52 protein-coding genes, 2 tRNA genes and 7 pseudogenes (1 of these 61 only partly in view) are annotated in these 55,497 nt (G+C 68.2%); 31 read left to right on the top strand and 30 right to left on the bottom strand.

The features are described 5' to 3' along the window. The 8 genes in view from MKK68_RS19695 to MKK68_RS19660 are tightly spaced (at most 47 nt apart) and all read right to left on the bottom strand, a layout consistent with a single transcriptional unit that may run on beyond the window. A protein-coding gene (locus MKK68_RS19695; protein ID WP_244032486.1) for a PAS domain-containing sensor histidine kinase crosses the window boundary here: on the bottom strand, positions 1–1,220 show its 5' portion. It extends 541 nt beyond the left edge of the window; 1,220 of the gene's 1,761 nt are visible here — the first part of the coding sequence; it begins with the start codon at positions 1,218–1,220; the stop codon falls past the left edge of the window. Between the two features lie 19 nt (positions 1,221–1,239). Beyond that, complete coding sequence (locus tag MKK68_RS19690; protein WP_279605426.1) at positions 1,240–1,575, bottom strand: circadian clock KaiB family protein; 336 nt, start codon at positions 1,573–1,575, stop codon at positions 1,240–1,242. Next, a complete protein-coding gene (locus tag MKK68_RS19685; RefSeq protein WP_243937050.1) occupies positions 1,572–1,895 on the bottom strand; it encodes a circadian clock KaiB family protein in 324 nt (107 codons plus the stop codon). Before MKK68_RS19685 ends, MKK68_RS19690 begins: the two co-directional genes overlap by 4 nt. Continuing rightward, positions 1,892–3,580, bottom strand: a complete 1,689-nt coding sequence (kaiC, locus tag MKK68_RS19680) for a circadian clock protein KaiC (RefSeq protein WP_244032484.1) — start codon at positions 3,578–3,580, stop codon at positions 1,892–1,894. Before kaiC ends, MKK68_RS19685 begins: the two co-directional genes overlap by 4 nt. Continuing rightward, positions 3,580–4,191: an alcohol dehydrogenase catalytic domain-containing protein gene (locus MKK68_RS29785; protein WP_313899237.1), complete on the bottom strand. Its 612-nt coding sequence runs from the start codon at positions 4,189–4,191 to the stop codon at positions 3,580–3,582. The genes kaiC and MKK68_RS29785 overlap by 1 nt, the downstream gene beginning before the upstream one ends. Positions 4,192–4,238: 47 nt before the next feature. Continuing rightward, positions 4,239–4,655, bottom strand: coding sequence for an ester cyclase (locus tag MKK68_RS19670; RefSeq protein WP_244032483.1), 417 nt, complete (start codon positions 4,653–4,655; stop codon positions 4,239–4,241). Positions 4,656–4,680: 25 nt separating this feature from the next. Next, positions 4,681–4,977 (bottom strand): hypothetical protein, encoded by a 297-nt coding sequence (locus tag MKK68_RS19665; RefSeq protein ID WP_244032482.1) that lies wholly within the window; start codon positions 4,975–4,977, stop codon positions 4,681–4,683. Positions 4,978–4,991: 14 nt separating this feature from the next. After that, a complete protein-coding gene (locus tag MKK68_RS19660) occupies positions 4,992–6,068 on the bottom strand; it encodes a catalase family protein (protein ID WP_244032481.1) in 1,077 nt (358 codons plus the stop codon). Between the two features lie 166 nt (positions 6,069–6,234). On the opposite strand from MKK68_RS19660, the gene MKK68_RS19655 reads away from it, so the two are divergent. The 4 genes from MKK68_RS19655 to MKK68_RS19640 all read left to right on the top strand — a co-directional run bounded on the left by MKK68_RS19655 (position 6,235) and on the right by MKK68_RS19640 (position 9,807). Continuing rightward, on the top strand, positions 6,235–6,804 hold the full coding sequence (locus MKK68_RS19655; protein WP_244032480.1) for a type 1 glutamine amidotransferase domain-containing protein: 570 nt from the start codon (positions 6,235–6,237) through the stop codon (positions 6,802–6,804). Positions 6,805–6,880: 76 nt separating this feature from the next. Continuing rightward, positions 6,881–7,963 carry a catalase family protein gene (locus MKK68_RS19650; RefSeq protein WP_244032479.1) on the top strand — a complete coding sequence of 361 codons (1,083 nt, stop codon included), beginning with the start codon at positions 6,881–6,883 and terminating at the stop codon, positions 7,961–7,963. Positions 7,964–8,014: 51 nt separating this feature from the next. After that, complete coding sequence (locus tag MKK68_RS19645) at positions 8,015–8,920, top strand: alpha/beta fold hydrolase (protein ID WP_244032478.1); 906 nt, start codon at positions 8,015–8,017, stop codon at positions 8,918–8,920. Further along, a complete protein-coding gene (locus tag MKK68_RS19640; protein ID WP_244032544.1) occupies positions 8,920–9,807 on the top strand; it encodes an alpha/beta fold hydrolase in 888 nt (295 codons plus the stop codon). The genes MKK68_RS19645 and MKK68_RS19640 overlap by 1 nt, the downstream gene beginning before the upstream one ends. A 21-nt stretch (positions 9,808–9,828) precedes the next feature. Here MKK68_RS19640 and MKK68_RS19635 read toward each other — a convergent pair whose 3' ends face one another. After that, a complete protein-coding gene (locus tag MKK68_RS19635) occupies positions 9,829–10,629 on the bottom strand; it encodes an SDR family NAD(P)-dependent oxidoreductase (RefSeq protein ID WP_244032477.1) in 801 nt (266 codons plus the stop codon). Between the two features lie 106 nt (positions 10,630–10,735). On the opposite strand from MKK68_RS19635, the gene MKK68_RS19630 reads away from it, so the two are divergent. The 3 genes from MKK68_RS19630 (at position 10,736) to MKK68_RS19620 (ending at position 14,708) form a co-directional block, all read left to right on the top strand. Then, positions 10,736–10,873: an SDR family oxidoreductase gene (locus tag MKK68_RS19630; RefSeq protein WP_244032475.1), complete on the top strand. Its 138-nt coding sequence runs from the start codon at positions 10,736–10,738 to the stop codon at positions 10,871–10,873. A gap of 85 nt (positions 10,874–10,958) precedes the next feature. Further along, positions 10,959–11,681 (top strand): EthD domain-containing protein, encoded by a 723-nt coding sequence (locus MKK68_RS19625; RefSeq protein ID WP_244032473.1) that lies wholly within the window; start codon positions 10,959–10,961, stop codon positions 11,679–11,681. Positions 11,682–12,476: 795 nt separating this feature from the next. Continuing rightward, positions 12,477–14,708, top strand: coding sequence for a CHASE3 domain-containing protein (locus tag MKK68_RS19620; RefSeq protein ID WP_244032471.1), 2,232 nt, complete (start codon positions 12,477–12,479; stop codon positions 14,706–14,708). Between the two features lie 273 nt (positions 14,709–14,981). On the opposite strand, the pseudogene MKK68_RS19615 reads toward MKK68_RS19620, so the two are convergent. Both MKK68_RS19615 and MKK68_RS19610 read right to left on the bottom strand, forming a co-directional pair. Then, positions 14,982–15,325, bottom strand: a pseudogene (locus MKK68_RS19615) (DUF3140 domain-containing protein). 245 nt (positions 15,326–15,570) lie between these two features. Then, on the bottom strand, positions 15,571–16,689 hold the full coding sequence (locus MKK68_RS19610; RefSeq protein WP_313899236.1) for an HWE histidine kinase domain-containing protein: 1,119 nt from the start codon (positions 16,687–16,689) through the stop codon (positions 15,571–15,573). A 393-nt stretch (positions 16,690–17,082) separates the two neighbouring features. Between MKK68_RS19610 and MKK68_RS19605 the strand changes: the two genes are divergently transcribed. Then, on the top strand, positions 17,083–17,451 hold the full coding sequence (locus MKK68_RS19605) for a hypothetical protein (protein ID WP_244032469.1): 369 nt from the start codon (positions 17,083–17,085) through the stop codon (positions 17,449–17,451). After that, positions 17,451–17,711 (top strand): hypothetical protein, encoded by a 261-nt coding sequence (locus MKK68_RS19600; RefSeq protein WP_244032467.1) that lies wholly within the window; start codon positions 17,451–17,453, stop codon positions 17,709–17,711. The genes MKK68_RS19605 and MKK68_RS19600 overlap by 1 nt, the downstream gene beginning before the upstream one ends. 193 nt (positions 17,712–17,904) lie before the next feature. Here MKK68_RS19600 and MKK68_RS19595 read toward each other — a convergent pair whose 3' ends face one another. The 7 genes from MKK68_RS19595 to MKK68_RS19570 form a co-directional block, all read right to left on the bottom strand. Then, entirely contained in the window at positions 17,905–18,252 is a 348-nt protein-coding gene (locus MKK68_RS19595; RefSeq protein WP_244032465.1) for a hypothetical protein, read from the bottom strand. Next, positions 18,252–18,473, bottom strand: coding sequence for a hypothetical protein (locus MKK68_RS19590; protein WP_244032463.1), 222 nt, complete (start codon positions 18,471–18,473; stop codon positions 18,252–18,254). The genes MKK68_RS19595 and MKK68_RS19590 overlap by 1 nt, the downstream gene beginning before the upstream one ends. 12 nt (positions 18,474–18,485) lie before the next feature. Further along, positions 18,486–20,084: an AAA family ATPase gene (locus MKK68_RS19585; protein WP_244032461.1), complete on the bottom strand. Its 1,599-nt coding sequence runs from the start codon at positions 20,082–20,084 to the stop codon at positions 18,486–18,488. Between the two features lie 63 nt (positions 20,085–20,147). Beyond that, the gene (locus MKK68_RS19580; RefSeq protein WP_244032460.1) at positions 20,148–20,747 is read right to left on the bottom strand and encodes a hypothetical protein; all 600 of its coding nucleotides are present in this window, start codon (positions 20,745–20,747) and stop codon (positions 20,148–20,150) included. A gap of 12 nt (positions 20,748–20,759) precedes the next feature. After that, entirely contained in the window at positions 20,760–20,885 is a 126-nt protein-coding gene (locus MKK68_RS29550; protein ID WP_279605424.1) for a hypothetical protein, read from the bottom strand. A gap of 2 nt (positions 20,886–20,887) precedes the next feature. Then, positions 20,888–21,175, bottom strand: coding sequence for a hypothetical protein (locus tag MKK68_RS19575; RefSeq protein WP_244032459.1), 288 nt, complete (start codon positions 21,173–21,175; stop codon positions 20,888–20,890). An 80-nt stretch (positions 21,176–21,255) separates the two neighbouring features. Continuing rightward, the gene (locus MKK68_RS19570) at positions 21,256–21,888 is read right to left on the bottom strand and encodes a hypothetical protein (protein ID WP_244032458.1); all 633 of its coding nucleotides are present in this window, start codon (positions 21,886–21,888) and stop codon (positions 21,256–21,258) included. Between the two features lie 823 nt (positions 21,889–22,711). Here MKK68_RS19570 and MKK68_RS19565 point away from each other — a divergent pair. The 7 genes from MKK68_RS19565 (at position 22,712) to MKK68_RS19535 (ending at position 26,122) form a co-directional block, all read left to right on the top strand. Next, the gene (locus MKK68_RS19565; protein ID WP_244032457.1) at positions 22,712–23,110 is read left to right on the top strand and encodes a hypothetical protein; all 399 of its coding nucleotides are present in this window, start codon (positions 22,712–22,714) and stop codon (positions 23,108–23,110) included. A gap of 3 nt (positions 23,111–23,113) precedes the next feature. Beyond that, the gene (locus tag MKK68_RS19560) at positions 23,114–23,698 is read left to right on the top strand and encodes a hypothetical protein (protein ID WP_244032456.1); all 585 of its coding nucleotides are present in this window, start codon (positions 23,114–23,116) and stop codon (positions 23,696–23,698) included. A gap of 9 nt (positions 23,699–23,707) precedes the next feature. Beyond that, on the top strand, positions 23,708–23,989 hold the full coding sequence (locus MKK68_RS19555) for a hypothetical protein (protein WP_244032455.1): 282 nt from the start codon (positions 23,708–23,710) through the stop codon (positions 23,987–23,989). 126 nt (positions 23,990–24,115) lie between these two features. Further along, positions 24,116–24,592, top strand: a complete 477-nt coding sequence (locus MKK68_RS19550) for a hypothetical protein (protein ID WP_244032453.1) — start codon at positions 24,116–24,118, stop codon at positions 24,590–24,592. A 1-nt stretch (position 24,593) separates the two neighbouring features. Continuing rightward, the gene (locus tag MKK68_RS19545) at positions 24,594–24,797 is read left to right on the top strand and encodes a hypothetical protein (RefSeq protein WP_244032452.1); all 204 of its coding nucleotides are present in this window, start codon (positions 24,594–24,596) and stop codon (positions 24,795–24,797) included. After that, positions 24,794–25,237 carry a hypothetical protein gene (locus MKK68_RS19540; protein WP_244032449.1) on the top strand — a complete coding sequence of 148 codons (444 nt, stop codon included), beginning with the start codon at positions 24,794–24,796 and terminating at the stop codon, positions 25,235–25,237. The genes MKK68_RS19545 and MKK68_RS19540 overlap by 4 nt, the downstream gene beginning before the upstream one ends. A gap of 384 nt (positions 25,238–25,621) precedes the next feature. Beyond that, complete coding sequence (locus MKK68_RS19535; RefSeq protein WP_244032448.1) at positions 25,622–26,122, top strand: HNH endonuclease signature motif containing protein; 501 nt, start codon at positions 25,622–25,624, stop codon at positions 26,120–26,122. A 70-nt stretch (positions 26,123–26,192) separates the two neighbouring features. On the opposite strand, the gene MKK68_RS19530 is transcribed toward MKK68_RS19535, so the two are convergent. Both MKK68_RS19530 and MKK68_RS19525 read right to left on the bottom strand, forming a co-directional pair. Then, positions 26,193–26,263 (bottom strand) — tRNA-Arg (locus tag MKK68_RS19530). Between the two features lie 154 nt (positions 26,264–26,417). Continuing rightward, positions 26,418–26,843 carry a flagellar assembly protein FliX gene (locus MKK68_RS19525; RefSeq protein WP_244032446.1) on the bottom strand — a complete coding sequence of 142 codons (426 nt, stop codon included), beginning with the start codon at positions 26,841–26,843 and terminating at the stop codon, positions 26,418–26,420. 238 nt (positions 26,844–27,081) lie between these two features. Between MKK68_RS19525 and MKK68_RS19520 the strand changes: the two genes are divergently transcribed. From MKK68_RS19520 to MKK68_RS19510, 3 genes are read left to right on the top strand one after another with little or no spacing between them, the layout of a single operon-like run. Then, positions 27,082–28,212, top strand: coding sequence for a flagellar basal body P-ring protein FlgI (locus MKK68_RS19520; protein ID WP_147725074.1), 1,131 nt, complete (start codon positions 27,082–27,084; stop codon positions 28,210–28,212). Positions 28,213–28,247: 35 nt separating this feature from the next. Next, positions 28,248–28,628, top strand: a complete 381-nt coding sequence (locus MKK68_RS19515; protein WP_147725072.1) for a rod-binding protein — start codon at positions 28,248–28,250, stop codon at positions 28,626–28,628. Further along, positions 28,618–29,091, top strand: coding sequence for a hypothetical protein (locus tag MKK68_RS19510; RefSeq protein WP_147725071.1), 474 nt, complete (start codon positions 28,618–28,620; stop codon positions 29,089–29,091). The genes MKK68_RS19515 and MKK68_RS19510 overlap by 11 nt, the downstream gene beginning before the upstream one ends. A 5-nt stretch (positions 29,092–29,096) precedes the next feature. On the opposite strand, the gene MKK68_RS19505 is transcribed toward MKK68_RS19510, so the two are convergent. From MKK68_RS19505 to MKK68_RS19490, 4 genes are all read right to left on the bottom strand, one after another. After that, positions 29,097–29,459 (bottom strand): porin, encoded by a 363-nt coding sequence (locus MKK68_RS19505; RefSeq protein WP_147725068.1) that lies wholly within the window; start codon positions 29,457–29,459, stop codon positions 29,097–29,099. A gap of 161 nt (positions 29,460–29,620) precedes the next feature. Then, positions 29,621–31,438: a hypothetical protein gene (locus tag MKK68_RS19500; protein ID WP_244032444.1), complete on the bottom strand. Its 1,818-nt coding sequence runs from the start codon at positions 31,436–31,438 to the stop codon at positions 29,621–29,623. A 10-nt stretch (positions 31,439–31,448) separates the two neighbouring features. After that, complete coding sequence (gene flgK, locus MKK68_RS19495) at positions 31,449–33,296, bottom strand: flagellar hook-associated protein FlgK (RefSeq protein ID WP_244032442.1); 1,848 nt, start codon at positions 33,294–33,296, stop codon at positions 31,449–31,451. 45 nt (positions 33,297–33,341) lie between these two features. Next, entirely contained in the window at positions 33,342–34,775 is a 1,434-nt protein-coding gene (locus MKK68_RS19490) for a flagellar hook protein FlgE (protein WP_244032441.1), read from the bottom strand. A gap of 240 nt (positions 34,776–35,015) precedes the next feature. Between MKK68_RS19490 and MKK68_RS19485 the strand changes: the two genes are divergently transcribed. After that, on the top strand, positions 35,016–35,483 hold the full coding sequence (locus MKK68_RS19485) for a BLUF domain-containing protein (RefSeq protein ID WP_147725060.1): 468 nt from the start codon (positions 35,016–35,018) through the stop codon (positions 35,481–35,483). 121 nt (positions 35,484–35,604) lie between these two features. Further along, positions 35,605–36,057 (top strand): response regulator, encoded by a 453-nt coding sequence (locus MKK68_RS19480; RefSeq protein ID WP_147725058.1) that lies wholly within the window; start codon positions 35,605–35,607, stop codon positions 36,055–36,057. 31 nt (positions 36,058–36,088) lie between these two features. Here MKK68_RS19480 and MKK68_RS19475 read toward each other — a convergent pair whose 3' ends face one another. Further along, entirely contained in the window at positions 36,089–37,705 is a 1,617-nt protein-coding gene (locus MKK68_RS19475) for a peptide chain release factor 3 (protein ID WP_409567278.1), read from the bottom strand. A gap of 157 nt (positions 37,706–37,862) precedes the next feature. Further along, positions 37,863–38,603 (bottom strand): SDR family oxidoreductase, encoded by a 741-nt coding sequence (locus tag MKK68_RS19470; protein ID WP_147859597.1) that lies wholly within the window; start codon positions 38,601–38,603, stop codon positions 37,863–37,865. 75 nt (positions 38,604–38,678) lie between these two features. Here MKK68_RS19470 and MKK68_RS19465 point away from each other — a divergent pair. Both MKK68_RS19465 and MKK68_RS19460 read left to right on the top strand, forming a co-directional pair. Next, positions 38,679–38,753, top strand: a tRNA-Gln gene (locus MKK68_RS19465). A gap of 99 nt (positions 38,754–38,852) precedes the next feature. After that, the gene (locus tag MKK68_RS19460; protein WP_244032439.1) at positions 38,853–40,172 is read left to right on the top strand and encodes a DUF6538 domain-containing protein; all 1,320 of its coding nucleotides are present in this window, start codon (positions 38,853–38,855) and stop codon (positions 40,170–40,172) included. Between the two features lie 319 nt (positions 40,173–40,491). Here the strand turns inward: MKK68_RS19460 and MKK68_RS19455 are convergent. Next, positions 40,492–41,751, bottom strand: a pseudogene (locus tag MKK68_RS19455) (IS1380 family transposase); the annotation flags it as partial. Positions 41,752–42,442: 691 nt separating this feature from the next. Between MKK68_RS19455 and MKK68_RS19450 the strand changes: the two are divergent. From MKK68_RS19450 to MKK68_RS19440, 3 genes and pseudogenes are all read left to right on the top strand, one after another. Beyond that, positions 42,443–42,970 (top strand): class I SAM-dependent methyltransferase, encoded by a 528-nt coding sequence (locus MKK68_RS19450; RefSeq protein WP_244032438.1) that lies wholly within the window; start codon positions 42,443–42,445, stop codon positions 42,968–42,970. 691 nt (positions 42,971–43,661) lie between these two features. Continuing rightward, positions 43,662–44,424 (top strand): annotated as a pseudogene (locus MKK68_RS19445) (IS5 family transposase). 206 nt (positions 44,425–44,630) lie between these two features. Continuing rightward, a pseudogene (locus MKK68_RS19440) lies at positions 44,631–44,962 on the top strand (transposase); the annotation flags it as partial. A gap of 254 nt (positions 44,963–45,216) precedes the next feature. On the opposite strand, the pseudogene MKK68_RS19435 reads toward MKK68_RS19440, so the two are convergent. Next, positions 45,217–45,393 (bottom strand): annotated as a pseudogene (locus tag MKK68_RS19435) (IS110 family transposase); the annotation flags it as partial. On the opposite strand from MKK68_RS19435, the pseudogene MKK68_RS19430 reads away from it, so the two are divergent. The 5 genes and pseudogenes from MKK68_RS19430 to MKK68_RS19410 all read left to right on the top strand — a co-directional run. Continuing rightward, positions 45,381–46,001 (top strand): annotated as a pseudogene (locus MKK68_RS19430) (transposase); the annotation flags it as partial. The pseudogenes MKK68_RS19435 and MKK68_RS19430 overlap by 13 nt on opposite strands. Before the next feature lie 154 nt (positions 46,002–46,155). Beyond that, a pseudogene (locus tag MKK68_RS19425) lies at positions 46,156–47,260 on the top strand (IS5 family transposase). A gap of 622 nt (positions 47,261–47,882) precedes the next feature. After that, positions 47,883–48,956 (top strand): efflux RND transporter periplasmic adaptor subunit, encoded by a 1,074-nt coding sequence (locus MKK68_RS19420; RefSeq protein WP_409567276.1) that lies wholly within the window; start codon positions 47,883–47,885, stop codon positions 48,954–48,956. Next, positions 48,953–52,078 (top strand): efflux RND transporter permease subunit, encoded by a 3,126-nt coding sequence (locus MKK68_RS19415; protein ID WP_244032437.1) that lies wholly within the window; start codon positions 48,953–48,955, stop codon positions 52,076–52,078. Before MKK68_RS19420 ends, MKK68_RS19415 begins: the two co-directional genes overlap by 4 nt. Positions 52,079–52,345: 267 nt before the next feature. Next, complete coding sequence (locus tag MKK68_RS19410) at positions 52,346–52,888, top strand: TetR family transcriptional regulator (RefSeq protein WP_147726425.1); 543 nt, start codon at positions 52,346–52,348, stop codon at positions 52,886–52,888. A 10-nt stretch (positions 52,889–52,898) separates the two neighbouring features. On the opposite strand, the gene MKK68_RS19405 is transcribed toward MKK68_RS19410, so the two are convergent. Beyond that, positions 52,899–54,434: a malonate--CoA ligase gene (locus MKK68_RS19405; RefSeq protein ID WP_147726424.1), complete on the bottom strand. Its 1,536-nt coding sequence runs from the start codon at positions 54,432–54,434 to the stop codon at positions 52,899–52,901. A 46-nt stretch (positions 54,435–54,480) separates the two neighbouring features. After that, a partial coding sequence (locus MKK68_RS19400; RefSeq protein ID WP_244032435.1) for a malonyl-CoA decarboxylase domain-containing protein occupies positions 54,481–55,497 on the bottom strand: 1,017 nt, incomplete at its 5' end.

The raw sequence follows: 55,497 nt of genomic DNA, 5'->3' as shown, positions 1-55,497 counted from the left end.
TGCGCGAACCCGTAGATCATGCTCAAGCCGAGGCCCGTGCCCGCGCCGAGCGGCTTCGTGGTGAAGAACGGCTCGAACACCCGCGCGATCACCTCGGGCGGCATGCCGGTCCCGGTGTCGGTGACGCTCAGTGCGAGATACTGGCCTTCCGGCATGTCCAGGTGACGCGCCGCCCGTTCGTCCAGCCACTTGTTCGCCGTCTCCACCGTGATGCGGCCACCGCTCGGCATCGCGTCGCGCGCATTGATGCACAGGTTCAGCAGGGCGTTCTCCAGCTGGGACGGATCGACCAGGGCCGGCCAGATCCCTGACGCACCGACGACCTCGATCAGGATTCCCGGTCCGACCGTGCGTTGGATCATCTCCTGCATGCCGGAGACGAGGCGGTTCACGTCGGTGGGTTTCGGGTCGAGGGTCTGGCGCCGGGAGAAGGCGAGGAGGCGGTGGGTCAGTGCGGCCGCCCGCTTCGAGGCACCCTGGGCCGCCGCCATGTAGCGCTCGACGTCGTTGAACCGCCCCTGCTGCATCCGGGTCTGCATCAGCTCAAGCGAGCCGGAGATGCCCGCGAGCAGGTTGTTGAAGTCGTGCGCCAAGCCACCCGTGAGCTGGCCGACCGCCTCCATCTTTTGGGATTGCCTCAGGGCTTCCTCGACGCGCTCGCGTTCGGCGGCCTCGGTCCGGAGGCGGTCGTTCACCTCGGCGAGATCGCGCAGGTGGAGACGTTGTTCGCTGAGGTCGGTCAGCACGCCGCAGAGGAGCGGGGTAATCTCCTCGCGGTGCAACTGACTCAGAGAGAGGTTGACCGGTCGTCCGTCGCCGCCGGTGCATCCCAACGTCAACTCGCCACGCACGACACCTTCGGAAGCACCACCCAGCAACCGCTCGAACGCGGCGATGTCGCCCGGGCGCAGGAACGACTGCAGGGGTATCCCGATCACCCGCTCCTGCGGAACGCCGAGCATCGCGGCGAGGCGCAGATTGCAATAGAGTACGGTGCCGTCGGCGCCGAGGGTGAAGGCGCCTTCCTGGATTTGCTCGATCAGGACCCGGTAGGGTCGGTCGGCGTCCTCCAGCGTGTAGACGAAGCGCTCTCCCGCCGGCCCCTCGACCACGACCGCATCGAAGTCGCCGCGGCGGATCGCGGAGACGGTCTCCTCCGCCTCCTCCAGCCGTGCTTCCGTGGCGCGCAGGCGGTCGCGGCATTCCGCGAGGTGCGCCACGAGGTCGTCGCGAGAAGCCTCAGCCGTCATCTTGTTTGGCGCCGATGCCAGAAGGGAGATCGAGGCCCCGTAGGACCCTGGCCTCGTCCGACAGATCGCCGACGAGGCGACGTTGGGGGAGCGGTTCCAGACGAAGCAGGGTTGGTGCAGCCACGACCTGATGCACCTCCGCGAGATGGGGCTGCTGGTAGATGTCGATGGTCTCGATATCGACGCGGCCCGCCAGCGGGCCGTCGCAGATCCGGCGAAGGTTCTCGATGGTCCGGCGGGACCGCGGGGTCATGCCGGCCACGAACAGGCGGAGGACGTAGCGTGCCTCCCCCGGCGACGGGACAGAAGCCTCGCCCGCACTCAAGCGGTCTTCGCTTTCGGTCGGATGTCGAGGCCGACCAGCACCTTCTCCGTGTTCGACAGGTCGCCGATGATCCGCTTGAGAGGCTCAGGCAGGCGGCGCACGAGGGTCGGGATGGCGAGGATCTGGTCCCCCGCGGCCAGTTGCGGATTCTTCATGAGGTCGATCACCTCGATGTCGTAGCGACCGGGCAGATGCTCCTCGCAGATGCGCTTCAGGTTCGCCATGGCAGCCATCGACTTCGCGGTGTGACCGGCGACGTACAGGCGCATGTGGTAGGGACCGCCGTCGATCTCCTCCCCGGTGGACGGATCCTCGGTCATTCCGCTGCGCTCCGTCGCTGGATGATCGCCCGGCGTTCCGTCGCCAGCAAGGTCTCGCGGCTCTCGTCTTCGCCGAGCAGGACCGTCTCCTCCTCCTCGGCGACCTCAAGGCTGGCCCGCAATTCGGCGATCTGCCGCTCGATGGCCTGACGCCGCCGGATCACCTCGCGCTTGCGACGCTCGCTCTCCTGGCCGCGGCGCAGGGCCTCGGCCTCCTCGCGGGCCTCCTGGACCACGCGGGCGGTCCCGGTCAGCACGCCGGCGGAGCCGACATAGGCGTCGAGGAGCCTTACGCCCGTCGCGGACATCTGGAACTCGCGGACCTGGTTCGAGTGGCTCATGCCGCGGGCCTTGATCACGTAGAGGGTACGCGTGCGTTCGCCGTTGGCCTCGACGTCGAGAAGCTTGATCCACGCGTCCATGAGAGAGGACAGGCCGAGGTCGCCGCGTTCGTCGAAGCCCCCGTCGGTGCGAAGGCTCGTGAACACCGCGGTGATGCCGCGGCCCTTGAACATGTCGACCATGCGCAGCAGCGTCGCCTGCAACTCGGTCGCCGGTCCGCGCAGGGCGGAGATGGGATCGATGATCACCACGCTCGGGTCGAAGCGCTCGATGTCGCGATGCATCCGCGCGAGATGGGTCTCCAGCCCGTACAGCGTCGGGCGCGCCGCCTCGAACCGCAGGAGGCCGCTCTCGACATGGCGCGTGAGGTCGAGACCCACGGAGCTCGCGTTCCGGCAGATCTGTGCGCCGCTCTCCTCGAACACGAACGACATCGCCCGTTCGCCGCGGGCGCAGGCGGCATCGACGATGTAGGAGCTGATCGTGGTCTTGCCCGTGCCGGCGACGCCCGAAATGAGCACGCTCGAACCCCGGAAGAATCCGCCGGGACCCATCATCGCGTCGAGTCCCTCGATGCCGGTCGGGACGATGTCGTCCGAGACGCCGTAATCGAGGTCCGCCGAGGTGACCGGCAGGACGCTGATGCCGTCCTCGTCGATGAGGAAGGGGTACTCGTTGGTACCGTGGGCTGAGCCGCGGTACTTGACGATGCGCAGGCGCCGGGTGGTGACCTGCTCCTCGACCCGATTGTCGAGCAGGATCACGCAGTCGGAGACATACTCCTCCAGACCCTGCCGGGTCAGGCCGCCATCGCCGCGCTCGCCGGTGATCACCGTGGTCAAGCCGCGATCCTTGAGCCAACCGAACAGGCGGCGCAGCTCCGCCCGCAGGATGGCGGCGTCGGACAGGCCGGCGAAGAGGGTCTCGATGGTGTCGAGCACGACGCGCTTGGCGCCGATGGTGTCGACGGCGTAACCGAGCCGGATGAAAAGGCCTTCGAGGTCGTACTCGCCGGTCTCCTCGATCTCGCTGCGCTCGACCCTGACATGATCGATGGCGAGCCTGCCCTCGGCGACCAAGCCGTCGAGGTCGTAACCAAGCGAGGCGACGTTGGCACCGAGGTCCTCGGCGCGTTCCTCGAAGCTCATGAACACACCGGGCTCGTCGAACTTCGTCGCACCGTTGACGAGGAAGGTCACCGCGAACAGCGTCTTGCCGCAGCCGGCGGAACCACAGACCAAGCTGGGCCGACCGACCGGCAGGCCGCCGAAGGTGACGTCGTCGAAACCGGAGATGCCGGTCGGCGCCTTGGCCAAAGTCTTTCCGGTGAGTGGTTCGGCCATCACACCTCATGTTCCTTCCCGAGCACCGCGCGCAATCCGGGGCTCTGCCCCGCCATCTCCTCGACGCGGCGTCGCAGGACGGTCTCGATGAAATTGGTCAGCGTCCGGTTATCGTGACGTGCGCAGTCCCGGACGTTCGCGAGCAGATCCGCGTCAATGCGGATCGCAAGGGGTTTCTTCACTCGCGTTTCCCCCGCCGCGACACCGATCACGCCTAGGGTCGCGCCCTGCGAAACGCAATACACATCGGTGTCACGTCGCCGACCGAAATCCCGGCCCAGCCGAATTGCCCCCGGGAACCCAGGACGCTCGGACGGGAGGTCGCCTTCGGTCGTTTGCCGCTGCCCGGTGGTGACCCTGCGGAGGATGCGCGACGGTCGCTCGGCCGAATAGGGCTTGCGCGACGCTGCCTTCGTGACCCGTCCGACGATCTCGTGACCGGGCATGCACGTGTAGACGGCGTCGCCCCAGTCGTTCTCGGCCTGGTGGATGTCGGAGTTGCAGACGCCGCAGTGCAGGACCTCGCTCGGCCCCGCCTCCTCATGCTCGAACCCCAGCGGCTTCAGCCCGGTGAAGGAATGCCTGGTGGCGTAACCCAGGCCCTTGTTCAAGCTTCGTTCCCTCGTGACAGTTCTTGGTCCCGTGGGGCAGGCGGGCCTCAGGCGTCGACGGCGCCGATCTGTTTGAGCATCGTCAGGTTGTCCATCAGCGCCCAGTGCTCGGCCAGCCTGCCGTCCGCGATGCGGAAGTAGTCCATCACCACGATGTCGACCGCCTTGCCGGTCGCCGGCACGCCCTGGAACTCTCCGGTGTGACGCCCTTGGAAGCGCAGACGGGCGAGCACGCGGTCCCCCTCGGCGATGACCTCGTCGATGGGCATCTCGATATCGGACAGGCCGCCATGCAGCTCCTCGCCGAGCTTGGCGACGCCGGCCGGCCCGCGGACCTCGAAGTCGAGGCCGGGGTCGTGCCGCACGAAGTCCGGCGCGATGAAGCGATCCCACCATGCCTGGTCCCGGTCGCGGAACGCGACGAAGTACGCCCGCACGAGATCCTTGTTCGATTCCGTCGACATCGTTTTCTCCCCGCCCATCGCCGCCTCAGCGCGCCTCGACCCTGATGCAGGTGAAGGCAACCGGCAGGGCCTTTCCGCCCTCTGCCTTCCGCGTGAACGAGGCGGCGTTGGCGGTGGTCGAGGCGATGGCGTGCTCGACGTCCGGGCTATCGACCAGCAGCACGTAGTCCTGACCGCTCTCCACGCCCTTGGTCGGGTCGAAGACGCGGATGGTGACGTTGTACGGCTTGAGCTCCGTCTTCATGATATCCCCTGCCTGGAGTTGCGTGGACCCGACGACGGCGTGCGCCGCCGGGACCGCGCCCGAGATGAGGCCGCGCATCGTCGTCTCCGTTCTCAGCGCCCGGCACCCGGCTCGTGGATCGGGCAGCCGTTGAAGCGCTCGCGGAACGCGGCCGAGTGCTTGTAGGGGGCATTGCGGGCGCGGTTGATGTTGCCGAGCGGCCGGTGGGCGGCGAGCCCGGTCCAGATCGAGAAGCGCATCTCCTCGTCGACCGCCTGCACGCGGGCCTCGTCCCAACTATCCTGGGGACGGGCGGTGATCAGGCCGACCCGCTGGAACGGCGCCTCGTCCTCTTTCCACTCGACGGTGGGGTCCTCGACGGGCTGGCGTTCGAGGTCGCGGCAGAGTTGCACCCGGAACTCCCAGACGCCCTCGATGGCCTCCATCTCGGACTGCACCGTCTCGCGGATCAAGTTCGGCCGGTCGGAGGCATCGATCTCGGTGCCGGTCAGCGCAGTCAGGCCCGGGGCGACGGGGGCGACCGAGAACTTCGCGATGTGGTCGCCGTACCGGAACGGCGTGACACTGTAGTAGGTCTCGCCGAGCGGATCGACGTTCGGCGCGCCACCGAGCGAGCCGATGGTCGGGCTTTCGATGCCCACCGCCGTCAGGGCCTTGTTGACGCCGCGCAGCACGGTGGAGGCAGCGACCTTCAGCCCCTCGACCCGGTCGGTCGTGCCGGCAAGCATCTTCAGGCTGCCCAGGAATTTCTCAGCGTTCGGCGCCTGGAAGACCTTGCCGTTGACCATGATGAAGTTCTGGGTGGTGCCCTCGGCATCGGGCAGGCGCTCGCCCTCGACGTCCAGGACCTTCAGGGCGAGGCCGCGCGGCAGCGAGACGGCGTCGGGAAGGATGTCGCCGGCGTTGGTCGACATCCGCATGTAGACCTTGTGCTCGCCGGGCTTGGCGAACAGCCCCTGCGCCAGTTCCGGCGGCAGGTTGGGGTCGATCCTGAGCACGCCTTCCAGAATGCCGTGCGCCTTGGCGTGGACGGAGCGGACGGCGTGTCCGGAATCATCCGCGACCGTTTGCAGGATCGTGTCGAAGGTCTCGTTCAGCCCCTCGATTGTCTTGGCTTCGTCAGGCTTCTCCACCTCGACGTCGGGGCTGTAGCGGACAGGGGCTTGCAAGGCTCAGGGCTCCGTTTTCTGGAATTCGGAAATGAACCTCCTTCGTCGTTCTCCGTTCCATCACGCGTGAACGAATTGCCGGAGACGTACCCGCTGATTGGGTTCGCCGAGCCGACGCCCGGCACACCGTGAACGGGTCCGATCCGGCCAGGAAACGGAGACAGACATGAGCCTGCAAGGACGGAAGATTGCCATCCTGATCGCCCCGCGTGGGACGGAAGAGCCGGAGTTCGTCCAACCGCGCGACGCGGTGACGAAGGCCGGGGCGAGCGTCACCGTGATCGGGCTGGAGGCCGGCGAGGCCGAGACGGTCAACAACGATCTGGACCCGGCTGGCCGCTACGCCGTCGACGCGACCATCGAGGTCGCCTCGGCCTCCGATTACGACGGGCTCGTCATCCCGGGTGGCTGCGTCGGCGCCGACAAGCTCCGGGCGAGCAAAGCGGTGGTCGCGTTCGTCCGGGACTTCTTCGCCCAGGGCAAGCCGGTCGGCGTGATCTGCCACGGGCCGTGGACGCTGGTGGAGGCGGACGTCGTGAAGGGGCGTACGCTCACCTCGTTCCCGACGCTTCAGACCGACATCCGGAACGCCGGCGGCACCTGGGTCGACCAGGAGGTCGTCACGGACAAGGGCCTCGTGACCAGCCGCAACCCGAAGGACCTGCCCGCCTTCTGCGCCAAGATCGTTGAGGAGTTTGCCGAGGGCCGCCATCCCGCACAGGCCCGCAGCGTCTGAGGGCGGTCTTTCCAGGGGTCGGTCGCACAATCCGCGGCCGACCCGCGTTGCCCCTCATCAATTACGCGAGGTGACCATGACCTACCTTCGATACGCCCCCGACATCGAGAGTCCCGCCGCGGGCGAGCAGGAGACCATCGACGGGATCATCAAGGGGATGACGCAGCAATCCGAGACGGTCGAGGCCCGCGAGCACCACGCGGTGCGCGCCAGCCACGCCAAGAGTTCGGCCTGCGTCACCGGTGAGTTGACGATTGCACCGGGCTTACCCGCCGAACTGGCACAAGGGCTCTTCGCCAACCCCGGCACCCACCCCGTCGCGGTGCGCTTCGCGCAGGGGCCGGGCGAGACCCTGGGCGACCGCGTCTCGACCCACCGCGGCATGTCCATCAAGGTGTTCGACGTCCCCGGCGAGAAGCTGCCCGGCCACGCCGTCGATACCCAGGATTTCGTGCTCGCGACGGGGACCACCTTTCCCTCGGGTACGGCGGCTGGCTTCCTGCAAGACGGCACGGTCATCGGCAAGTCGACCGGGCTGCCGGAAGGGGTCAAGAGCGCGGTCTCCTCGACCATGCGCAACCTCAACCGTGCCCTGCATGCCTTCGGCACGGAGAGCGCACTCGCCGACTTCTTCGGCCATCCCTACAGCCATCCCCTGGCCGACAGCTACTTCAGCCAGGCGCCGGTCCGCTACGGCGACTACGTCGCCAAGCTCGGGGCCGTGCCGTCGACGGAAAGCCAGCGCGCACTATCCGAATGGCGCCTCGACCCGCACCAGGACGAGGACGGCTTCCGCCACGCCACGGTCGCCTTCTTCCGGGACCACGAGGTGGTCTTCGAACTGAAGGCCCAGCTCTGGGCCGATGCCGAGCGGCAGCCCATCGAGGACGCCTCGGTGGACTGGCCGGTCTCGATCAGCCCCTACCGCACGGTGGCGACGCTGCGCCTGCCGCGTCAGGATGCCTACGCGCCGGACCGGGTACGGTACTTCGACGATGTGATGACCTTCCGGCCTGCCCACAGCCTCGCAGTGCACCGGCCGCTCGGTTCGGTGATGCGCGCGCGGCTCCAGGTCTACCGAGCCCTCAGCGCCTTCCGCCATCGCGAGAACGGCGTGGCGGAGGAGGATACCGCGAGCATCGACCGCATCCCGGCCTAGGACCGGCGTTTCGGGCACCGGCGTGCATAGTCCTGCCAAAGGAGGCTTCGCGTGAGCGAGCAACAGGTCGAGACCACACTCCTGAACGTGAACGTCGGCGTGGCGGGTCCGGCGGACGGCCCTGCCGTCCTCCTGCTCCACGGCTGGCCGGATGACGCCACGACCTGGGCGACCGTGGCGGGGGATCTGAACGAGGCGGGCTTCCGGACGGTTGCGCCGGAACTGAGGGGCTTCGGTCGTACGCGGTTCCGCTCGGTCGACACGCCGCGCACCGGCAACTCCGGCATCCTGGCCCACGACGCCATCGACCTGATGGATGCGATGGGCATCGCGACCTTCATGGTTGCCGGCCACGACTGGGGCTCGAACGCCGCCGAGGCCATGGCGGTCGGCTGGCCCGGGCGCGTGACCCGCATGGCGATGCTCTCGACCCCGTCGCGTCTCGGCGGCATGCCGACCCCGCCGTTCCCGCAGTGCCAGCGCCAATGGTACCACTGGTTCCAGGCGACCAGGCGCGGCCAGGACGCCGTGCGGGCCGATCCCAAGGGGTTCGGCCGCATCATGTGGGACAACTGGAGCCCGCCCGGCTGGTACGACGATGCGACGTTCGAGGCGGTCTCCGCGTCCTGGGTGAACCCGGACTTCGTCGACGTGACGTTGCACTCCTACCAGGCGCGTTGGCACGAGGCCGAACCGGACCCGCGCTCGGCCGAGCTTGAGGCGAAGGTGAAAGCGACGAAGTCCCTGTCGACGCCGACCCTCTTCATCCAAGGGGCGGTCGACGGCGTGAATCCACCGGAAGCCAGCAAGGACGTGCCCGCGAAGTTCTCAGGCCCCTTCGAATTCATCACCCTGGACGGGGTAGGCCACTTCGCCCCGCGAGAGGCTCCGGACACCGTCGCGGCGGCGCTCGTCCGGCACTTCCGGTCCACGGAAGGTAACGAGGGAGCACGGTGATGCGTGAGGTATGGGACGGCGCGGCGGTCGAGTGGGATTCGGCCGAGATCGAACCCGGCATGCGCCTGCACTACGGCGTAGCCGGCGAAGGCGAGCGTGTGATCGTGCTTGTCCACGGCTATCCCGAAACGACCTTCGCGTGGCGTCGTGTCGTGCCGCTGTTGGTCCGCGCCGGCTTTCGTGTCGTGGTGCCGGACTACCGCGGCGCCGGGGGCTCCTCGAAGCCGCCGGGAGGCTACGACAAGCACACGATGGCCGGTGACCTGCACGCGGTGCTCTACGGCCATCTCGGCCTGACGCAGCCGGTAACGATGATCGGGCACGACATCGGCATGATGGTCGCCTACGCCTTCGCCCGCCGCTACCCGAAGCTGACCGAACGGCTCGTCGTGATGGAGGCACCGCTGCCGGGCACCGATGCCTACCAAACGGCGTTGGGTGACACCGACAGGCTCTGGCACTTCCAGTTCCACCGCGCGCCGGACGTGCCCGAGTTGCTCACCGCCGGGCGCGAACAGCTTTACCTGGAGCGCTTCTACCAGGACCTCGCCTACGACACCGAGGCCATCGGCCCGGACGCAATACAGCGCTACGTGCGGGCCTTCTCGCGGCCGGGCGCCATGCGGGCCGGGTTCGAGCTCTACCGAGCCTTCCCGACCGACGACGCGCACAACAGGGCCGAGGTGAAGCGCGACGGGAAACTCACGATGCCGGTTCTTGCTCTGGCCGGCGTGCAAAGCGCGTTCGCACCGTTCACCGAGGCGATGATGCGGGAGGTCGCGAATGACGTGACGTTCCGGACGGTCGAGCGGGCGAACCACTGGATACCGGAGGAAAACGCCGAGGGTCTCTTCAGCGAGATCCTCGGCTTCGTCGGTCCGAAGTGACCGTACCGGGTTCGGCCAGGGTCAGTTCGCGGAGCCGGGCTTGGAGAAGGCGCGGTGCGCCGCCGCCACGAGCGGCTCGGGCAGCGCCTCCGCCACCGCGCTCATGACCTTGTTCTTCACCGTCGGTACGACCTTGTCCTTGCCGGCCTGGAGCGCATCGAAGGCTGCCTTCGCCACCACGGCGGGATCGTCCTTGCCTTCCATCGCGCCGGCCTTAGTGTCGAGCATCTCGGCGCGGTTGAAGAAGTTCGTGTCGGTCACCCCCGGCATCAGGATCGTCACGCCGACGCCGGTATCCTTGAGCTCGCTGCGCAGCGACTCGCCGAACCAGCGCAGGAACACCTTCGTCGAGCCGTAGATGGCCTCGAACGGGTCGGGCATGGACGCCTCGACCGAGGACGTGAACAGCAGCTTGCCGCTGCCGCGCGCGACCATGTCCTTCAGCACCAGCTTGGTCAGCTGGACGGTCCCGCGGACGTTCAGGTCGATCATCTTGAGTTCGCGCTGCAGATCGGTCTCGACGAACGGGCCGCCCAGGCCCACTCCGGCGTTCAGGCACAGCGCGTCGACGGGTCGGCCTGTGGACCGCACCTGCTCGAACAGGCTGTTCACGCCGTCCTCGCGCGAGAGGTCGGAGGCGTGGGTCAGCACCCTGGCGCCGCTGCCGGACAGGCGTTGCGCCGCCTCCGCGAGGTGCGCCTCGTCCTGGGCGGCGATGAGCACGTCGTGGCCGTTCTCCAAGAACTGCCGGGCGAGCTCGAAGCCGATGCCGTTCGAGCCGCCGGTCACGACGGCGAATGGACGGACGGTGTTGTCGGTCATGTTTGTCTCCGGTTCGCTCGCCCCAACCTTATGCGGTGATTTGGAGTTCCCCACCGGAGCGCGGCGGCGGCTCGCGCCAGGGGGACGCGGGCCGGGCTAACGGCGCATGCTGGAGGTGTCCGCGGCCGGGAGGGCCGGTACGCCCGACGAGGTCGGGACGGTAGGCGCGCTCCTCATGGGTTCCGACGGAGCCTTCGTCACCGGAAGCGACTTCCTGATGGATGGCGGTGTCACCGCCGCGTAGTGGTTCGGCGAGCTCGTGCCCGAACGCCGCATCGAGGATGCCCCGGCGTCCTGAGGATCACCCCGAGCCGGCGATAGGAACCGACATGCCCACGTCCACGGCCAGCGACTACTCCGGGCGCGATGCCGCCATCGCGATCAACACCTACACGACGGTGCTGCGCCGCCCCCGGGTTCCGCACGAGCTTTTCGCGACCTATTGGCGGGACGTGCACGGCCCCCTGTGCGCGCGCATTCCAGGCCTCGGCTGGTACGTGCAGCGGCATCTCGACCGCGAACGGGACGCGCACCTATGGCCGGTGGTCGAGGGCATCGGGCCATTCCCGGACTACGAGTTCGACGGGGGCGTCGAGATCGGGTTCAGCTCCGCCGCGGACCAGGCAGCCTTCGATGAGGCGTGCCCGATCCTGTTCGCGGACGAGCAGAACATGTTCGCCGCCACTGTCGCATATGCGCTCCCGCACGGGTCGACGACGTTCGTGGACCGCGGGGCCGAGGCGTCCCCCAACGGGGACGACGGCCTCGACCGGATCGAGCTCCACCTTGGCGCATCGCACGGGGACGCGGCGAGGTTCGGCGAGCGCATCGCCGGGTTGGCACGCGCCCTCGCGGCGGAGGGCCCGGTCCTGAAGGTGCGGCTCCACCTGCCGGAACCCTATGACAACGCCAAGCCCGCCCCGCCGGCGCCGAACGTGGACCACGCGGTGCCGGACGAACGTCGGCTGATCGCCGTCCTGGAGCTGGCGTTCGGCTCACCGCTGGAGCGGCGGACCTTCTACGCGTCCAATGCCTTCGAAGCCGCATCCTGATATTATTTAGAGCGATTGCTGCGTCAGTTGCCCGCTGAAAATCTGGTATGTTCCGCGCTGCATCCTTGCTAGCTCGGCAAGAACTTCCGGAGATCACGAACTGGGTTCAGAATGCCGACAAACGGACCTTCTGGGCTTCCGAGATGGGTCGGAAGCAGCCTCTCGTTGCGGGTATCAAGCGTCAGATTTCGACCACTAGCCGTCCCTCGCGGTCGTGAGACCGCGGTCCCCCGTGGATCTAGCGATGACATGTGACCATCACCACCAGGGACTGAGCGGAAACGTCGTGGCGGGGGCCGCACGCCTTCCACCGGGACTGCGGCTCGTCGTCGACCGTAGCCGGCGCCCGTGACGACGCGAACGCACCACGACGTTTATCGCACGGGCGCACGCAAAGCCGTTCGGTCGGCGGGATCGGCCACCACGCGAGGCCGGCCCGTCCCTCCAGACTGACCATGATGACCGCCTTCTCCGCGGGCTGATCCGAAACCCGGCCGGGACGTCCCTTCCGCCCCGGCCGGGCGGCGGTACCCAGGCACCTCGCCAAGCGAAAGACGCCTGAGCACCGATCCCGGCAGCGTGACACCGAGACCCTTCCCACAACTTGTGGCGTATCCCCGTTCGACCGCATCGGACTGAAAGATCCCGCGCGATCCGCAATTCCCTCGCAATCACGCGGCATTCGGTTACCCATCACTTCGACACGCCGCCGCGGTTCCCCGTTCCGGTGCATGGGCGGCTACTTCCTCGTCGCCTTCCCCCGGAGGCGGGGGCGCGTTCGGTGACGGACCTGACATGACCAAGCACCTCGTCGCCCGCGCCAACCTCCTCGTCTTCGCGGTGCTCCTCGGCATCCTCGCCCTGGTGGGAGGGGTGACCTGGGAAAGGCTCGGGGCCTCGCGCGAGGCAAGGGAGTGGTCGCAACACAGCTACCGCGTGCTCGCCGCGATGAAGGACCTCGCCATCGCCCTTCGCGACGCCGAGACCGGCCAGCGCGGATTCCTCCTCACCGGCAAGGACGACTACCTCACCCCCTACAACGAGGCCCGCGACCGCGTCGGCCTGCTGCAGGGCGAGCTCCAGAAACTCACCGCCGACAACCCGGCGCAGCAGACGCGCCTGCGCGATCTCTCGCCGGTGATCCAGCACAAGCTGGAGGAACTCGCGCAGACCGTCCACGCGCGCCGCGAGAACGGCCTCGACGCGGCGCTGCGCATCGTCAACACCGACGCCGGTCGCGCGTACACCAAGCAGGCCGAGGCGGGCCTGGAGGCCATGCTCGTCGAGGAGCAGGTCCTGCTGGACACGCGTCTGGCCCAGAACGACGCCCGGGCCGCCTGGGTGCGCGGCCTCGTGCTCGGCGGCGCCCTGCTCGCCGTCCTCATCCTGCTCGTCGCGGCCCGCCTCCTGAACCAGGCCTGGTCGCGCTCCCACAAGGTGGAGGCCGAGCAGCGCACCCTGGCCCTGCGGCTGCAAGTCTCCCTCGACAGCCTGAGCCAGGGCGTCGCCGTGTTCGGTCCCGACCGGGGGGTGACGAACTGGAACCACTGCTTCCAGGCGCTCCTCGACATCCCGAAGGCGATGCTGCGCCCCGGTACGCCCTACGCCGCCTTCGTCGAGCATACCGCCGAGGCCGGTCGCCCGGCGCTTGAGATGGAGGACCAGATCCGCCACGGTCGAAACGTCCCCGGCGAGCCGGTCGTCTACGAACGGGTCCGGGCCGACGAGCATCACCTTGAGCTGCGTCGCACGCCGATGCCGGACGGAGGCTTCGTGCTCACCGTGACCGACATGACCAAGCGCGCCCAGGCCGAGGGCGTCCTGCGCGAGGCGCAGAAGATGCAGGCCATCGGACAGTTGACCGGGGGAATCGCGCACGACTTCAACAACCTGCTTCAGGTCATCCTCGGCAACCTCGAATTCGTCCGCTCCAAGATCGGCGACGGGGACGCCAGGCTCCAGACCCGGATCGAGCGCGCGGCCTGGGCCGCCCAGCGCGGGGCGACGCTCACCGGCCAGCTCCTCGCCTTCGCCCGCAAGCAACCCCTGGCGCCCGCCGCCATCGACCTTGCCGCGACGATGCCGGACTTGGTCCCGCTTCTCAGGCGCACCCTGGGCGAGCACATCGAAGTGCGCTACGTCGAGAGCGCCGGCCTCTGGCCTGCGATGGCCGACCCGGCCCAGTTGGAGAGCGCGGTCCTGAACCTGGCCCTCAACGCCCGCGACGCCATGCCGGGCGGCGGTCGCCTCACCATCGAGATCGGCAACAAGGTCCTCGACGAACATTACGCCCGCGACCACGCCGAGGTGACGGCCGGCGACTACGCCATGCTGGCGGTGTCCGACACCGGCCACGGCATGACCCCCGATGTGATCAAGCGCGTGTTCGAGCCTTTTTTCACGACCAAGCCGGACGGCAAGGGGACGGGACTCGGGCTCGCGATGGTCTTCGGCTTCGTCAAGCAGTCGGGCGGCCACGTGAAGATTTACTCGGAGCCCGGGGAGGGCACGACGGTGAAGATCTACCTGCCGCGGGCGGTGGGCGCGGTCACGGTCGCGGGCCAGCGCTCGGCCGTCCCGGTCGAGTTGCCGCGCGGGAACGCCACCGTGCTGGTGGTGGAGGACGAGCCGGCCGTGCGCGAGATCGCCTGCGCGATCCTCTCCGATCTCGGCTACCGTATCCTTGAGGCCGCCGACGGCGATGAGGCGCTCCGCGTTTTCGGCGCCAATGCCGCCGGCATCGACCTTCTGCTCACCGACGTCGTCCTGCCCGGCAAGGTCCGGGGGCGGGAGCTCTCCGAACGGATCGTCGCGATCCGCCCCGACGTGAAGGTGCTTTACATGTCGGGCTACACCGAGAACTCCATCGTCCACCATGGCCGGCTCGACGACGGGGTGCGCCTCATCGGCAAGCCGTTCAAGCGCGAGCAGCTCGCGATCAAGGTCGCCGAGGCGCTCGGCCATGCAGTCCCGTCGGTCGCCGGGGATGGCAACGTGGTCTCACTGCGCCCGCGCAACGGTAGCTGACCGAGGCAGGCGGCCATAGGGTCAAGGTCACCGGTCCGGTTCGAGCATGATCGAGCCGTTGCATGACAGCCTTTGGGGGCAAGCCTTCACGGCCGACTCGAATTCATCGAGGGCGCGTTCGCCGGCCGAGCCGGCCCCCTTCCGACAAGGCATGCGATGTCGGCGAGACCTGGATCAAGGCGCCATCGTCGTCCGTCGAGTGCCGGCGGCAGCGCACGTGTTCCTCGCCGTACCCGGAGGGCGACGGGGGACGGGGGACGGGCCGTCCGGGCCTCAGGCGTCCTTCAGGGGATCATGGCCCCAGTTCATCAGCGATAGTCGCCAGGGCGAGTTCCTGACCTCGTCCTTGTCCTTCGGCCCACCCTGCTTGAGGTGCCGGTGCACGTAGCCGACCACCTTGCGCATGTGGCCATAGTCGTCGTCCGTGAGGTCGGCCTTCCTCTTGTGGAGCAACTCCACGATGCGCCGGCCCTCCTGGTGACCGGTCGCCTCGCCGCCGTCCTTCTTCTGGCCGACCGGCTCTCCTCGCCCGCGAGATGCTTCTCCAGCGCGGAAGCCGTCATGTTCACGACGTCCTTGAATTCCTTGTAGCTCGTCTCGTGATCGACGTTGGCCATGGGCCACTCCTGTTGCGCTATCCGGTTCGCGTCCGGGACGGACCCGCGATGCAGAGGTTTCACGGCCTCGCCGATGCGAGGTCATCCTGGGTGAACCTAGGACTTGGACTTGCCAGTGGTGGGTCCAAACGAGCCACGACTCCGGGTCGCTCTAGGTTGCCCGTATGCGGATCAAAGGGTCTACGGTCGGCGGCGACGTATCCTGGCGAATTGATCACCAGACCGCTTCCCACCTGCCCCTCTTCCTAGCAGCGTTCAAGAGGGAGCCGTACGTTCACCCGTAGACCGTCGGCTTCGAAATCGATGTCGACCTCGGCTTGCGTCTGCGCGACCAGGATCCTGTTGAGCAGCCGCGTGCCGAACCCCTCGCGGGTCGGCAGCATGGGCGGCGGCCCGTCGTGCTCATTCCAGACCCAGGCCAGGGACGGACCGTGCGTGCCATCCTCGACCGTCCACGTCACCGCCACCCGCCCGCCCGGATGCGCCAGTGCACCGTGTCGCAGCGCATTGGTGGTCAACTCGTGCAGGGCCATGCTGATCGGCACCGCCAGGTCCGAGGGAAGCCTCAGGGACGGCCCCTGCAACGCGATCCGACCGTTCTCGTTGTAGGGGTCGAGTTCGGCCCGGAGCAGCCCCTCGAAGGAGGCGACCTGTGCCTGGTCCTCGGTGATCAATGCGTGCGTCCGGGCGAGCGACACGATCCGTCCCGTGAAGGCTCGGGCAAACTCCGGCATCGTCACGGACGAGCGGATGGTCGCGTTCAGCACGGCCTGGACGGTCGCGAGGGTGTTTTTCACGCGGTGATGCAGCTCGCGCACCATCAGCGTCTGGCGATCCTCGAAGGCGCGCCGCTCGGTCACGTCGCGCTGGGCCGAGACCCAGTGCGTGATGTGCCCGCCTGCGTCGTGCACCGGCGTGATCAGCCATTCGACCATGTAGGTCGATCCGTCCTTGCGGTAGTTCAGCGCCTCGCCCTGGAATGCCTCCCCTATGGAAAGGGCCGCCCGCGTTTGGTCCAGGACGGTGCGTTCGGTCGCCGTTCCCTGCAGGAACCGTGGATTGCGCCCGACGACCTCCTGCGTCTCGTAACCAGTGAGACGCGTGAATGCGGGGTTCGCATAGACGATGCTCGGTCCGGGCTCGTCGAGATCGCCCGTGGTGATGAGGATTGCCTCCCCGGCCGCCTCGACGGCCGCCTTGAGGAGCCTCAGGTCGACGCCGTCCGGCTCCTTTTCGTCTCGACGCGACACCGGACCGTCTCCCCTGGGTACAACATGGCGCGGCGAGCTTGCGTCCAGGTGGCTGCGCCTTCGTAAAAACCCGTCGCTAGCACAACCGTGGACGGTCCCCGAGGGTGCCGTCACGGCGCTTGTGTCACGGGGGTAACCGCCACCGACATTCTGATGGCGTGCTTGATGGAGCGGAACCTCGGCGTCCGAAAGCAAATCGATGGGCCGGTCATCGGAGGCACGGCCACAAAGCCCAGAGCGGGACGCCCACGGCGAAGTCTCGGTTAAGTTCCGAAGCAATCGGAACACGGCGGTCACCGGGTAAGCCGTGACCTTTTCCGTGCCGTTTCTCGTGCCCTATCTGGGGAAGCCTGGTTCGGTGAAGGCTGTGCGCCCGCACCCAGGCGCCCGTGCGATCCGGTCGAGGCCTTCCGAATCGATCGGCTCGGCCCGCGTGATGCGCTCGACAGCGCGACATGGGCGAAATCCGCGAAGGTCTCCGTCCTCCATCGACGAAGGCCATGGCCCATGCGGGTCACCATCGTGACCGGCTCGATGGGCGGTACCCGTCGCGCACCCGACGTGTCCGGCGGCGTCGTGGCCAGCCGCTCGATGGTTTCCTTTGGCGATAGGTCGATCTCCTTCCGACGGAAGGAAGGTGGCCCAGGCTCCGCGTTCGAAGGAGCCCGAAGATCTTTCGCGCCAATCCATCGACCTCTATCCGGCGGCGTCGAATCCCGCCCTGCGATTGCCTCGGGCTACGCCGGCGTGCGCGCATCGGCGCATGCGTCCAGGCTTTCCACAGCCAATCCATTCGGGGACAAATCGGGGACAAATGCGTTTTTCACGCAGCCGAAAACCCTGTCAAAACAACAGGTTATGATGGGGGTTCGGTAGTGGCGGAGACGGAGGGATTCGAACGCTTGGGTAGGCTTGGGCGCGGATTGGAAGCGATATCTGGTTGCCTTTTACTTGTTCCACTGCATGCGCCCGCGGCTGCCATTAGGCCGTGCGTCGGCAAGTACGCCACGGGCGTCGACCTCGCCTCGGACAGCAAGGTCCCGCATCTGGTGCACATCGCCGCCTCGGCGATCATCCTCATGGACGCCGAGGCCGCGGGCACCCTGATCGACGACCGGTTCAAGATCGCCGGCTAAGAGGATGTCCTGCGCTAGGTCGCCGCCCTGAAGGCGGGGTGGGTCGCTGCAAAAGCGGCCTGACGGAATCCCCATCGCGCGAGGTTTGTCACGGCCCCCCCGAACGCGCGAGGTCTGTCACCGCCGCGCGCGGTTTGTCTCGGTCGGCATATTGTACCTTTTGACGTGGGGCCGACGGCGGACCCACGTGGGACTACCGCCAGTCCCACGCCCAGGCCCGCCCGTCCGGGGCGAAGCGCATGCCCCGGCACCCCGTGATCACGGTGCCGTCGTCGACGTAGCGGAACGCGTCGCTCGCGTAGGGGTCGAAACTGACCTCGCGCATGAGCCAAGGCACATGCTCGTGCGCCGGCACCCCCGTGGCCCAGGCGCACACCTCCCTCTGCCGCGTGCGCCGGATGCGCTCGATCGCGGAGAGCCTGACGACCAGCCGCACGTGCCCGAGCATCATCTCCGGCTCATGCAGGAGCACCCGGCCACCGATCCGCACCGACCACATCCGCTTGCGGGTGTGCCAGTAGACGTCGCACTCCCTCGGCATCAGAGCCCCCTCGGCAGCGCGATGGGCGCGACGCACAGGGTGACGGCCTCGGCCTCCAGCGCGAGGCTCAGGGCCGTGGCGGCGTCGAGGGATCCCTCCTCGACGAGAGCGATCAGGCGCGCGACGCGGAGGCCCATGGCGGAGGCGACGAGTCCGCACGTCCGGCGGGATGCCCAATATCCGCGGATGCGGTCGAGCACGATGGGGAGAGTGTCGGTCATGGCGCCCCTCCCTCAGTGCCGCGGCGCGAGATGATCGCGCGAGGAGATGACGGTCTCGACCAGCCTGCGGAGGGCGCGCACGCTGCCTCCCCGCCAGTGATGCCCCACGATGGCGAGCTCATCGCCCTCCAGGTCCGGCATCCAGGCCTCGTCCGACCCTCGCTCCGTCCGCAGGTCCGCCATGAGGGCCAGGGCCAAAGGCACGAGGTCCTCGGCCCGGGGATCCGGCATCGTCACGCGGAAGAATCGGTCCAGCAGCGCCGGGTGGACGCCGCGGACCGAGTTGGCGGTCGCCAGGAACGTCACGCCCGACAGGTCCGTCGCGCACTCCAGGTAGGGGTCGAGAAACGCGTTCGCCCCCTCGATCATCCCAAGCAGGCCGTCGGCCAGGCTGCCATTCGTCCTGCCCTCGCCCGCCTTCTCGACCTCGTCGAGGATGATGCAGACCGTGGCGGACTCCGCCCGGCGGATGGCCTGCAGCGGCACGCTCGCGCGCCCCGTCGACCACTGACGGCTGGTGCCCAGGAACGACGCGTCCGCGACGCCGGCGCATCCGTACACCGTGACGGCCAGGCCGAGGACTTCGGCCACCCGGCGCGCGAGCCTGGTCTTGCCAGACCCCGGGGATCCGACCAGCAGGATCGGCGGCAGCCGCACCCATGGGCGCCCGACGAGAGGCCCGAGGATGCGGTCGATCACCGATGCCGCATGGGGGAACTCGGACGTCAGGATCGACCTGGCGTCGGCGAGGTCCGGCACCGGCACGCATGGCAGGCGGACGCCGGCGATGGGGGACCATTCCGACCGCGGGGTGGATCCGGAGCCGGGCCGAGACCCGTCCTTCGCGCTCCCCGGCAGGTGCTGCACGCTCGCGAGCACGAGCAGGCTCCCGCCGATCCGGAGGTCCTCGATGGGCACGTCTTCGGGCTCGTCCGGATCCCAGCGCGTATCGTCCCTGACGCCGCCGAGGAGGCGCTCGCCCAAGGTCTCGCCGGCGTTGCGGGAGCGGTCCAGCGCCACCCAGAAACCGACGACCTCGGCCATGGCGGCGAGGTCGTCCCATGCCACCTGGCGTAGCTTCGCGCGGGCGATGCCGGGATCGAATGCGCCGCGGTCGATGAGCAGTGACAGGTATCTGAGCTCAGCCGCCGTCGTGAGCAGGAGCCTGCGTTCGGCGTCGTCCGTCACCGCGACGGCCTCGCTATCCGCCTCCGCGGACATCGTGACCGCCGATTCCCGGTCGCCGAGGAACGCGGCGCTCAGGCGGGCCCGCAGAGCGCAGTCCTGCATCGTGGCGCGGCGGTCCGGCGACAGGGCCCGGTCGACGCCGGCAACCTCGAACGCCGTCGCCAAGTTGACCGCGGCGGCGCGCATGTCCTTGTACTGTCCGACGGCTTTCAGGGCGCGCTTGACGAGCGTCGGATGGCCGCGGTCGCTCTGCTGCGCGAGGACCCAGGCCGTGAAATCCCCGGTCGCGATGTTCCACACCAGCGGCCAGCCGAGCATCAGCTGGCGTGACGTCGCGGGGATGAGCGTCTGCTGCGGGGGCGAGATGAGTTCGAGGCTGGCGAGCGCGGTCGCGCGCCGCCGCTGAAGGGCGTCGTCGGTCATGGAGAAGTCCCCGAAGGCCGCGTCCTAAACGCAAGCCGAGGCGACCTTCCTAGCAGGGACGGGTTAAGGACTTCTTCCCGCGGCGGCGTACGCCCTGGCCTTGGCGGCGGCGGCATCCTCCTGCACGTCGACGACCAGGCCGATCGCTTGCTTGGAGATCTCGTCGACGCGACGCGCCAGCAGATCTCGCCCCTCGGCCGACATGGGCCCCGGGCCGGCCTCGCCCACACCGTAGTCGGGGAGCATCTGATCCCACAGCGCCGCGACCGCGAGGAGCATGTGGCCCGTCGCCCTCGGGCACGGGGTGGCGATGGCGCGGCCGAGCATGGCCAGCAATGGCGCCGGCAGGCCGTGGGAGAGCACGCGGCCGCGCTGGACGCTGCGGACATTGAGCCCGCTCGCGGCAGCCAAGGGCCCGCTGTATTCGCTACCGAACAGGCGTTTCGCCACCCGCTCGACTTCCTCCTGCAGCGCCTCCGCGATGTCGGCCTGCCCGACGATGCGGCCGGCGACGATGGGCTGCCGGCCGTCGAAGGACAGCACCGGCAGCCCCGGGGGCGGCGCGCGCCCGGACAGGTCCGCGGTCGCACTCCCGCCGACGTACCCGACGGGCAGGCCGACGACGGCGGTGGTGGACGGCACTGGCCAGAGCGTGATGCGCATTTGGGATCCCTCTCAGGGGTTGGGGGCGGCGTGAAGATCCACGCTCAGGAAGCGGACCCGGGCGTCGTTGGCGGCGACCCAGATTTCGTATCGGGGCGCCCAGGGGCGCCCCGCGACCGTGATGGTGGTGAGCCGCATGGTCAGCGGCCCTTGTTCATGGCGTAGCGCTCGATGCGCAGGTCGCGGTCGAGATCGCGGAGCCTGTGCTCCATTTCGAGGACGCGCACGCGCTTGCGGTCCAGGGCGATGCCCAGGTCCTCCTGGCGCCGCCAGGAGGGGCCCTCGTCCGCGGCGGCCTCGCCGCTGGAGACGAAGCCGGCCTGTGCCTGGAGGAAGGAGCGGCGGGCGGTATCGACGCGCTCGCGCGCGACCAGGAGCGCGGCGCTCGTGGCGTCGATGTCCTTGATGATGGTCTCGATGGTCTGCATGGATTGAGCCCTGGTGGCACGCCCCGGAATTGGGGGTGCGCCCGCCCGCGGATGGGGCGGCGATGGGGTGAGCCCCAGGACTAGGCGGCTTCGCGCTCGGCGATGGTCTCCAGGATGTTGTCACGGACCGCGAGGTCGAGGGCCGTGCGGAGGGCGGCGTCCTCGTTGACGGCGAGATACCACTCGCTGCTGTCATCGCCGGCGACGTAGGCATCCACGTACTCGCGAGCGTCGGCGAGCGCGTCCTCGGCCTTCCAGGCGTCCCTGTCGTTGTCGTTCTCGTGCAACGCGGTGAGGACCTCTTCGAGGGCGCTGGCAAACGCCTCCTCATCGACCTGGAGGTCGTAGGTGGACTTCTGCGCATCGGTCCAGACCCAGGAGTAGCCGGGGCTGCTGGCGTCGCAGCCATGGGACTCGACGTGGCGATAGAGCCGCTCCGTGCACTCCGTGGCCTCGAACCCGTAGCGGTGGGCATGGGCGTGGGCGCGGTCCTCGTCGTCGTACGTGCCCACCGCCTCGCCGTCGTAGTTCACGACGAACATGCCGTCGTCCATCGGGGTGACGGTGGCGGGGCGGGTCTGACCCTGGGCATGCGCGTCGGCGATGGCCTGCTCGGCCGTGTGGCCGAGGCCGAAGATGCCGGTGCCGCTGTTGGCGGGCTCGGCGACGAAGTAGCGGACGGCGGTGGAGGTGGTGTCGATTTTGGAGGTCATGATCTGGCTCTCTGCTGTGCCACCGTCGCGAGCTATCCCGCTTCGGTAATGTCGTTGTAGCGCGACAATAGGCAGTTTGCAAGGGCCTGAAACGAGGAAAGCCCCGCCGGGGCGGGGCTTCCTGTGCCCGCTCGCAGGTAGCGGAGGTGGTGTGATCCACGGGTAGCCCGCACGCGAGGTGCGGATGTTCGCTAAGGACTACGCGACGGACCGGGAGCGGGTAGCCCGCACGCGGCGGTGCGGAGAGGGTGCGGAAGGCCAGGATTTCGTAGACGCAGGGTCTGCCCGCCCGCTTACGGGGCGGAGTGCGTCCACTGGCTTGAGTAGCCCGCTCACGGTGGAGCGGACACCCCCAAAGGTAGCACCAGCCCGCCCCCACGCAAGCGCGGCCGGGGCCCCGAGGTTAACGCGACCGCCTCGACGAATCGACGGTCGCAGGCAATCGTCGCCTCCGTGGTGCTCCCCGCCGCGGCCGCGGCCCGGGAGCCGGTCTTGCAGGGGGCCTTGTCCGGCATGAGGGGTCCGCGTGGCAGCGCGGGCCCCTTTCCTTTGGCGTTAACACCGGTGCGCGGCGCGGCTGGACGAATCCGGGGTGCGGGTCTTCGATCGCAAATGGCTCTGCATGATGCGCCCCGACGACGTGGGCGGTGCGGAGGTCCAACCGTCGAGCGGGATGGAGGCAGTCATGCTCTAGCGCATCCGACTTCCCAATCCCGGATCACCGGGAGGCTTTGGTTCAGAGGTCCCGTCCAGGTGGCGGGGCCCCTTCGGATTCCTGAGGGGGATAGAGATGATATCGCGTGGCGCTGATGGCCTCTTCGTCATGACGACCGAGATCGACGACCTGGCGGAGCGCATCGTGTGCTTGACGCCCGAGCAGGCCGAGGAACTGGAGCACACCGTCTCCAACCTGCGGGCGGAGCAGGCCCGCGTCAAGGAAGAGCGCATCGCCGGGCTCCGCGCCAAGGACGACTGGGAGTTGGCGGCCGAGATCTGCCAGATCGCCAAGCCCGATCCGGATGAGGTCCTCGGGATCCTGAAGGACGCGGGGTTCGTGCGCGGCGCCGACATGATGGACGTGCTGCGCGAGGCCTACCGCGCTGGGTTCAGCGACTCCGCCGAGGGCTGGAACTTCGAGAACCGAGGGGCGGAGGTCCTCACGCACCCCGTCTTCATGGACACGATGGAGCGTGTGATCGCTCGCATCGTGAAGGGTGCCTGATCCGTGGCGAAGAAGGACAGGTCCGCCATCGACGCCTGCGGCGCCGCGCTCGCGGTTGTGAACGACCGATTCCTGGTCGACCTCCGCGCGGCCGCCGGCGACCCCGCCCTGATAGCCAGGGCGCAGCGGCGGCACGACCTCGCTGCCCTCGTCGCGCTGCTGCGGTATCCGTATGGGCATGAGGAGTCCGACCGGTGCGAGGACGCGCTGCTGGACCGGATTCTTGGGATCGTGCGCCCGGCCGCGGAGGCGCCCCGCTACACGAGGGACCTGACGACCGCGAGGACGTTCGTGGCGGCCGCCCTGCCGGGGTTCTGGGTCTCCTCGGGCCTGTGCGACCTCACCGGGCACGCCAGCCTCGGCCCCGACTACAACGGCGCCCGGGGCGAGCGCCTGCACCGCGAGTGGCCGCTGGACGTCGAGGGATTCGTGGGGACATGGGACGAGGACCTCGCCCCCGGCGACGGCGTGCACCGCGAGTGCCGGGCCATCCTCACCTGCGCCTGCCGGGCGCTCGCCTACCAGCACGAGCGGCCGCCCCGCGCCCGCGCCGCTGACCTGCCGGCGGTCGTCAGCCCCTGCGCCTGAGAGGATCCCATGCAGCGCCGCACCGCCGATCTCCGCACCCGCCTGGACCGCCCCCGTCGGGACGGGTTCGACCTCTGGTTCCTGTTCGTCGGGCTCTTCGTCGCGACGGCCTTCGCCATCGGCATCGCCAGCCTCGTCACCCAGGCCTCGGACCCCTCATGGTCGCATGTGGGCGGCATCGCCGTCTGGACCGACCCCGCGACCGGCTGCCGGTACACGCAGTCCGAGGCTGGCATGCAGCCGCTCGTGGGCCCCGACGGTCGCCCCGACTGCCAGCGGCGGGCACCCTGATGGAGGCGCTGCTCGCACAGACGATGACCTGCTGCACGGCGGCATACGTGCATGCGTGGCACGGCCTGCTGACCTGGGCCCGGGCCGTCGATGAGATGATGGGGGGATCCCGTGGCTGAGAAGACCGTGACCGAGAAGATCGAGGATGCCCGGAAGGCTATCGCGCAGGCCGGCATGCTACTCACCCAGCACGCCGAGGGGCTCGCCATGCTGCAGATGGCAGCCATGACACCGGACCCGGCGTTGCTCACTGTCAGCCCGGGGCGTCCCGCCTACCTGCCGGACCGGGAACTCGGTCACTCCTACCGCAACGTCATCATGGCGACCGTCCGGTTCGCCGGCGAGTATGAGGCCTTCGATCAGATCGAGGAGTCCCGGTTTCCGTGCCGCGAGACGAAGGCCCTTCGTCGGGCCGTCGAGGAGTTTGTCGGTCCGGAGTGGGGAGCCCAGCCCCCGCACGCCTCCTGCCTCTCAGAGAGCGTCGAGGCCCGGTACGGCGTGAAGCCACGGCGGGTCGTCGCACAGGCCTGGCGGGACCACCTGGCGGCGCTGGCCATCCAAGCCCGGCCAAAGCTCAAGTGGGTCAAGGCAGGGGCGGCCTGACATGCGTTCCATCCCCGTCCGCATTACCTCGTTCGAGTCTGACGAGGCCGCCAACACCTGGTCCGTCACGTTCGACGTGATCGAGCCCGACCCCGGGGCGGCCGCCTACGCGCGCTGCGCCGAGGAATGCCGGGAGCGCGCCGCCGGCGAGCCCGAGTGCACCGACACCTGTCTGAGAGCGGACGCGGCGAGGAGGAAGGCGTGAGGGGGCCGCGCGAGTTCTGGTGGGCGTCCTACAAGGGCGAAGCACCGCAGGTGGTCGAGATCGGCCGCGTGGACGGCCAGATGGACTGGTGCTGCTTCACCGGCACGGACTGGAACCTGAGCGCCCCGCTCGACGACCTACGTCTGGTCGCGCCGGTGATCCCGCCCAGCATTGAGGGCGACGTCGCCGCCGTCACGGCCGAGCATCACCGGGATCTCGGCGTGGCCATGGCCACGGCCATGATGGCCTTCTTCCGGGCGTCCTTCGAAGGCGGCACGCCCCTCATCGCGCTGCGGGAATCCCACATGATCAGCGCCGACGTCCAAGTCGATGTCGAGCGCTGGTACGGCGCTTGGGACGCCAAGCACCGGGAGGGGATCGCCGCTATGCACCGGGCGATGGACCTGCTCCGCGAGGCGAAGGGCGAGGTGGCCGCCTAGCCCCGCCGGGCGCGACGGCGGGCCAGCGCGGCGTACCCGGCCGAGCCGGCGGCCCCGAGGGCGAGGAGCGCGACGGCGGTGGCGCCGAGGGCGTCCTGGAGGGTGAGCACGAACATGGAGGCCTCCGTTCCAGGAGGAAGACTCGCACCTCGCGGCCGGGCCGGCAACGAGGCGGACCGCGCAGGCCAACATGCAAAACGCAACCCGAAACGCGATCCGTGAATCGTTTTGCAGGTTCGGGTTGCCTCTGTGCGAATCGCCTCGCACCCGTACAATCCCAATCGAGCGCCTCTGGAGGGGCGCGCCTTCCGGTGTCCGGTGACGGACACGCCGGGTCCTAGGGCGTAGCCTGACGGCACTCCTCGCCACCAGCGAGGATGCCGCATGCCCATTTCCCAGGAAGCCATGGCCCGGTTCTGGGCCAAGGTCGACGTCCGCGGCCCCGACGATTGCTGGCCCTGGACGGCCGGGACCGACCGGGCCGGCTACGGCAAGCTCAAGGTCGACGGTCGCGACGTCGGTGCACACCGGATCTCCTGCGAGATCGCGGACGGTCCGATCCCCGCCGGCCTGTCCGTCCTGCATTCATGCGACAACCCGCCGTGCTGCAACCCAAGCCACCTGAAGCCCGGCACCGGCCGCCGGAACCTCGTCGAGGCGGTGGAGCGCGGACGCAGGCCGGAGAGCCTGAGGGGATCACATCCCCGGGCCAAGATCTCCGGTGAAGACGCAGCCGCGATCCGCTCGTCGAACCTGCCCGGCATCGTGCTCGCCAGGCAGTTCGGCGTGGCCAAGTCGACCATCACGTTCATCCGGCGCGGATCGTCGGAGGCCCTGAAGGAGCGCCGGCGAGCCCGTCGCGCCGAGGTGATGGCAGGGGCGTGATCTCGCCAAAACGATTGCTACGCGATTGCCACTGACGGATCCCAGCGCGGTCGCGGCGGCTGCTCTGCGCATCGGAACGGGGAAGGATCGAGGTCCGTCACCTGCCGCTTAGAAGGCGGCTGCTCTATCCAGCTGAGCTACGGAGTCAGGGGTGCCGACGACGGTATGAGCCATGGGTCCATCCTGCGGTCAACCCTGGGCGTCACCGGTTCGCAGGTCGCGCCGGAGCGAACGCGCCGTGCTGCGCCGCGGTCGTGTCGCGTCTTGCGCTCGACGCGAGCCCCGATGGTTTGCGTCAGACGCCGCGCGCGGCTTCGACCTTGGCCAGCTCGACGGCGGCGCGCAGCTCGATGTCGGCGATCAGGCCGTCGAGGCGGGGATCGCCGCAGGTCTCGGCGCGCTCGGAGAGGCGCCCGGCGATGACCAGCAGCTCTTGGGTGGCGACGCGGCCGGACAGGAGGGAGGCCTTCAGCCGGTCGAGCCCGTCGAGCAGGTCGTGACCGCGCCGCGCCGAACGGCGGCGGCGCTCGTGCGGGGTGTCCGGCTCGCCCTGCAGCATCAGCATCGCATCGAGGCCGGCGAGCGTGGTCGTCGCGCCCGTGCCGGCGGTGCGCTGGGCACCCGGCCCGGAGCCGACTTGGAAGCTCGGGCCGGACTCGGCCCTGCGCGTGCCTCCGACGGAGGTCGTCCCGAGAGGTCCCGGACGATTCTCGACACGCATCGCTTCGATCGCTCCCGACGGGCCGGAGGGGCCCGTGCCGAGTGTCGGTTCGACACGGTTAACGAGCGGTAAAAGCCCCGGCAGAAGCTGCCGGGTCGGCAGGGAACGCGCGGCTCACGATCGGTCCCGAAGGCGCCGCGTCCGAAGAGAGGCCAGCGTTTTCAGCGGGTTGCGCTTTTCGGCCGCCTGGCACGGCGCTGGCAGGAGAGTGCGGGTCCGCAACCCCGAAAAGCCCGGCATGCCCCAGCGCCACGCCCAGATCCGCGATCTCCTGCGCCTCGTCCTGGCGGCCGCCCTGCTCGTGCTCGGCGGCACGGCGGCGATGGCGCTGTCGCGGGTGAAGGACCTCGCGCAGATTGAGGGGGTCCGCGCCAACCAGCTCGTCGGCTACGGCATCGTCGTCGGCCTCAACGGCACCGGCGACACCCTGAACAACATCCCCTTCACCAAGCAGTCGCTGCAGGCGATGCTGGAGCGCCTCGGCGTCAACACCCGCGGCGCGACGATGCGCACGCAGAACCTCGCCGCGGTGATGGTGACGGCGAGCCTGCCGCCCTTCGCGGCGCAGGGCACCCGCATCGACGTGACCGTCTCGTCGCTCGGCGACGCGAAGTCGCTCCAGGGCGGCACCCTGCTGGTGACGCCGCTGCTCGGCGCCGACGGCGAGGTCTACGCGCTGGCGCAGGGCTCCGTCGCCATCGCCGGCTTCTCGGCGGAGGGCGATGCCGCCAAGATCACCCGCGGCGTGCCCACCAACGGGCGCATCGCCAACGGCGCCAACATCGAGCGCGAGATCGCGTTCAAGCTCACCGACGCCCGCTCGCTGCGGCTGTCGCTGCGCAACCCCGACTTCACCACCTCGAAGCGGATCGCCGCCGCGATCAACGACTTCATGGGCTCCGACACCGCCGAGCCGACCGACCCGGCCACGGTCACGATCCAGATCCCGGCCAAGTACAACGGCAACATGATCCGCCTGATCACCGAGATCGAGCAGCTCAAGGTCGAGCCGGACCAGACCGCCCGGGTGGTGGTCGACGAGCGCTCGGGGATCATCGTGATGGGCCGCGACGTGCGCGTCTCCACGGTGGCGATCGCCCAGGGCAACCTCACCGTCACGATCACCGAGCAGCCGCAGGTGAGCCAGCCGGCCCCGCTCTCGAACGGGCGCACCACGGTGGTGCCGCGCACCGGCGTGAAGGTCGACACCGGCGACGGTAACAAGCTCGCCCTGGTCAAGGAGGGCGTGACCCTGCGCGACCTCGTCGACGGCCTCAACGCCCTCGGCGTCGGCCCGCGCGACCTGATCTCGATCCTGCAGGCGATCAAGGCCGCGGGCGCGCTGCAGGCCGACATCGAGCTCATGTGATGCCCCCCTCCCCCAAGCTCCGGAGACACTAGACGATGCTACCGCTCGCAACCTTCGCGGTCTCCGCCGCCATCGGCGTCGGCAAGGCCATCACCGGCGCCGTGGCCGACACGACCTCGAAGACCGCTCAGGCCTCGACGGAGGCCGCCACGAAGAAGGCGCGCAAGACCGCGAACGACTTCGAGTCGATGTTCCTGGAATCGTCCCTCGACCGGCTGACCCAGTCGGAGGGGACCGACGGGCCCCTCGGCGAGAACGGCACCGGCGGCGGCGTCTACCGCTCGATGCTGACCAAGGAATATGCCGGCCAGATCATGAAGAGCGGCGGCGTCGGCATCGCCAACCAGGTGTTTTCCGAGATGATGAAGATGCAGGGCGGCGCCGGTGCCGGCGCGGGGGCGGCCCATGCCGCTTAATCCCGCCTTCCGCGTCTCCGACCGTGCCGGTGCCGACGCCCTCGTCGCCGAGGTGATGTCCACCATGCAGGCGCTGGAATCCGTGCTCGCCGCCGAGACCGGCCATGTCCGCGTCGGCCGCCTGCGCGAGGGTCTGGCCGAGGCGGAGGCCAAGGCGGCCCTGGCCGGCGCCTACCTTCAGGGGCTCGAGGTGGCCAAGGCCAACGCGGTCGCGCTGGCGCGCTTCGCGCCGGCGGGCGTCGAATTGCTGAAGGGCGCCCATCGTCGCTTCGCGCAGGCCGTCGAGGCCAACCAGGCGGTGCTCGGCACGGCGCGGACGGTCTCCGAGGGGCTGATCAAGTCGCTCGCCGCCGACCTCGGCCGCGCCAACACCCCGAGCGTCTACGGCCAGCCGTCGCGGGCGCCCTCCCCCTACGGCCGCGGCAACGCCAGCGGGCCGCTCTCGTTCTCACGCACGCTGTAGATCTCTCACGGCCGTCCGTTGCCGATCCGGACGAAGGTGCGGACCGGCCCGAGATCGGATTCGGTGCGGGTGTCGATCGCGAAGCGCCCCGCCGCCATCGGGGCGACGGCGACCTCGCGGCCGGCGCTCAGGTCGGCGCCGGCGCGGACGCGGCCCGACAGGCGCATGCAGGTCGCGCTGCCCGGTGCGCGCACGAAACCGCTGCCGTATCCCGGGCACGGCTGAGACGTCGCCTTGGGCGGCGCCTTCTCCCATTCGCGGGCCTCGCACGGCGACAGCCCGATCGCGGCGATCAGGATGACGCCGGCGATGCGATGCGATCGCCCGACGACGCCTTGCCCCGCCGCCGGCCTTCCCTGTTCACGCATCGCGGCCCCTGGGCGGTTCGATCGGCCCGCACGTCCCCCTGCCCGGCGCGTCGGGCCATGCGGGGGCGTGCGCGATCCGATGGCGGGCGGGTGCCCGCGCCATGCCGAAGCAGGATAGCCCGCCGGATCGACGACGATCAATCAGTCCCGCTGCGCCGGCGTCAGCTCATGTAGTTCACCAGCGACAGCTTCGAGAGCGACGAGGTGATCTGGTAGCTCGCCTGGAGCCGGTTCTGCATCTCCAGCAGCTTGGAGGCGACCTCCTCGATCGGCGCGCTCTCGACGCCGTCGACGGTGTTCTGCAGCGTCAGCCGCGTCGCCGCGTTCTGGGATTTCGCCGAGGTCAGGGTGCTGGCGGCCAGGCCGAAATCGACGGCGATCGATTCGAGGCTCGGATCGTCCGAGGCCTTGCCCAGGAGGGTGGAGGTCCGGCTCGTCAGGGCCGCGTACCGGCCTGTGACGGTGCTGCCGCTCGGATCGGCCATGCCGTCGACGGCGAGCGCGGCGAAGCCCGCGAGCGCCTTCTGGATCGGCACCTCGTTGGCGCGCGCGCCGACCGGGACGTCGAGATTGGCGCCGGCACGGACCGAGGCGGTGGCGCGCGGATCGGTGCTCGCGGCGTCGCCCTGGTACCAGATCACGGTGTCGGTCGAGGCGGCGTCCTTGTAGGTCGGCGTCGCGCCGGACGTATCGATGCGCTTCGGCGTCTGGCCGGAGGCGGTCGAGGCGGAGAAGAAGTCCTCCGCGGCGCGGGTGGTCGAGCTGGCCGAGAGCGGGCCGGCGGCGGCCGCCCCCAAAGCGGTGGTCAGCGCCGCCTTCATGTTGGCCGCGGTGGTTGCCGCGTCCGCGCCGATGGCGAAGGTGCCGGTCGTGGCCGTGGTGCCGCTCGCCGCCGCGGTGAGCGTCACGCTGGTCTTGGTGCCGTCGTGCAGCGCCAGCTCGATCGTGATGCTGTCGCCGACCTTGGGCTGGCCCGACAGGCCGATGTCGTAGGCCGCATAGGCGCCGCCGCCGAAGGTCGCGTTCAGGACCGGCGTGTTGCCGCTCTGGACGCTGGCGACGGTGCCGCCCTGCGTTGCGGCGAAAGCGTTCAGCCCGGCGGCGGCGGTCGCAGGCGATCCGAACAGGCCGAACGCGGTGGTCGAACCCGCCGGGACGGATGCGGACGCCGTGAGGTCGAAGGATTTCTGGCTGCCGTCGGCGAGATTGACCGTGACGCGGAAGCTCTCTCCGGCGACCGGCGCATGATCGAGCCCGGTCACCGTCGCGGGCGTGGCGGTGTTCGTCGCGGCGGCCGTGATCGCGCCGGTGGCGGTCGCCGAAACGAGGCGGAACCCGAAATTCGCGCGCGTCTCGCCGGTGGTGTCGGCTTGGTCCTCGGACAGCTGGAACGTGTTGCCGGCGCCGGTCGCGCCGAGCTGGAGCCGGCCGAGGCCGTCGGCTCCCAGGTCGGCCGCCTTCTGTTGCGCGACCAGGGTCGCGAGGCCGTCCTGCTTCGGCGTCGTCGTGCTGTCGCCGTTGAGGATGATGTCGGTCGACTTCACCGGCGCGGTGTCGGTGGTCCGGCCGCCGAACAGGTACTGGCCGGCCGAGCTCTGGCTCAGGGCGTCGATGGCGCCGTCGAGGTCGGCCCGGCCGAGCTGGGCGGTGACGGTGGTGCCGACGCCTTGCGGGTTCGTGGCGATGCCGCGGCGCAGGTCGCTCGTCAGCGTCGTGATCTGCTGCAGGCTGGTGGAGGCCAGCTGGACCCGCGTCTGCGCGGCGTCGATCCCGGCATCGTAGCCGTCGAGCGCGCTCAGCGTGGCGCGCGCCGTGAGGCTGCTGCTCCGCCCCGCGCCGAGGCCGCCATAGGTCTCCGCCGTGCGCCCGGTGGAGAGCTGCGTCGTCAGGGCGTCGAGCTGGCTCTTCATCGCGAGGAGCTGCGAGGTCGACCGTGTCGTCAGGTAGCTGCCGGCGGCGAAGGGGCTGATCGTCGTCATGGGCTGTCCCTCAGATCCGCAGGAGGGTGTCGAGCATGTCGCGGGCGGCGGTGAGCACCCGGGCGTTCGCGGCATAGGCGGTCTGCAGGGCGATGAGGTTCGACATCTCCTCGTCCACGCTGACGCCGGCCGACTTCGCGAACCGGCCCTGAGCGGTCGAGAGCGCGACGCTCTGGCCCGAATCGAGGCTGGATGCGTTGGCGGCCGCCGCTCCCTGCGCGGCGATGATGTCCTGCGCGAAGCTGGTCACGCTGGTCGCGTAGGGCGCGGCGACCCCGCCGATCCCGCTCGACGACGAGAAGGTCTGCTGCGCGGTGGTCAGCGCGTCGTAGGCGAACTGCGCCCGCGTGGCGCTCGACCCGGTGTTCGCCGGTCCCGGCGCCGTCAGCGCCGCGGTGTTGGCGCCGAGGGCCGGGTTGACGGTGATGCGCTGCGCGAAGCCGGTGAGCTGCGAGCCGGCATCGAACGACCCGGTGAACAGGCCCTTGCCCGATCCGTCGACGAACAGCGCGATCTGCGGGTAGGCGGTGGAGAAGTCGGTCGCGCTCGTCGGCGCGGTCTTCGTCGCCGTGGCGGCCACCACGCTGAGGCCGCCGCTGCCCGACACCGTGACGGTCGCGCCGCTGGCGGTCGCGGACAGCGCCGAGCCATAGCCGCCGCCGAGCTTGCCCAGCGCAAGCTGGACGCCGGTGAGGCCTTTTGTGATGTCGAAGGTCTGCGCTAGCGCTGTCCCGTCGTCGGTCAGGCTCGGGTCGACCGACGTCGAGTCGCCCTTCGACGCGATCAGGATGACGTTGCGCATCGACCCGTTCGCGGCCTTCACCGTGAGGGTCAGCGTGTTGCCGGGCTGCATCCCAGTGAGGTCGATCGCCGTGCCCGCCCCGCTGGCGGTGCTGGTCGTGCTGGTGTCGGTGAGCGCGCTCGCCATCCCGGAGGCGAGGTCGTCGAGCTGGCGCTGCACCTGCGGCAGCGTCGTGTCGCGCAGCTCGAGGTTGGCGGCGATCGATCCGGAGCGCAGCACGCCCGGCTCGCCGAGGTCGATCTTGCCGCCGCCGGGCGTCGTCGCCGTAATGGTGCCGACGCTGCGCTTCGATGGATCGGTCGAATAGGCCGCGTTGGGCCCGAGGGTGGTGCGGCCGTCGAAGCTGAGCGTCGCCGCCGTGCCGCCGGCGACGAGGTTCACGCCGGAGCTGGTCGAGATCGAGACGGTGCCGTCGCGCTGGTCGGCGGTCTGGATGTCGAGGTAGCCGGACAGCTCGGTGATCTTCTGGTCGCGCTGGTCCTGCAGGTCGGCCAGGGTGGAATCGTCCGTGGTCGATTGGATCTTCACGTTGAGGGTGGCGATGCCGCTCAGCAGCGTGCTGGCGCTGGCGGTCTGGGTGCCGAGGCTCGCCTCGATGCCGCTGCGCAGGGCCTGGACGCTCGTCGCGATGCCGTTGATGCTGCCGGCGAGGCCCGAGGCGGCGTTGAGCACCGTCGTGCGGGCGGCGGCCGAGGTCGGGTTCGCGGCCAAGGTCTGAAGCGAGCCGGTGAAGGTGTTGACCAAACCGTCGAGCGCGGTCGCGCTGCCCGGCGTGCCGAACAGCGTGTCGACCTGCCCCGCGATGTCGGCCCTGGTGCTGGTATAGGCGGAGCCGGCGGTCTCGAGGCGGAGCTGCTTCAGGGCGGCGGCGTCGAAGCTGCGCGTGATCGTCCCGGTCGACACGCCGGAATTGCCGACGCCGGACGAGATTGTGGTGATCGTCCGCTTGACGTAGCCGGCGGTGCTCGCGTTGGCGACGTTCTGCGAGACCAGACCGATGGCGGTCTGCGTCGCCTTGAGGCCGGCGGTGGCCGTCTGGAGGGCGTTCAGAGCCATGGCGCCGGAGGTCCTCTCTCACTGCCGCGTGCGGATGACATGACCTCAGCGGATGATGTTGAGCAGGTCCGACATCATCGTCTGCGCGGTCGACATCACCTTCGTGTTGGCCGAGTACGCCTGTTGGGTAACGATCATCTTTGAAAATTCGCTTGCAATGTCCGTGTTCGACGATTCGACGCTGGCGCCCACGATCGTGGACCCGTCGAGGCCCGCCAGCGGCACGCCTGAATCGAGCGTCTGCGCGTAGGTTCCGTTCGACAGCGGCTTGAGCCCGTCCGGATTGATGAAGCGCGCGATGCCGACCGAGGCGAGCTTCACCGAGGAGCCGTTCGAGAAGGCGCCCATGATGCTGCCGTCGGTCCCGACCGAGACGGAGTTCAGGGTTCCGGCTGCGTACCCGTCCTGCGTCAGGGCGTTCGTGGTCACCGCGCCGGACGCGGCGGCGTACTGGGTCAGCGTGGTCTTGTCGAAGGCGATGTTGATGCTGCCGAGATTGGTCCCGTTCACCGTCATGTCGGTGATCGTCGCGTCGCCGCCGGAGGGCTGGATCAGCTGTCCGCTGCTGTCGAAGGTAAAGCCGCTGCCCGCGTTGGTCCAGGCGCTCTTGGTTTGGTCGGCCGAGCTGTCGGCGGCGTAGAACAGGTTCCAGATCGCCGGCTGGGCCGCGGTCGCCGGCGTCGTGGTCGCATCCGCGAGTTTGGCGTCCTGGATCTTCGCCCAGCGGGTGGTGACCTGAACCGGTGCGCCGGTCGTGGTGTAGCCGGTCAGCGACGGGCCGGCGATGCTGCTGTTGACGAACGCGGGAGCGTTTCCGGCGCTGACCTGCTTGTTCGCCGTGGCGGTGCCGTCGGTCGCGGTGACGAGCGCGCTGGTGTCCGGGAGCCCGTTGGCGTCCTCCGGCGTGTAGAGCGCGGATCCGCCGGCCTTGGACGCGTTGGTCGTGGCCGGCGTCGCCGGCAGGTTCGCGCCGTAGGTGATCGTGGTGGTCGGCTTCGCCGCCAGTGTCTGGTTGGCGATCTTGATCGGGCCGGAACTCGAGACCTGGCCCGTCACCGCATCGTAGTTCTGGCCCTGCAGGTAGCTCCCGGCGCCGTTGACGAGGAAGCCGTCCTTGTCCGGGGCGAAGTCGCCGCGCCGGGTATAGACCGGCGTGCCGGAGAAGGCGGCCTGCCCGTTGGCGTCCCCGGTCTTGGCCTGGACGGTGAAGAACCCGTCGCCGTTGACCGCCATGTTGGTCGCGACGGTCGACGAGGCGATGTTGCCCTGGAGGCTGTTGGTCAGCTGCGACTGGGCCAGCACCGTGCCGGCGACCTCATGCTTCGGCGTCTGCTCGGCGAGCAGGTCGACGAAGCTCGTTTCGATGCGCTTGTACCCGGTGGTCTGCGAGTTCGCGATGTTCCCGGAGATGTTGTCGATGGCGTAGGACTGGGCCTTCAGGCCCGAGACCGCCGTCTGCAACGCGGTGAAGATGTCCATGGCGCGCCGTCTTTCCCGGGTCGGCGACGCGCATGTGGCGGTCGCCTGATCGGGAATCGGCGCGCAACCGCCGTGCCAGGCCCAAGCCTTTGATATCGTTGAGGCGCTGTCGCCGAACCCGGCAGAAACCCGCCGTTCCGGTCCGGCGACCCGGCAGCTTCTGCCGGCAACGGCAGCGTTTACCGGCCCTTATCGTTGGCGCGGTAGAACCCGACGTCGTCCGCGGGACTCGGGACCCACATGCGTGCCAAGCGAACGAGCCTCGTCCACCTGATCTACTTCTCGCGCCTGACCCTGTCGTCGGACGTGCAGGTCCGCACCGGCCAGGTCGGCGAGATCACCCGGCACGCGCAGAAGAAGAACGAGTTCTCGGTGATCACCAGCTTCCTGCTGGTGGAGCAGAACTTCGCCGCGCAGGTGATCGAGGGCGAGCGCACCTCGGTGCACGAGACCTTCAACCGCATCTTCGCCGACGACCGCCACCGCGACGTGCAGATCTGCGAATGGCGCGAGATCACCAAGCGCGAGTTCGTCAATTCCTGCCGCAGCAGCATCCGCTCGTCGACGACCGACCCGCACTTCGCCAAGGCGAACCTGCTGCCGATGTTCCAGCGCGGCACGCCCAAGGCGAGCTCGATCCACGCGCTGGCGCTCGCGCTTCAGGCCGAGGAGATGTCCAAGCAGGGCATCGACCACCTCTTCATCTAAGGCGGGTCATTTCATTCCGGTGCAATCTCCGGGATGGAAGAGAGCAGTTTTTTCATCCCTTTCACCCAATCTCGCGATCGGACCTTGAACCCACGGCCCGCTCCATGCCGCAGACGATGTCATGACCGAGACGCCACCGATCCTCATCATTGACGACCAGGAAAAGCTCCTCCGCCTCATCGTGATGCTGATGAATCGCATCGGCTTCCCGGATGTCGAGGGCGTGACCGACGGCGTCGTGGCGCTGGAGCGGCTGCGCGAGCGGAAATACGCCCTCGTCATCTCCGACCTCGACATGGAGCCGATGGACGGCATCAGCCTGCTGCGCGAGATCCGCGCCGACGACGCGCTGATGAACACACCCTTCATCCTGACCGAGACGTCGTTCAACTTCGAGGACATCAACGTCGCCCACCAGGCCGGGGCCGACGCCTTCATCCTCAAGCCGTTCGACATGGCGGTGCTGAAGACCAAGCTGAAGCAGGTCCTCAACCGCAAGCCGCGCAAGCGCGAGGCGCCGATGGCCTCGGAATCGACGCTCAGCGTCGATTTCCCGATGCTGGGCAAGTACTGATCCCGCGCCGGCGGCCGATCCGCGCCGGCGCTCAGGCCTGGCGCTTCTGGTAGTCCTTGATGTCGGTGAAGCGCACCGCCGGGTAGCGCTCCTCCTCGTAGCGCAGCGAGAAGGCGGTGGTCGCCATGAACACCGGGGCGCCGTCGAGGTCCTTCGCCATGGCCGAGCCGTGCGAATCGATGAACTTGTCGAGCTCGGCCTCCGAATCCGACGCGACCCAGCGGCAGACCGAGAAGCGCGTCGCGTCGTAGTCGATCGGCAGGCCGTACTCGCCCTGGAGCCGCTCCTTCAGCACGTCGAGCTGCAGCGCGCCGACCACGCCGACGATTGCGCCCGAGCCGTCCTGCGGCACGAAGACCTGGACGACGCCCTCCTCGCCCATCTGCTGCAACGCCTCGCGCAGCTTCTTCGCCTTCATCGCGTCGGTGAGCTTGATCCGGCGCAGCAATTCGGGGGCGAAGCTCGGCACGCCGCGGAAGACGATGTCCTCGCCCTCGGTCAGCGTGTCGCCGATGCGCAACGTGCCGTGGTTCGGGATGCCGACCACATCGCCGGCGAAGGCCTCGTCGGCGATGGCGCGGTCCTGCGCGAAGAAGAATTGCGGGGCCGAGAGCGACATCGGCTTGCCGGTGCGCACGAGCTTCGCCTTCATCCCGCGCCGGAGTTGGCCGGAGCAGACCCGCATGAAGGCGATGCGGTCGCGGTGGTTCGGATCCATGTTCGCCTGGATCTTGAAGACGAAGCCGGTCATCTTCGGCTCGGTCGGGGCGACGGTACGCTTGTCGCAATCCTGCCCGCGCGGCGGCGGCGCGAAGCGGGCGAGCCCGTCGATGAGGTCGCGCACGCCGAAATTGCGCAGGGCCGAGCCGAAGAAGACGGGCGAGAGATGGCCCTCGCGGAACGCCTCGAGATCGAAGGCCTTCAGCCCGCCCTCGGCGAGCTCGACCTCCTCGCGCCAGGCATCGGCCTCGCCGTTCTCGGTGAGCAGCCGGTCGAACAGCGGATCGGCGAAGCCGGCGACCGCTTCCGTCCCGGCGTCGTCGGCCGCGTCGAAGCGGCGGACCCGGTTGCCGCCGAGCTCGTAGGTGCCGGCGAAGTTGCGGCCGCGGCCGATCGGCCAGGTGATCGGCGCGACGTCGAGCGCCAGCGTCTTCTCGATCTCGTCGAGCAGCTCGAAGGGCTCGCGCGCCTCGCGGTCGAGCTTGTTCACGAAGGTGACGATCGGGATGTCCCGCAGCCGGCACACCTCGAACAGTTTTCGCGTCCGCGCCTCGATGCCTTTTGCGGCGTCGATGACCATCACCGCGGAATCGACCGCCGTGAGGGTGCGATAGGTGTCCTCGGAAAAATCCTCGTGGCCCGGCGTGTCGAGCAAGTTGAAGACGCAGTCGCCGTACTCGAAGGTCATCACCGAGGTGACGACCGAGATGCCGCGCTCCTTCTCGATGCCCATCCAGTCCGAGCGGGTCGAGACGCGGTTGCGCTTGGCCTTGACCTCGCCCGCGAGCTGGATCGCGCCGCCGAACAGCAGCAGCTTCTCCGTCAGCGTGGTCTTGCCGGCATCCGGGTGCGAGATGATCGCGAAGGTGCGCCGCCGCGCCACCGGATCGGCGGGCGGCCTCGCCTCGGTCTTGGTCTGCGGCTGCATCAGCATCGTCAAAACGGCTCTCGGACCCGCATCCGGGGTCGGTGTCGTGGAGTTTCGGGCGGGCCTGCACACCCTTCGAACGGGGCGACCGACCTTTGCGCCCTCCTCTAGGCGCCCGGCCGCCGCTTGGCAAAGACGGGCGGGCGAAGCGACCGGCTCAGCCGCGGCCGATGAACGGCATCGCTGTGGCGGTCAGCGTCATGAACTGGACGTTGGCCGAAAGCGGCAACCCGGCCATGTAGAGAACGGCCTCGGCGACGTGCCGCGCATCCATCACCGGCTCCTGCCGGATCGACCCGTCGGCCTGCCGGACGCCGGCGGCGAACCCGTCGGTCATCTCGGTGGCGGCGTTGCCGATGTCGATCTGGCCGCAGGCGATGTCGTAGGGCCGCCCGTCGAGCGAGGTCGCGCGCGTCAGCCCGGTGACCGCGTGCTTGGTGGCCGCGTAGGGCGCCGAGTGCGGCCGCGGCACGTGGGCCGAGACGGAGCCGTTGTTGATGATCCGGCCGCCGCGGGGATCCTGCCGCTTCATCATCCGGAACGCGCCCTGCGTGCACAGGAACGCGCCGGTGAGGTTGGTGTCGACGCTGGCGCGCCAATCCTCGAGCGAAACCGCGTCGATGGCGGCGGCCGGCGTGAAGATGCCGGCATTGTTGAACAAGAGGTCGAGCCGGCCATGCGCCGCCGCCACGCGGGAAAACAGCCGATCCACCGAGGCCGGATCGGTGACGTCGGCCTCGACGACGAGCGCGGCGCCGATCTCGCCCGCCACCGCGTCCAGAGCCGCGCGCCGCCGCCCGGCCAGCACGACGGCATAGCCGGCCCGCCCGAGCGCCAACGCCACGACCCGCCCGAGGCCGGACGCCGCCCCCGTCACCAAAGCCACCCTGCCGCCCATCGCGCGCCTCTCCACCGCCCCCGTCAAACCAGTTGCCTGTCCGCGCATCCGCGTCTAGACAGCGCCGTCCTCTGGTGGGGCGTCGCCAAGTGGTAAGGCAGCGGTTTTTGGTACCGCCATTCCCAGGTTCGAATCCTGGCGCCCCAGCCATTCTTCACGCAAGTCGTTGATAATGCTCTGTATTCGCCCTGCGGATTCGGAGTTTGCGCACATCCCTGTTGCACATGACTGTAGCACAGAGTGTGTCCTATGCCGGCCATTGCCCATGCCTACCGCCGCGGCGCGACCTATACCTGGCGCCGCCGAATCCCGCGGTCCCTGTGCCGATTTTGTAAGGGCGACGCGCTTATCGTGAGCCTCGGCACGTGCGATCCGCGCCGCGCCCGCTTCCTCGCCGGCCAGCTTACGGCGTATTCCGACGAACTTTTTCACCGCGCCATGGCAGACGCCGACCCCGAGATCGTCATGACCCGCCGCCAGCTCGACGGAGTTTTTCGCGAGAGCCTGCTCGTCCACCTCGACAAGCTCGACCGGGTCGCGGCGGCCGAGCGCGCCGACCCGGATTTCGACCCCGATGACAGCCGGCGCTGCGATCGCCGCATGGGCTGGGTGTTTCGCCTGCTTGCGGGCCGGGGCGCGGCTGCGAAGGTGGATGCGGGGACGGCCGCCAAGATGGCCGAGCAAGGCTTGAGTCCGGAAGACATCGCCGAGGTCGTGGCCACGCTCGCCGCGATGATTACGCAGGGCGCGCATCGCATGCCTCGGCAACGTCTCGAAACCCTTTTGACCCATCAAAACGCACCGCCGACATCGGTGAACCTGGCGCTGGCTCAAACGGAAACGCTGCGAGCCATGGCGGCGGCCGCCTTCGCGACGGAGCGTCGGTACGACGGCGACCGCGTTGAGGACAGCGCCAAGCTCGACGCCATCATGCTCCGCGAGGTTGACGCCCGCGCCGCCGCGATCGTTGAGCCGGCTCGCTCAGCGCCCTCCCCTCCACTGCCCCAGACGCCCCCGCCCGAGACGCGCCGGACCTACGAGATGGCGGATTCCACGCCGGATGGCCCATCCGTCGTGCGCTCCGCGCCCCCTCCGATCACCGGGCCCGCGCACTATCCGATCGTCGTGCTCGGCGAGGCGATGATTGCGGCGCGCGGCCGGGATGAGAACTGGGATGCCAAGACGCAGAACCAGGCCCGCCAGATCTACACGCTGTTTGCAAAACTGCTCCTCGAACGCGGGCTCGTAGTTGTCGAGGATCTGCGTCAGCGGCATTTCGCCGATCTGGTTGGCACGGAGATTCGCGCCGATATCCTCGGCCATGGCGGCAAGGGGGAGACCGACGAGCGCTACTGCGATCCGATTGCGCTACGCTCGACGCTGGATGACCTCATCAAGATCCCGACCGTGACCGCCCATCTCGAAGCGAAGCCGATTCAGCTGCTCGGCTGGGTTTCCGAGAAAAAACCATCGCCCTACACCCGCCGCGCGAAATCGAACGTCAGAGCCTCACGCGTCGACGCGAGGGCCAAAGAGCGTTTGCCGAAACCGCCCTCAAACCGACGGTAGGTCTCGCGTAGGGAGATCATGAAACCCTCGTTTTGTGCGAGCGGTCGTCGCATTGACCGAAAGGTCCGCAAGTAGCAAGAATCCCGGCGAGCTACCGATCGTAGCCCGAATTCGATCGGTCCGTGCTCCGACTACGTTCGTTCTCTCGCTCTCGCCGCGGCGGAGGTGGCAGCCGTAACACTTCGACGAGCTGGGCGAAGCCTTGCGCGACGACGCGCTCGGTTCCCTGTACGGGACGCGTCAGGTACCAAAGGGCGAAACGCGGTGCGGCCTCGATCTCCTGCAGGACGGTCCGTAGCGTCTGTCCGGCCTGAAACCCGCGGGCAGCGATCTCGTGGGTGCGAGCGCCGAGCTTGAGCAGCCGCAACCGGATCGTCGTGAACTCGGCTTTGGCGAGGCGATGCGTGGTCGGGATGGCGTCTCGCACGGTGAGCATCAGCCAGTAGGCTGCGGTGTGCAGGACGAGCCGCATCTGGTTGGCGGCCGGGTGCCGGCAGGAGGTGCGGTCGGAAGCGAGCTGGCCCTTGTGCAACTTGATCAGGTTCTCGGCTTGGCCGCGGGCGCAGTACAGCTCGGCGTAGAGCCATTCGGGCGTGCCGGTGGTGATGTTCGTGACCACGTAGCGGATGTCGAGGCCGAGGCGGGTGGCCTCGATGCGGGCGGCGACACGGCGCGTCTGCCGCCAGGACTTGGCGGCGTGGGTGGTCTCGGCAAAGCCGCGCACCGCATCCTTGTCACCGATGGCCCGTACCACCCGGATGTGGTCGGCGGTCGGCTCGACCTTGGCCGCGAGCGCCTTGGTGCCGGTCAAGCCGAAGACGTAGGTGACGCCGTTGTCCTCGCACCAGTCCATCGCCTCGGGCCGCCCGTAGTGGCCGTCGCCGCGGATGGTAATCGCGGTCGTCGGCCAGTGACGGCGGATTGCCCGGACGAGCCGGCGCAGATGGCCGCGGACCTCGCGAGCCGAGGGTGTCTTACCCGACCGCAGGATCATCGCGACGGGACGGCTGGTGGCGGTATCGTAGACGTGGATCGGCAGAAAGCAGCGCGCGTCGTGGTGGGCGTTGAATAGCGACAGCTGCTGCTGGCCGTGCACCACGTCGCAGGTGTCGTCGATGTCCAGGGTGACCGCGGCGGGCGGTACGACGTAGCTGGCGCAGTACACGTCGACCAGCACCCGCCCGAGCCGGATCAGGTCGCGCAGGCCGGGGGTGTTCTCCATCCGCGAGACAGTGGGCTGGCTCATCAGGTCCGCGCCATTCTCGGGCAGCCGCCCGCAGGCGAGCTTGAAGGCGGGGTCGGCGCGCAAGTGGTCGAGGTCGTCGGCATCCTCGTACCCGCAGGCGATGGCCAAGATGCGGGCGAGCAGGATCTCGGAAAGCGGATGCACGACCCGGCTCGGATCGCGTCGATCCGGGATCACGGCCGCAAGCTTCTCGGCGATACCCGATCGCCGGGCGGCCTGGGCAAGCAACAGGACGCCACCCTCCGAGGTCAGGCGTCCGCCATCGAAGGCGGCTGTGAGCTTCTTGCCCCGCACGGATGGAAACGCGAACGGCAGACACGTAGGATCGGACATGGCGGGCTCGATCGGGTCTGGGGGCTTGGCGTCAGCACCCAATCCTTAAGCCAGATCAATGTTTTACGCTACGCTCGCCACCCAAAATTCACCACCCTCATGAATAAGACGGGCTAGATCCCGAACGGGCCGCGGTAGAGCCGATACAGCACCGCACCCGCCTCAGCGGATCCGTGTGGACCGTCAAAGCTACGCCGCCAAGAGCAGGCTGCCGTTGCAGAAGGCGCTCACCGACGGGCGGCACGGAAAGTTTCGATAGAAAGGCAGCTAGGCCACTGCTACCGTAGGACGGATTGTGCCGGAGCAGAGTGAGGCCGCCAGCGCTGCTTGAAAGACTCGAGAGCAGCGCGATCGAGACTTTGATGCTCTTCACGTCAGATCTTTGGATCTCCTCGGCACCGAAAGGACCCTGGAGTCACTTTTGGGCAAGGACTGACGGATTGGCTGATTGGAAGAGGTATGTCCGGTAATGGAACGATGTGAAAACGAGCTACGGTCTAAGCAAAGTTTGCCAAAAGCATATCGAATATATCGTATTCTCACATAGCACAGGTGTTGTACTTTGATAAAGCACCATGACCCACTTTAGTTGAATGGCTACAGAGAAATAAAATCAGTAATAAATTACCGACGAGCTCAGGCGCTCAAATCTGTCTGCCCGAAAAACAAATAAGGTGTCGAGCTTGGACCCTTGAACAGTCCGATCATCTCACGTGTTGACGGCGAGATCCTCTACGCTGATCATTTGTCCACCGAAAACCTGCGACGCAAATGTGCCGATCACGCTGTGATGCGGCCCGACGCCGATCGGATTGTGGATGTCGACCTTGTCTTGGAGCATCAAACTCTTACGGAGGCGCTTGGACCACGTGGTCAAGTGGACTACATCGTTGCCAGTCACGTAATTGAGCACCTGCCAGATCCGGTTCGATGGCTGCGCGACTTAGGCGGTGCTTTGAAGCCCGGCGGCATCCTGTTTCTTGTGGTGCCTGATAAGCGATTTACTTTCGATTTTCGCCGTGCGCCCTCCACGACCGGAGATCTGGTCGCGCACTACCTTGCCAATCCACGCATTGCGAGCCCAGCACAGGCCTTTGAGCATGTTGCACGCACCGTAGAGGTCAATCTGAATGCAAAATGGGCTGGACGTGGACGAAAACCAAAAGACATGTTCGACGGCCAGCTTCGCAATGCGTTGAACGTAGCCATCGACGTCTAATCGAACAAAAATTACCACGATGTTCATTGCACAGTATATACACCGTATAGTTTTACTGAAGTTTTTAATGATATATTATCACTCGAACTCATACCTTTAAAGATAGAATATCTGCATCCAACGATTTTCGGGGCCAATGAATTTTATGTACAAATGAAAAAGATCGAATTATATGATAGTCAAAGCAAATCATTGAATCTAAACCGCTCAATGCATCACGAATTACCGACGCCTAAGCATTCCTTGCTAAAATCAAGGAAAGACTGATCGCCGGGCGTGCCGCCGGCTCGTCATGATATCAGATTTAATGTCATAAAGCACGATGATCTAGTAAGATCGGTGGCGATTCAAAAAGTCAGCGGAGGCACCTGCCCGGCAATCCGGGCTTGCAGCGCGTCGCCGTCGTAGACAATTCACTCAGCGGGACCTTGCTGTGACCCAACCGCTCACCCAGACTGTGGGTCGCCGAGCGCTCGCCATGAGCTCGACTGGTCGTGATCTTCTGCGCCACCGGTCGCCCCTGGGCATGCCTGCCAAACGGCGGCGCACACCCTCGAACCGCCAAGCATGGGCTTTGATCGCCCACCGTGCCACATCCCAATGACGTCCCGCAACCAAACAGCTAGGGCGTGTCGTCGCCTGAACGGATTGGTTTGGCTAGCGTTTTCGTTTCTCTGATCCAGGAGGGACGATGCTGAGCGACGCGCAGTGGTCTGAACTGGAGCCCTTGGTCGAGGCCTGCCGGTCCAAGTCCAAGACGCCCCCACAGGATCTTCGGCGCACGCTCTCAGCCATCCTTTGGCGGCATCAGAACGGGGCCAAGTGGCGGGCCATTCCAGAGGATCTGGGTCCCTGGTAGCGCGCAGCCCAGATCTTCATCCGCTGGTCCCGTGCCGGCGTCTGGGAGCGGCTCCTCAGCCTCGTGCAGGAGCGCGGCGTCCAACTCGGCATGGTGTTCCTCGACGGCACGAACATACGCGCGCAACAAAAGGCGGCCGGTGCCGCCAAAAGGGGGGATCTGCGGCCGAGCGAGACACTCGTGAAGCTCTTGGCCGTTCGCGTGGCGGCGATAGCACCAAGGCTTGCGTGATCGCCGACGGGCAGGGTCGTGCCATCGCCTTCCGGCTGGCACCGGGACAGGCCCATGAACTGCCCCATGCGGTTCCGCTCCTCGACCGGCTGCCCGGCGTGCCCAAGTGGGTCGTCGGAGACCGTGGCTACACCAGCCACGCCTTTCGCGAACACATCTGGGATATGGGCGCTCGGCTTGCGATCCCGCCTCAGCGCCACGAAGCGCCCGTGGCCTGCCCGGATTGGATCTACAACAACCGCAACCAGGTCGAGCGCCTCTGGGCCAGGCTAAGGAGTGGCGCGCCATCGCCACCCGCTATGAGAAGACCGCCGTCAGTTCCATGGGCGTCCTCTCCCTCGCAGCCGCCCTCGATTGGATCTAGCGATGACACGCCCTAGCCGTGACTCGTTGTCTTATGTAACACATTCAAGTATCAATTAGATAATGCGATAAAAATTGCGCTATTTTTTCAGTGGCTTGCGAATAATCGGCTGAGGAGTTGGAATCCTGGCGCCCCAGCCAAGGATTGCAACTCCGACAGGGGTTAAGAGCGTCTAACGAAAACGGCGATTGGCGCGTTGGTAGGGCATGGCGAAGTTCCCGGTTCCCGACGATTTCTGGGCGGTGATCGCGCCGCTGCTGCCACTGGCGCGGGAGTGTCCGAAAGGCGGGCGGCCGCCGATACCGGACCAGGCGGCGCTGACCGGCATCCTTTTCGTGCTGCGCACCGGTTTGCCGTGGGAGGACCTGCCGCATGAGATGGGCTGCGGTTCGGGGATGTCGTGCTGGCGACGGCTGCGTGATTGGCAGAGGGCGGGCGTATGGCGGGCCTGCATCACGCCTTGCTGGAGCGGCTGGACGGCGCCGAACAACTGGATTGGGGCCGTGCGGCACGCGACAGTGCCAGCCTGACGGCGAAAAACGTATGGCCCGCCCCGTCCGCAAGTGGCTTATGATCCGCTGGTCTTAGCAGTCTGCATAAACGTATCCGGCCTTCCAGCGATGCCGTTGGCCAAGATGGAGATCCGCGCGTCCTGGTCCTCATAAAGGGGTCGGCGTCGAGCGCCATTTTCCGCCAGAGGCTTCCAGAACATCGATCGGCTGTCAGGCAATCTTCCTTTCGCCGCTCGCAGACATCGGAAGGCTGACGAAGGCTTTGCCGACCAAGCACGGTTCAGGCAGCCACCGCCGCCGGCTCATAGACGCGTTCGTGGCGCAGCAGCGCCCAGACGGTCCGGGCCATTTTAGCCGCCAGCGCAACGACGGCGGTGTTGGCGTGCGCCCGCGCCAGCAGGTCCCGGAGCCATTGGCCGATCCACGCATCGCTTTTGCGAAGGGTCCTCGGGCATGCGCTGGCAGGGTCGACCCCTGCGCGGTGAGGACGGTGGTCCGCCGGACCGAGCGCAGCGCAACTTCACCGACCCGGACAGCCGGATCCTGCCGACCTGCGACGGGTTCGTGCAGGACTACAGAGGCCAGATCGCCGTCGATGCTGCGCATCAGGTCATCGTGGCGCACCGCCTCGTGACGAACGCTGCCGACGCCCGCGCCCTCGTGCCGCTCATCGACGACATCCGCGCTCATCTCGGGCGCAAGCCGTGCGAGGTCTCGGGCGATGCAGGCTTTGACAACGAGGCGAACCTGGCAGCGCAGAAGCAGCGGCGGATCACCGCCTATCTCGCTCCAGGTCGGGCGCGCCACGGAGAGGCGGATGCGGCCGGTCGTCGACAGCTGACGAAGACGCCCCTGATGCGTGCGATGGCCGAACGGCTGAAACGGGGTGGCCGCCGGAGCCGCTACCGCCTCAGGAAGCAGGTCGTCCAGCCGGTGTTCGGGCAGATCGAGCAGGCCCGGGGCCTCCGACCGTTCCTGCTCCGCGGGCTCGATTAGGTCCGCGGCGAATGGGCGATGATCTGCACCGCCCACAACCTTCTGAAGCTGGCCAAGGCCGAACGCTGAGCATGACGCCGGCTGGCCTGCCTTGATCTCAACCCCGTCCTCGATCCGATAAAACGTTACTCGGACGGGTTCCTAGCAGGCTGCTGCAGAAGTCCGTGGCGGTGCGGCCTTGAAGATGATTCACTCTGTCCGAGCGAGAGGCGGGGTTCGATCGATGCGTGGACGTGAGGCGGCCTCGGCCAACCTGTTCAGCTACGTTCGGCTTGAGGAGCGTGTGCCAGCCGATCCCCCTTTGCGGCCGATCAGGACGTTGGCTGACGAGGTGATGGCCGGGCTGAACGAGTGCTTTGAGAGCCTGTACTCGGGCCTGGGCCGTCCCTCGATCCCGCCCGAGATGCTGCTGCGAGCCACACTGCTGCAGGCGTTCCTCTCGGTGCGCTCCGAGCGGATGCTGATGAAGTAGATCGACGACAACCTGCTGTTCCGGTGGTTCGTGGGGTTGGAGATGGATTCCACGGTCTGGCATTCAACCGGGTTCACGCACAACCGCGTCCGTCTGCTGGAGACGGAGGTGGCGCACGCCTTCCTGGCGGGGCTGCTGGCGCTCAAGCCGGTCAACCGGTTTCTGTCGAGCGACCACTTCTCGGTGGACGGCACGATGATCGAGGCGTGGGCCTCGATGAAGAGCTTCCAGCCGAAAGACGGCTCGGGTGAACCGCCGGATCCTGGCCGCAACGGCGAGCGCGACTTTCACAAGGAGAAGAGCTCGAACGCGCCCCATGCCTCGACCATCGACCCGGACGCGGGTCTCTACCGCAAGGCGGACGGCCAGGAGAGCCGGCTGTGCTGCCTCGGCCATGCGCTGATGGAGAAACCGGAACGGCCTGGTGGTGGACGCGACCCTCACCCACGCTACCGGCACCGCCGAGCGTGAGGCGGCCCTGACCATGCTCAACCGCCGACCCCGCCGGCACCGGATCACTCTGGGCGCGGACAAGCTGTTCGACGTGGCGGCCTTCGTCGGCGACCTGCAAGCGCGGCGGGTGAGCCCGGACATCGCGATCAACGGGGCGATGTCGAAAACCGGCAAGTTGCGCAAGACCGCCCTCGACGGCCGCACACGCGGCATGCCGGCTACGCGGTCAGCCTGCGCTGCAGGAAACAGATCGAGGAGGTCTTCGGCTGGATCAAGGCTCAGGCCGGGCTGAGGAAGGTCAAGCTGCGCGGGCGAGCCAAGGTCGAGGCGCTGTTCACCTTCTCAGCCGCCGCCTACAACCATCGTGCGTCTGCCCCAGCTGCTGGCCGGAGCGGTCGCATGACGGGCGACCCGGACATGGCCGAGACATGGCCCGCGACCCGAGCAACACATCGAAGCTGCCGGATCGAGCCTCGTCGAGGCGGACTGATCTCATAAAACAGTCCTGACGATCCAAACCAAGCGTCACGCCTGACTTCCGCAGCAGCCTGCTAAGTTAAAAACGTTGTTGCATGGTTGAGACTGTCGACAGAATCGTAGCGTACGTAGATCAGAAGCTCATCCGCACGACCTCGATCAATGTAGCCAGGATCCTGCGGCGACCAAGCTATTTTGCAGTGCCGATGATGCGGACCGCGCGATGCCGAGGTCGCTCGCCTCCGACAATGTGGGGGTGATGCTGCCAGCGACGAAGACCTGGGCTGCGCTCGACCTGCCCGACTCGCCGTTCGGCTGGGGGAAACAGCGCATATGCAGCGGCCGAGATGCTGACTCGGTAGATACATCCGAGCCAGACCGAGAGGTCGAGATCGTACCGCTGCATTTGGCGGACCGCTCTTTCCGACCCCGATTCACCGAATCGCGGCGCCCTCGCCATTGACGACATCACCGGCCCATAATAGATGACAACCATCATTTTAATGGCGAGTTCGATCGGTGTCGGGGAAGCGGCGATGAATGTCGGTATGGTCATGTTGCTGACGAGCCTCGCTTTGGCGGCGTGCTCGCCGGCCGAGACGGCGGTGCCTGAGAAACCACGGCTCGTTCAGACCGTCGCGGTCGCCCCGGCCGAGGGGGCGGTCTCGCGCTACACCGGGGTCGTTCGGGCGCGGACGGAGAGCAACCTCGGCTTCCGCGTCGGCGGCAAAATCTTCGAGCGGCTGGTCGATCCGGGGGACCGCGTCCGCCTCGGACAGCCGCTGATGCGCCTCGATCGGACCGATTTCGGGCTCGCGCTGAACGCCGCCAAGGCGTCCGTCGAGGCGGCCCGCGCGCAGATGATCAAGGCCAAGGCCGACGAGGCGCGCAGCCGCAAGCTCGTGGCCGACGGCTGGACCTCGATCCAGGCCTACGACCAGAACAAGGGCGCGGCCGATGCCGCCATCGCGCAGTTCGCCAACGCGGAGGCGCAGGCGAGCCAGATCGCCAACCAGGCGGGCTACGCCGAGCTCCAGGCCGATGCCGACGGCGTGGTGATGGAGGTGCCGACCGAGCCGGGACAGGTCGTCGCCGCCGGCCAGACCGTGGTGAAGCTCGCCCGCGACGGATCGCGGGAGGCGGAGGTGTTCCTGCCCGAGGGCAGCCGGCGCGCGGCGCAGGGGAACGCTTCGGCCACCCTCTACGCCGAGGGCGAGGCGACCTATCCGGCGCGCCTGCGCGAGCTGTCGGCGACGGCCGACCCCGCGACCCGCACCTACCGGGCGCGCTACATCCTGTCGGGCGGCGGCGAGGCTGCGCCGCTCGGGGCGACGGTCACCCTTCGGCTCGCCGACCACGACGTCCGGCGCGAGCCCGCGGTGGAGGTGCCGCTCGCGGCCCTGTTCGACCGGGGCGACGGCACCGCGGTCTGGCGCTACGACGCCGAGACCGAAACGGTGCGGGAGCAGGCCGTGCGGGTCGCGCGCATGGGCGAGGAGCGCGCCGAGGTCGTCGCGGGCCTGAGCCCGGGCGATCGCATCGTGGCGCTCGGCGCCCACCTGCTCAAGCCCGGCGAGAAGGTGCGCCAGGCGGACGCGAACCTGACGGGGGCGAAGCGATGAGCGGTTTCAACCTCTCCGCGCTCGCCGTCCGCGAGCGGGCGGTCACGCTGTTCCTGCTGATCGCCGTGACGGTCGCCGGCATCTTCGCCTTCCAGAAGCTCGGCCGCGGCGAGGACCCGGCCTTCACCGTCAAGACCATGACGGTCTCGGCGGCGTGGCCGGGCGCCACCGCCGAGGAGATGCAGCGTCAGGTCGCCGACCCGCTCGAGAAGCGGCTGCAGGAGCTCGTCTACTACGACCGCGCCGAGACCACCGTGCGCCCGGGCCTGATGGTGACGAAGGTCTACCTCAAGGACAACATGCCTCCGGGGAAGGTGCAGTCGGAGTTCTACCAGGCGCGCAAGAAATTGTCCGATCAGGCCTCCAGCCTGCCCCGCGGGGTGATGGGACCGCTGTTCAACGACGAGTTCTCGGACGTCTACTTCGCGCTCTACGCGCTCCAGGCCAAGGGGCTGCCGCACCGCCAGCTCGTGCTCCAGGCCGAGGCCCTGCGCCAGCGCCTGCTGCGGCTGCCCGGCGTCGAGAAGATCAACATCCTCGGCGAGCAGGCGCAGAAGATCTTCGTCGAGATCTCGTACCAGCGCCTGGCCACGCTCGGGATCACCGGCCAGCAGCTGCTGGCGTCGCTCGCCAACCAGAACGACGTGACGCCGGCCGGCTTCGTCGAGACAGCCGGGCCGCGGGTCTACCTTCGCCTGGACGGCGCCATCGACGGGCTCGACGCGATCCGCGGCCTGCCGGTGGCGGCGGGCGACCGCAGCCTCAAGCTCGGCGACATCGCGGAGGTGAAGCGCGGCTACGAGGACCCCAGGAGCTTCGCGATCCACAACGACGGCGAGCCGGCCCTGATGCTTGGCCTGGTGATGAAGCCCGGCTTCAACGGCCTCAAGCTCGGCGAGGCGCTCAATGCCGAGGAGGTCGCGATCCATCACGACCTCGCCCTCGGAATCGGCTTCACCAAGATCACCGATCAGGCCAAGGTCATCGACGCGGCGATCCACGAGTTCATGGTCAAGTTCTTCACCGCGCTGTCGGTGGTGATCTTCGTGTCCCTGGTGGCGCTCGGCTTCCGCGTCGGCATCGTCGTGGCGCTGGCCGTGCCGTTGACCCTGTCGGCGGTGTTCGTGGTGATGATGCTGACGGGGCGCGACTTCGATCGCATCACGCTGGGCGCGCTGATCATCTCGCTCGGGCTGCTCGTCGACGACGCGATCATCGCCATCGAGATGATGGTGGTGCGCATGGAGGAAGGCGCCGACCGAATCGAGGCCGCGACCCATGCCTGGAGCGCCACCGCCGCGCCGATGCTCACCGGCACGCTGGTGACCATCGCCGGGTTCCTGCCGGTGGGCTTCGCCGCCTCAACGGCCGGCGAATATGCCGGCAACATCTTCTGGGTGGTGGCGTTTTCTCTCGTCGTTTCGTGGATCGTGGCCGTGACCTTCACGCCCTATCTCGGCGTCAAGCTGCTGCCGAACATCGAGCCGGTCGCGGGCGGCCACGCGGCGATCTACGCCACGAAGAACTACCAGCGCCTGCGCCGGATCGTGCGCACCTCGGTCGATCACAAATGGGCGGCAGCCGGCATCACCGTGGCGCTGTTCGTTGTCGCGGTCATCGGGATGGGCCGTGTCGAGAAGCAGTTCTTCCCGAACTCCGAGCGGCCCGAATTGATCGTCGAGGTCACGCTGCCGACCGGGTCGGCCTTCGCCACCACCGAGGCCACCGTGCAGCGCGTCGAGGCGGCGGTGCGCGACCTGCCGGAGGCCAAGGAGATCACGAGCTATATCGGCCAGGGCATGCCGCGCTTCGTACTGTCGTTCGATCCCGAGCTGCCGGACCCGGCCTTCGCGCAGATCGTGGTGCAGACCGCGGACGCTGAGGCCCGCGACGCCCTCCGGGCGAAGGTGCGCAAGCTCGTCGAGGACGGCCGCTTCCCCGAGGCGCGCGTGCGGGTGCTGCAGATCGTGTTCGGGCCGCCGATCCGATTCCCGGTCGCGTTCCGGGTGGTCGGCCCCGACCTCGACGTCATCCGCCGCATCGCGGCCGAGGTCGCCGAGGTCATGGCGGGCAATCCCGACATGCGGCTCGTCCATCTCGACTGGGGCGACCGGACGCCGGGCCTTCACCTCGTCCTCGACCAGGAACGCCTGCGCCTGATCGGCCTGACGCCGAAGGAGGCCGGACAGCAGCTGCAGAGCTACCTCAACGGCACGCCCGCCACTCAGGTCCGCGAGAACCTGCGCTCGGTCGACGTGCTGCTGCGCAGCCCCGGCCCGGAGCGACGCTCGCTCGGCGAGATCGGCGACCTGACGCTCGCGACGAAGGACGGCCGGCAGGTGCCGGTCTCGCAGGTCGCACGCCTGGAAAGCCGGGACGAGGATGCGGTGCTCAAGCGCTACAACCGCGAGAGCTACATCCGGGTGCAGGGCGACGTGCTCGACGGCAAGCAGCCGCCGGACGTCCATGCGCAGATCTTCCCGCTGCTGGATCCGATCCGGGCGAGGCTGCCGCCGGGCTACCGCATCGACACGGCCGGCGCCGTCGAGGAGAGCGCCAAGGCGATGTCGGCTTTGATCGCCGTGTTCCCGATCATGCTGATCGTCACGCTGACGGTGATCATGATCCAGGTGCGCTCGTTCACCACCATGTTCATGGTGTTCGCGACCGCGCCGCTCGGCCTCGTCGGCGCGGTGCCGACCCTGCTGATCTTCCACCAGCCCTTCGGCTTCAACGCGATCCTCGGATTGATCGCGCTGTCGGGCATCCTGATGCGCAACACGCTGATCCTGGTGGATCAGATCCATCACGATCGCGCCTCGGGCCTGTCGGATTACGAGGCCGTGGTGGAATCGACCGTGCGCCGCGCGCGGCCCGTGATCCTGACGGCGGCCGCAGCGATGCTCGCCTTCATCCCGCTCACCCACTCGGTGTTCTGGGGGGCGCTGGCCTACGTCCTGATCGGTGGCGTCGGCGTCGGCACCCTGCTGACGCTGCTGTTCCTGCCGGCCCTCTACGCCCTGTGGTTCCGCGTCGCCCGAACACCTGCGGATGCGCGGAGCCCCGCGGTCGTTTCCGGGCGAGACGGAGCGACTGCGACCACGGGCGCTGTTCCATCCTGAGGGCTGGTGCGGCTGGGCGCTCGCCGCCGCGCATGCGACGCGGCAAGTGCCCGATCGATCGACCAGCCCGAGCCCCTGCCCCTGCCCCTGAACGGTCGAACGGGCGGCGCTTCGTGCTGGCGGCAACGGCCGAGGCGGCGAAAGCGTCCGGCGACAGCGCGACCGTGGACTGATTTAGATGACAGGTCGCATCCACATCGGATGCGATGCGTTAGCGCATCGTCCGCCGGACCGCGCGGCGGCCGCTCGTGAGACGAGGAGACGAAGATGCCGAGGGTGTCTCAGGAGCAGGCGCGGCTGAACCGGCAGCGCGTGGTCGAGGTGGCGTCGGCGCTGTTCCGCCAGCGCGGCCTTCACGGCGTCGGGGTCGCCGACATCATGGGGGCGGCCGGCCTGACGCATGGCGGGTTCTATGGCCAATTCGCCAACAAGGACGCCCTGGCGGCCGAAGCCTTCGAGTGCGCGATCAAGGAGGAATACCGCGGCAACCTCGACAGCCTGGTCGGGAACTACCTGTCGCTCGGGCACGTCCAGGCGCCCGAGAAGGGGTGCCCGCTCGCGGCCCTGGCCAACGACGTCGCGCGGGAGCCCTCGGGTAGCCCGGTGCGCGCGCGGTTCACCCACGGGGTCGAACGCCTCGCCGCCATCCTTGCCGACCTGACGCCGAAGGCCTCGCGCGAGCGCCGCCGGCAGCGTTCGCTGGCGACGCTGTCGACCCTCGTCGGCGCCGTCGTCTTGGCTCGGGCCGTGGACGACGAGGCACTGGCGAACGACCTGATCGAGGCCGCGCGCGCCTCGGTGGCCGGCTGAGGCCCGCTGGTCAGGACGTCTTCGACGCGTCGCGATACAAATCGGCGTGGCGATCCCGCAGGGCGTTCTTCTGGACCTTGCCCATGGCGTTGCGTGGCAGGTCGTCGGCGAAGAGAACCCGCTTCGGGCATTTGAACCGGGCGAGGCGCCCTTCGAGATGGGCGAGCACCGCCGCCTCGTCCGGAGCGTCCTTCGAACCCACCACGATGGCGGTGACGCCCTCGCCGAAATCGGCGTGCGGCAGGCCGATCACCGCCGATTCGACGACGCCCGGCATCGCGTCGATCTCGGCCTCGACCTCCTTCGGGTAGACGTTGAAGCCGCCGGTGATGATCAGGTCCTTGCCGCGGCCGACGATGTGGACGTAGCCGCGGGCGTCGACCTTGCCGAGATCGCCGGTGACGAAGAAGCCGTCGACCTTGAACTCGGCCGCGGTCTTCTCAGGCATGCGCCAGTAGCCCTTGAACACGTTCGGGCCCTTCACCTCGATCATTCCGACCTGCTCGGAGCCGAGCGGCGCGCCGGTGTCCGGGTCGACGACGCGCAGGGCCACGCCGGGCAGCGGGAACCCGACGGTGCCGGCGATGCGCTCGCCCTCATAGGGGTTCGAGGTGCTCATGTTGGTCTCGGTCATGCCGTAGCGCTCGAGGATGGCGTGACCGGTCCGTGCCCGCCACGCGGCATGCGTCTCGGCCAGCAATGGGGCCGAGCCGGAGGTGAACAGCCGCATGTGCGCGGTCGCCGCCTGCGTCAGCCCCGGATCCTTGAGCAGGCGGGTGTAGAAGGTCGGGACGCCCATCATGCTGGTCGCCCGCGGCATCAGCTTGAGGATCAGCCCGGCGTCGAGGCGCGGCAGGAACAGCATGCTGCCCCCCGACGCCAGCACGGTGTTGATCGCGACGAACAGGCCATGGGTGTGGAACACCGGCAGGGCGTGGATCAGCACGTCGTCGGCGGTGAAGCGCCAGGCCTCGACCAGCGTGCGCGCGTTCGAGGCGAGGTTGTCGTGGCTGAGCATGGCGCCCTTCGAGCGCCCGGTGGTGCCGGAGGTGTAGAGGATCGCGGCGAGATCCTCCGGATCCCGCGGCACGTCGGAGCACTCCGAGCCCTGCGCGTCCGCGGCCTCGGCGGCGCTGCCCCGGCCGGCGGCATCGAGGGTGAGCACGCGGATGGTCCCCGCGTCCCCGGCGACCGGCACCAGCGCCTCGCGCTTGGCCGGGTCGCAGACGAACAGGGCGGGCTCGGCGTCGCCGAGGAAGTAGGCGACCTCCGGGGCGGTGTAGGCGGTGTTGAGCGGCAGGAACACCGCGCCGGCGCGCACTGCGCCGAGATAGAGGAACACCACCTCGGCGCTCTTCTCCACCTGCACCGCGACCCGGTCGCCGGGGCGGACGCCCGCGGACACCAACGCGTTCGCGTAGGCCCCGCTGCGCGCGAGCATGTCGGCGTAGCTGTAGCGGCGCCCGTCGGGCGTCTCGATGAAGGTGCTGGCCGCCGGATCCGCCGGCAGGGCCTCGCGGATCAACGCGAAGAGATGATTCGTCATGACACAACGCTCAGCGAAACGGATGATCGGCGGCGGTCCACCCGCCTCAGGCCTCGGCGAGCGCGACGGAACGCGGCGGAGGCAGGTTGGCGCGCAACTCGCGTGAGACCGCGCCGGACGCCGAGACCGTGCCGAGGTTGGCATAGGTCTCGTGGTTCTTCTCGATCGCCGACAGGTCGTAGAGGTAGTTGACCATCAGGCCATGGGATTGCCGCAACCCCTTGCCGGAGACGTCGCCGAGGAAGTTGATCCGCTCGAGGCGCGCGCCGTTGCCGAGATGGAAGCGCGCCACCGGGTCGAGCGGGCGGCCCCGCTCGTTCTTCGCGCGGAGGAAGTAGGCGGCCGCCGCCGGCAGCAGCGCCTTGCGCACGGCATCGGACTTCGCCTTGTCGGTCGCCCAATCGGGCTCGTCGAGCAGGCGAAGCGCCTCGACATCGTCGCGGGTCAGGCCCTGCGGCGCTTCCGCCCGGCGCTCGCGATCGAGCCAGCGCGCGAAACCCGGAACTGGCGAGAGCGTGACGAAGGTCTTCAGGGTCGGGATCTCGCGGGCGAGGTCCTCGACCACCTGCTTGATCAGGAAGTTGCCGAAGGTGACGCCGGCCAGGCCCTTCTGGCAGTTCGAGATCGAGTAGAAGATCGCGGTCGTGGCGGATTTCAGCGGAAGCGGATCGCGCGCCTGCGACAGGATCGGCGCGATCGCCGGCGCGATCGCGCTGGTCAACGCGACCTCGACGAAGATCAGCGGCTCGTCGACGAGTGCCGGGTGGAAGAACGCGAAGCAGCGCCGGTCCGCCGGCTCGATCCGGCGGCGAAGGTCGTCCCAGCCGGCGATCTCGTGGACCGCCTCGTAGCGGATGATCTTCTCGAGGATGTGAGCCGGCGTCGTCCAGTCGATGTGGCGCAGCACCAAGAAGCCGCGGTTGAACCACGAGGCGAACAGGTGCTCGAAGTCCGAATCGAGGCTGTCGGCGGCGTCGATCAGGTTGGGCTCGCCCTCGTCGCGCAGGATGCGGCGCAGGTCGAACAGGTCCTCGCGCATCCGGACCAGGCTCAGCGTGCCGTC

The organism is Methylobacterium sp. E-016, from assembly GCF_022829745.1.
Lineage (GTDB): Bacteria > Pseudomonadota > Alphaproteobacteria > Rhizobiales > Beijerinckiaceae > Methylobacterium.
The sequence above is the reverse complement of the archived record's forward strand: the minus strand, read 5'-3'. Positions and strand labels throughout refer to the sequence as shown.

Bases quoted from the DNA above. Each gene is read 5' to 3' on its own strand.
- MKK68_RS19685 (WP_243937050.1), bottom strand. From the start codon at position 1,895: ATGACCGAGGATCCGTCCACCGGGGAGGAGATCGACGGCGGTCCCTAC.
- kaiC (WP_244032484.1), bottom strand. From the start codon at position 3,580: ATGGCCGAACCACTCACCGGAAAGACTTTGGCCAAGGCGCCGACCGGC.
- MKK68_RS19670 (WP_244032483.1), bottom strand. From the start codon at position 4,655: ATGTCGACGGAATCGAACAAGGATCTCGTGCGGGCGTACTTCGTCGCG.
- MKK68_RS19665 (WP_244032482.1), bottom strand. From the start codon at position 4,977: ATGCGCGGCCTCATCTCGGGCGCGGTCCCGGCGGCGCACGCCGTCGTC.
- MKK68_RS19655 (WP_244032480.1), top strand. From the start codon at position 6,235: ATGAGCCTGCAAGGACGGAAGATTGCCATCCTGATCGCCCCGCGTGGG.
- MKK68_RS19650 (WP_244032479.1), top strand. From the start codon at position 6,881: ATGACCTACCTTCGATACGCCCCCGACATCGAGAGTCCCGCCGCGGGC.
- MKK68_RS19640 (WP_244032544.1), top strand. From the start codon at position 8,920: ATGCGTGAGGTATGGGACGGCGCGGCGGTCGAGTGGGATTCGGCCGAG.
- MKK68_RS19635 (WP_244032477.1), bottom strand. From the start codon at position 10,629: ATGACCGACAACACCGTCCGTCCATTCGCCGTCGTGACCGGCGGCTCG.
- MKK68_RS19630 (WP_244032475.1), top strand. From the start codon at position 10,736: ATGCTGGAGGTGTCCGCGGCCGGGAGGGCCGGTACGCCCGACGAGGTC.
- MKK68_RS19625 (WP_244032473.1), top strand. From the start codon at position 10,959: ATGCCCACGTCCACGGCCAGCGACTACTCCGGGCGCGATGCCGCCATC.
- MKK68_RS19620 (WP_244032471.1), top strand. From the start codon at position 12,477: ATGACCAAGCACCTCGTCGCCCGCGCCAACCTCCTCGTCTTCGCGGTG.
- MKK68_RS19605 (WP_244032469.1), top strand. From the start codon at position 17,083: ATGCGGGTCACCATCGTGACCGGCTCGATGGGCGGTACCCGTCGCGCA.
- MKK68_RS19595 (WP_244032465.1), bottom strand. From the start codon at position 18,252: ATGCCGAGGGAGTGCGACGTCTACTGGCACACCCGCAAGCGGATGTGG.
- MKK68_RS19590 (WP_244032463.1), bottom strand. From the start codon at position 18,473: ATGACCGACACTCTCCCCATCGTGCTCGACCGCATCCGCGGATATTGG.
- MKK68_RS19585 (WP_244032461.1), bottom strand. From the start codon at position 20,084: ATGACCGACGACGCCCTTCAGCGGCGGCGCGCGACCGCGCTCGCCAGC.
- MKK68_RS19580 (WP_244032460.1), bottom strand. From the start codon at position 20,747: ATGCGCATCACGCTCTGGCCAGTGCCGTCCACCACCGCCGTCGTCGGC.
- MKK68_RS29550 (WP_279605424.1), bottom strand. From the start codon at position 20,885: ATGCGGCTCACCACCATCACGGTCGCGGGGCGCCCCTGGGCGCCCCGA.
- MKK68_RS19575 (WP_244032459.1), bottom strand. From the start codon at position 21,175: ATGCAGACCATCGAGACCATCATCAAGGACATCGACGCCACGAGCGCC.
- MKK68_RS19570 (WP_244032458.1), bottom strand. From the start codon at position 21,888: ATGACCTCCAAAATCGACACCACCTCCACCGCCGTCCGCTACTTCGTC.
- MKK68_RS19565 (WP_244032457.1), top strand. From the start codon at position 22,712: ATGACGACCGAGATCGACGACCTGGCGGAGCGCATCGTGTGCTTGACG.
- MKK68_RS19555 (WP_244032455.1), top strand. From the start codon at position 23,708: ATGCAGCGCCGCACCGCCGATCTCCGCACCCGCCTGGACCGCCCCCGT.
- MKK68_RS19545 (WP_244032452.1), top strand. From the start codon at position 24,594: ATGCGTTCCATCCCCGTCCGCATTACCTCGTTCGAGTCTGACGAGGCC.
- MKK68_RS19535 (WP_244032448.1), top strand. From the start codon at position 25,622: ATGCCCATTTCCCAGGAAGCCATGGCCCGGTTCTGGGCCAAGGTCGAC.
- MKK68_RS19525 (WP_244032446.1), bottom strand. From the start codon at position 26,843: ATGCGTGTCGAGAATCGTCCGGGACCTCTCGGGACGACCTCCGTCGGA.
- MKK68_RS19520 (WP_147725074.1), top strand. From the start codon at position 27,082: ATGCCCCAGCGCCACGCCCAGATCCGCGATCTCCTGCGCCTCGTCCTG.
- MKK68_RS19515 (WP_147725072.1), top strand. From the start codon at position 28,248: ATGCTACCGCTCGCAACCTTCGCGGTCTCCGCCGCCATCGGCGTCGGC.
- MKK68_RS19510 (WP_147725071.1), top strand. From the start codon at position 28,618: ATGCCGCTTAATCCCGCCTTCCGCGTCTCCGACCGTGCCGGTGCCGAC.
- MKK68_RS19505 (WP_147725068.1), bottom strand. From the start codon at position 29,459: ATGCGTGAACAGGGAAGGCCGGCGGCGGGGCAAGGCGTCGTCGGGCGA.
- MKK68_RS19500 (WP_244032444.1), bottom strand. From the start codon at position 31,438: ATGACGACGATCAGCCCCTTCGCCGCCGGCAGCTACCTGACGACACGG.
- flgK (WP_244032442.1), bottom strand. From the start codon at position 33,296: ATGGCTCTGAACGCCCTCCAGACGGCCACCGCCGGCCTCAAGGCGACG.
- MKK68_RS19490 (WP_244032441.1), bottom strand. From the start codon at position 34,775: ATGGACATCTTCACCGCGTTGCAGACGGCGGTCTCGGGCCTGAAGGCC.
- MKK68_RS19485 (WP_147725060.1), top strand. From the start codon at position 35,016: ATGCGTGCCAAGCGAACGAGCCTCGTCCACCTGATCTACTTCTCGCGC.
- MKK68_RS19480 (WP_147725058.1), top strand. From the start codon at position 35,605: ATGACCGAGACGCCACCGATCCTCATCATTGACGACCAGGAAAAGCTC.
- MKK68_RS19475 (WP_409567278.1), bottom strand. From the start codon at position 37,705: ATGCAGCCGCAGACCAAGACCGAGGCGAGGCCGCCCGCCGATCCGGTG.
- MKK68_RS19470 (WP_147859597.1), bottom strand. From the start codon at position 38,603: ATGGGCGGCAGGGTGGCTTTGGTGACGGGGGCGGCGTCCGGCCTCGGG.
- MKK68_RS19460 (WP_244032439.1), top strand. From the start codon at position 38,853: ATGCCGGCCATTGCCCATGCCTACCGCCGCGGCGCGACCTATACCTGG.
- MKK68_RS19420 (WP_409567276.1), top strand. From the start codon at position 47,883: ATGGTCATGTTGCTGACGAGCCTCGCTTTGGCGGCGTGCTCGCCGGCC.
- MKK68_RS19415 (WP_244032437.1), top strand. From the start codon at position 48,953: ATGAGCGGTTTCAACCTCTCCGCGCTCGCCGTCCGCGAGCGGGCGGTC.
- MKK68_RS19410 (WP_147726425.1), top strand. From the start codon at position 52,346: ATGCCGAGGGTGTCTCAGGAGCAGGCGCGGCTGAACCGGCAGCGCGTG.
- MKK68_RS19405 (WP_147726424.1), bottom strand. From the start codon at position 54,434: ATGACGAATCATCTCTTCGCGTTGATCCGCGAGGCCCTGCCGGCGGAT.